Annotated in this window: 57 protein-coding genes (2 of these 57 cut by a window edge); 25 read left to right on the forward strand and 32 right to left on the reverse strand. The window is 73.6% G+C overall.

Going from position 1 to position 55,228, the window contains the following annotated elements; all coding sequences use genetic code 11:
- On the forward strand, positions 1 to 37 hold the final stretch of the coding sequence (locus IMZ35_RS07670) for a hypothetical protein (RefSeq protein WP_199440196.1). The gene continues 545 nt to the left of window position 1, outside the view; the window shows 37 of its 582 coding nt (coding positions 546-582); its start codon lies beyond the left edge, outside the window; it ends in the stop codon at positions 35 to 37.
- On the opposite strand, the gene IMZ35_RS07675 is transcribed toward IMZ35_RS07670, so the two are convergent.
- Positions 27 to 308, reverse strand: coding sequence for an isoamylase early set domain-containing protein (locus IMZ35_RS07675; protein WP_199440197.1), 282 nt, complete (start codon positions 306 to 308; stop codon positions 27 to 29). The genes IMZ35_RS07670 and IMZ35_RS07675 overlap by 11 nt on opposite strands.
- A 325-nt stretch (positions 309 to 633) precedes the next feature.
- Here IMZ35_RS07675 and IMZ35_RS07680 point away from each other — a divergent pair, with 325 nt between their 5' ends.
- Both IMZ35_RS07680 and IMZ35_RS07685 read left to right on the forward strand, forming a co-directional pair.
- Positions 634 to 1,605 (forward strand): sensor histidine kinase, encoded by a 972-nt coding sequence (locus IMZ35_RS07680; RefSeq protein ID WP_199440198.1) that lies wholly within the window; start codon positions 634 to 636, stop codon positions 1,603 to 1,605.
- A 149-nt stretch (positions 1,606 to 1,754) separates the two neighbouring features.
- A complete protein-coding gene (locus IMZ35_RS07685; RefSeq protein ID WP_229370885.1) occupies positions 1,755 to 2,177 on the forward strand; it encodes an STAS domain-containing protein in 423 nt (140 codons plus the stop codon).
- Positions 2,178 to 2,184: 7 nt separating this feature from the next.
- Here the strand turns inward: IMZ35_RS07685 and IMZ35_RS07690 are convergent, their stop codons facing one another.
- Entirely contained in the window at positions 2,185 to 2,856 is a 672-nt protein-coding gene (locus tag IMZ35_RS07690) for a hypothetical protein (protein WP_199440199.1), read from the reverse strand.
- A gap of 54 nt (positions 2,857 to 2,910) precedes the next feature.
- Complete coding sequence (locus IMZ35_RS07695) at positions 2,911 to 3,468, reverse strand: hypothetical protein (RefSeq protein WP_199440200.1); 558 nt, start codon at positions 3,466 to 3,468, stop codon at positions 2,911 to 2,913.
- A 429-nt stretch (positions 3,469 to 3,897) separates the two neighbouring features.
- Between IMZ35_RS07695 and IMZ35_RS07700 the strand changes: the two genes are divergently transcribed.
- Positions 3,898 to 4,173 carry a hypothetical protein gene (locus IMZ35_RS07700; RefSeq protein WP_199440201.1) on the forward strand — a complete coding sequence of 92 codons (276 nt, stop codon included), beginning with the start codon at positions 3,898 to 3,900 and terminating at the stop codon, positions 4,171 to 4,173.
- A gap of 66 nt (positions 4,174 to 4,239) precedes the next feature.
- Here IMZ35_RS07700 and mgrA read toward each other — a convergent pair whose 3' ends face one another.
- Positions 4,240 to 5,229: an L-glyceraldehyde 3-phosphate reductase gene (mgrA, locus tag IMZ35_RS07705; protein WP_199440202.1), complete on the reverse strand. Its 990-nt coding sequence runs from the start codon at positions 5,227 to 5,229 to the stop codon at positions 4,240 to 4,242.
- 174 nt (positions 5,230 to 5,403) lie between these two features.
- On the opposite strand from mgrA, the gene IMZ35_RS07710 reads away from it, so the two are divergent.
- Positions 5,404 to 7,569, forward strand: a complete 2,166-nt coding sequence (locus IMZ35_RS07710) for an alpha-galactosidase (protein WP_199440203.1) — start codon at positions 5,404 to 5,406, stop codon at positions 7,567 to 7,569.
- An 82-nt stretch (positions 7,570 to 7,651) separates the two neighbouring features.
- Positions 7,652 to 8,875 carry an AGE family epimerase/isomerase gene (locus IMZ35_RS07715; RefSeq protein WP_199440204.1) on the forward strand — a complete coding sequence of 408 codons (1,224 nt, stop codon included), beginning with the start codon at positions 7,652 to 7,654 and terminating at the stop codon, positions 8,873 to 8,875.
- A gap of 12 nt (positions 8,876 to 8,887) precedes the next feature.
- Here the strand turns inward: IMZ35_RS07715 and IMZ35_RS07720 are convergent, their stop codons facing one another.
- From IMZ35_RS07720 to IMZ35_RS07740, 5 genes are all read right to left on the reverse strand, one after another.
- On the reverse strand, positions 8,888 to 9,493 hold the full coding sequence (locus tag IMZ35_RS07720) for a chemotaxis protein CheB (RefSeq protein ID WP_307867843.1): 606 nt from the start codon (positions 9,491 to 9,493) through the stop codon (positions 8,888 to 8,890).
- Positions 9,490 to 10,701 carry a PP2C family protein-serine/threonine phosphatase gene (locus IMZ35_RS07725; protein ID WP_307867844.1) on the reverse strand — a complete coding sequence of 404 codons (1,212 nt, stop codon included), beginning with the start codon at positions 10,699 to 10,701 and terminating at the stop codon, positions 9,490 to 9,492. The genes IMZ35_RS07720 and IMZ35_RS07725 overlap by 4 nt, the downstream gene beginning before the upstream one ends.
- A 340-nt stretch (positions 10,702 to 11,041) precedes the next feature.
- Complete coding sequence (locus IMZ35_RS07730; RefSeq protein WP_307867845.1) at positions 11,042 to 12,004, reverse strand: M28 family metallopeptidase; 963 nt, start codon at positions 12,002 to 12,004, stop codon at positions 11,042 to 11,044.
- Between the two features lie 268 nt (positions 12,005 to 12,272).
- The gene (locus tag IMZ35_RS07735; RefSeq protein ID WP_199440205.1) at positions 12,273 to 12,794 is read right to left on the reverse strand and encodes a hypothetical protein; all 522 of its coding nucleotides are present in this window, start codon (positions 12,792 to 12,794) and stop codon (positions 12,273 to 12,275) included.
- A complete protein-coding gene (locus tag IMZ35_RS07740; protein WP_229370886.1) occupies positions 12,791 to 13,471 on the reverse strand; it encodes a hypothetical protein in 681 nt (226 codons plus the stop codon). Before IMZ35_RS07740 ends, IMZ35_RS07735 begins: the two co-directional genes overlap by 4 nt.
- 30 nt (positions 13,472 to 13,501) lie before the next feature.
- Between IMZ35_RS07740 and IMZ35_RS07745 the strand changes: the two genes are divergently transcribed.
- On the forward strand, positions 13,502 to 14,218 hold the full coding sequence (locus IMZ35_RS07745; protein WP_199440206.1) for an acylneuraminate cytidylyltransferase family protein: 717 nt from the start codon (positions 13,502 to 13,504) through the stop codon (positions 14,216 to 14,218).
- 6 nt (positions 14,219 to 14,224) lie between these two features.
- On the opposite strand, the gene neuC is transcribed toward IMZ35_RS07745, so the two are convergent.
- Together neuC and IMZ35_RS07755 are read right to left on the reverse strand one after the other, a co-directional pair.
- Entirely contained in the window at positions 14,225 to 15,382 is a 1,158-nt protein-coding gene (neuC, locus tag IMZ35_RS07750) for a UDP-N-acetylglucosamine 2-epimerase (RefSeq protein WP_199440207.1), read from the reverse strand.
- Positions 15,375 to 16,382, reverse strand: a complete 1,008-nt coding sequence (locus IMZ35_RS07755) for an N-acetylneuraminate synthase family protein (protein WP_307867846.1) — start codon at positions 16,380 to 16,382, stop codon at positions 15,375 to 15,377. Before IMZ35_RS07755 ends, neuC begins: the two co-directional genes overlap by 8 nt.
- Positions 16,383 to 17,410: 1,028 nt before the next feature.
- Between IMZ35_RS07755 and IMZ35_RS07760 the strand changes: the two genes are divergently transcribed.
- A complete protein-coding gene (locus IMZ35_RS07760) occupies positions 17,411 to 18,388 on the forward strand; it encodes a pirin family protein (RefSeq protein ID WP_199440209.1) in 978 nt (325 codons plus the stop codon).
- Between the two features lie 131 nt (positions 18,389 to 18,519).
- Here IMZ35_RS07760 and IMZ35_RS07765 read toward each other — a convergent pair whose 3' ends face one another.
- Together IMZ35_RS07765 and IMZ35_RS07770 are read right to left on the reverse strand one after the other, a co-directional pair.
- Complete coding sequence (locus IMZ35_RS07765; protein ID WP_199440210.1) at positions 18,520 to 19,461, reverse strand: sensor histidine kinase; 942 nt, start codon at positions 19,459 to 19,461, stop codon at positions 18,520 to 18,522.
- The gene (locus IMZ35_RS07770; RefSeq protein ID WP_199440211.1) at positions 19,458 to 20,321 is read right to left on the reverse strand and encodes an MEDS domain-containing protein; all 864 of its coding nucleotides are present in this window, start codon (positions 20,319 to 20,321) and stop codon (positions 19,458 to 19,460) included. The genes IMZ35_RS07765 and IMZ35_RS07770 overlap by 4 nt, the downstream gene beginning before the upstream one ends.
- Before the next feature lie 677 nt (positions 20,322 to 20,998).
- On the opposite strand from IMZ35_RS07770, the gene IMZ35_RS07775 reads away from it, so the two are divergent.
- The 4 genes from IMZ35_RS07775 to IMZ35_RS07790 all read left to right on the forward strand — a co-directional run bounded on the left by IMZ35_RS07775 (position 20,999) and on the right by IMZ35_RS07790 (position 27,184).
- Positions 20,999 to 22,675, forward strand: coding sequence for a beta-1,3-glucanase family protein (locus IMZ35_RS07775; protein ID WP_199440212.1), 1,677 nt, complete (start codon positions 20,999 to 21,001; stop codon positions 22,673 to 22,675).
- Between the two features lie 157 nt (positions 22,676 to 22,832).
- Positions 22,833 to 24,263, forward strand: a complete 1,431-nt coding sequence (locus tag IMZ35_RS07780) for a phosphatase PAP2 family protein (RefSeq protein WP_199440213.1) — start codon at positions 22,833 to 22,835, stop codon at positions 24,261 to 24,263.
- Between the two features lie 71 nt (positions 24,264 to 24,334).
- Positions 24,335 to 24,652 carry a P-loop NTPase family protein gene (locus IMZ35_RS07785; protein WP_199440214.1) on the forward strand — a complete coding sequence of 106 codons (318 nt, stop codon included), beginning with the start codon at positions 24,335 to 24,337 and terminating at the stop codon, positions 24,650 to 24,652.
- A gap of 3 nt (positions 24,653 to 24,655) precedes the next feature.
- Positions 24,656 to 27,184: an FtsX-like permease family protein gene (locus tag IMZ35_RS07790; protein WP_199440215.1), complete on the forward strand. Its 2,529-nt coding sequence runs from the start codon at positions 24,656 to 24,658 to the stop codon at positions 27,182 to 27,184.
- Between the two features lie 174 nt (positions 27,185 to 27,358).
- Here the strand turns inward: IMZ35_RS07790 and IMZ35_RS07795 are convergent, their stop codons facing one another.
- Positions 27,359 to 27,820 (reverse strand): MarR family winged helix-turn-helix transcriptional regulator, encoded by a 462-nt coding sequence (locus IMZ35_RS07795; RefSeq protein WP_199440216.1) that lies wholly within the window; start codon positions 27,818 to 27,820, stop codon positions 27,359 to 27,361.
- A gap of 59 nt (positions 27,821 to 27,879) precedes the next feature.
- Between IMZ35_RS07795 and IMZ35_RS07800 the strand changes: the two genes are divergently transcribed.
- Positions 27,880 to 28,248, forward strand: coding sequence for a VOC family protein (locus tag IMZ35_RS07800; RefSeq protein WP_199440217.1), 369 nt, complete (start codon positions 27,880 to 27,882; stop codon positions 28,246 to 28,248).
- A 67-nt stretch (positions 28,249 to 28,315) separates the two neighbouring features.
- Here the strand turns inward: IMZ35_RS07800 and IMZ35_RS07805 are convergent, their stop codons facing one another.
- The gene (locus IMZ35_RS07805) at positions 28,316 to 28,801 is read right to left on the reverse strand and encodes a hypothetical protein (RefSeq protein ID WP_199440218.1); all 486 of its coding nucleotides are present in this window, start codon (positions 28,799 to 28,801) and stop codon (positions 28,316 to 28,318) included.
- A 309-nt stretch (positions 28,802 to 29,110) separates the two neighbouring features.
- Between IMZ35_RS07805 and IMZ35_RS07810 the strand changes: the two genes are divergently transcribed.
- The 6 genes from IMZ35_RS07810 (at position 29,111) to IMZ35_RS07835 (ending at position 33,904) form a co-directional block, all read left to right on the forward strand.
- Positions 29,111 to 29,578 (forward strand): YybH family protein, encoded by a 468-nt coding sequence (locus tag IMZ35_RS07810; RefSeq protein WP_307867847.1) that lies wholly within the window; start codon positions 29,111 to 29,113, stop codon positions 29,576 to 29,578.
- Between the two features lie 172 nt (positions 29,579 to 29,750).
- A complete protein-coding gene (locus tag IMZ35_RS07815) occupies positions 29,751 to 30,635 on the forward strand; it encodes a helix-turn-helix domain-containing protein (RefSeq protein WP_199440219.1) in 885 nt (294 codons plus the stop codon).
- Positions 30,636 to 30,755: 120 nt separating this feature from the next.
- A complete protein-coding gene (locus tag IMZ35_RS07820; protein WP_199440220.1) occupies positions 30,756 to 31,664 on the forward strand; it encodes an SDR family NAD(P)-dependent oxidoreductase in 909 nt (302 codons plus the stop codon).
- On the forward strand, positions 31,661 to 32,401 hold the full coding sequence (locus IMZ35_RS07825) for an SDR family oxidoreductase (protein ID WP_199440221.1): 741 nt from the start codon (positions 31,661 to 31,663) through the stop codon (positions 32,399 to 32,401). Before IMZ35_RS07820 ends, IMZ35_RS07825 begins: the two co-directional genes overlap by 4 nt.
- Positions 32,402 to 32,627: 226 nt before the next feature.
- Complete coding sequence (locus tag IMZ35_RS07830) at positions 32,628 to 33,362, forward strand: DsbA family protein (RefSeq protein WP_199440222.1); 735 nt, start codon at positions 32,628 to 32,630, stop codon at positions 33,360 to 33,362.
- Positions 33,359 to 33,904 carry a vitamin K epoxide reductase family protein gene (locus IMZ35_RS07835; RefSeq protein WP_199440223.1) on the forward strand — a complete coding sequence of 182 codons (546 nt, stop codon included), beginning with the start codon at positions 33,359 to 33,361 and terminating at the stop codon, positions 33,902 to 33,904. The genes IMZ35_RS07830 and IMZ35_RS07835 overlap by 4 nt, the downstream gene beginning before the upstream one ends.
- 55 nt (positions 33,905 to 33,959) lie before the next feature.
- Here IMZ35_RS07835 and sigC read toward each other — a convergent pair whose 3' ends face one another.
- Entirely contained in the window at positions 33,960 to 34,514 is a 555-nt protein-coding gene (gene sigC / locus IMZ35_RS07840) for an RNA polymerase sigma factor SigC (RefSeq protein ID WP_438816835.1), read from the reverse strand.
- Between the two features lie 63 nt (positions 34,515 to 34,577).
- Here sigC and IMZ35_RS07845 point away from each other — a divergent pair, with 63 nt between their 5' ends.
- From IMZ35_RS07845 to IMZ35_RS07855, 3 genes are all read left to right on the forward strand, one after another.
- Positions 34,578 to 35,306: a zf-HC2 domain-containing protein gene (locus IMZ35_RS07845; protein ID WP_199440225.1), complete on the forward strand. Its 729-nt coding sequence runs from the start codon at positions 34,578 to 34,580 to the stop codon at positions 35,304 to 35,306.
- Positions 35,307 to 35,370: 64 nt separating this feature from the next.
- On the forward strand, positions 35,371 to 36,285 hold the full coding sequence (locus tag IMZ35_RS07850) for an AraC family transcriptional regulator (protein WP_199440226.1): 915 nt from the start codon (positions 35,371 to 35,373) through the stop codon (positions 36,283 to 36,285).
- Between the two features lie 113 nt (positions 36,286 to 36,398).
- On the forward strand, positions 36,399 to 37,433 hold the full coding sequence (locus tag IMZ35_RS07855; RefSeq protein ID WP_199440227.1) for an NADP-dependent oxidoreductase: 1,035 nt from the start codon (positions 36,399 to 36,401) through the stop codon (positions 37,431 to 37,433).
- A 115-nt stretch (positions 37,434 to 37,548) separates the two neighbouring features.
- Here IMZ35_RS07855 and IMZ35_RS07860 read toward each other — a convergent pair whose 3' ends face one another.
- Together IMZ35_RS07860 and IMZ35_RS07865 are read right to left on the reverse strand one after the other, a co-directional pair.
- On the reverse strand, positions 37,549 to 38,769 hold the full coding sequence (locus IMZ35_RS07860) for an NAD(P)/FAD-dependent oxidoreductase (RefSeq protein ID WP_199440228.1): 1,221 nt from the start codon (positions 38,767 to 38,769) through the stop codon (positions 37,549 to 37,551).
- Entirely contained in the window at positions 38,766 to 38,966 is a 201-nt protein-coding gene (locus tag IMZ35_RS07865) for a ferredoxin (protein WP_199440229.1), read from the reverse strand. The genes IMZ35_RS07860 and IMZ35_RS07865 overlap by 4 nt, the downstream gene beginning before the upstream one ends.
- A 377-nt stretch (positions 38,967 to 39,343) precedes the next feature.
- On the opposite strand from IMZ35_RS07865, the gene IMZ35_RS07870 reads away from it, so the two are divergent.
- The gene (locus IMZ35_RS07870; protein ID WP_199440230.1) at positions 39,344 to 39,784 is read left to right on the forward strand and encodes a hypothetical protein; all 441 of its coding nucleotides are present in this window, start codon (positions 39,344 to 39,346) and stop codon (positions 39,782 to 39,784) included.
- Between the two features lie 208 nt (positions 39,785 to 39,992).
- Here IMZ35_RS07870 and IMZ35_RS07875 read toward each other — a convergent pair whose 3' ends face one another.
- The 6 genes from IMZ35_RS07875 to IMZ35_RS07900 form a co-directional block, all read right to left on the reverse strand.
- Positions 39,993 to 41,600 carry an ABC transporter substrate-binding protein gene (locus tag IMZ35_RS07875; RefSeq protein ID WP_199440231.1) on the reverse strand — a complete coding sequence of 536 codons (1,608 nt, stop codon included), beginning with the start codon at positions 41,598 to 41,600 and terminating at the stop codon, positions 39,993 to 39,995.
- Between the two features lie 65 nt (positions 41,601 to 41,665).
- The gene (locus tag IMZ35_RS07880; protein WP_199440232.1) at positions 41,666 to 43,576 is read right to left on the reverse strand and encodes a hypothetical protein; all 1,911 of its coding nucleotides are present in this window, start codon (positions 43,574 to 43,576) and stop codon (positions 41,666 to 41,668) included.
- Positions 43,577 to 44,213: 637 nt separating this feature from the next.
- On the reverse strand, positions 44,214 to 44,606 hold the full coding sequence (locus IMZ35_RS07885; RefSeq protein WP_199440233.1) for a DMT family transporter: 393 nt from the start codon (positions 44,604 to 44,606) through the stop codon (positions 44,214 to 44,216).
- A 65-nt stretch (positions 44,607 to 44,671) separates the two neighbouring features.
- A complete protein-coding gene (locus tag IMZ35_RS07890; protein ID WP_199440234.1) occupies positions 44,672 to 44,992 on the reverse strand; it encodes a DMT family transporter in 321 nt (106 codons plus the stop codon).
- 26 nt (positions 44,993 to 45,018) lie between these two features.
- The gene (locus IMZ35_RS07895) at positions 45,019 to 45,513 is read right to left on the reverse strand and encodes a nucleoside deaminase (RefSeq protein ID WP_199440235.1); all 495 of its coding nucleotides are present in this window, start codon (positions 45,511 to 45,513) and stop codon (positions 45,019 to 45,021) included.
- Positions 45,510 to 46,106 (reverse strand): DsbA family oxidoreductase, encoded by a 597-nt coding sequence (locus IMZ35_RS07900; protein WP_199440236.1) that lies wholly within the window; start codon positions 46,104 to 46,106, stop codon positions 45,510 to 45,512. Before IMZ35_RS07900 ends, IMZ35_RS07895 begins: the two co-directional genes overlap by 4 nt.
- Positions 46,107 to 46,219: 113 nt before the next feature.
- Between IMZ35_RS07900 and IMZ35_RS07905 the strand changes: the two genes are divergently transcribed.
- Entirely contained in the window at positions 46,220 to 46,579 is a 360-nt protein-coding gene (locus IMZ35_RS07905; protein WP_199440237.1) for a MerR family transcriptional regulator, read from the forward strand.
- Between the two features lie 253 nt (positions 46,580 to 46,832).
- Here the strand turns inward: IMZ35_RS07905 and IMZ35_RS07910 are convergent, their stop codons facing one another.
- Positions 46,833 to 47,540 carry a TetR/AcrR family transcriptional regulator gene (locus IMZ35_RS07910; RefSeq protein WP_199440238.1) on the reverse strand — a complete coding sequence of 236 codons (708 nt, stop codon included), beginning with the start codon at positions 47,538 to 47,540 and terminating at the stop codon, positions 46,833 to 46,835.
- Between the two features lie 21 nt (positions 47,541 to 47,561).
- Here IMZ35_RS07910 and IMZ35_RS07915 point away from each other — a divergent pair, with 21 nt between their 5' ends.
- Entirely contained in the window at positions 47,562 to 48,542 is a 981-nt protein-coding gene (locus tag IMZ35_RS07915) for an aldo/keto reductase (protein ID WP_307867848.1), read from the forward strand.
- A 282-nt stretch (positions 48,543 to 48,824) separates the two neighbouring features.
- Here IMZ35_RS07915 and IMZ35_RS07920 read toward each other — a convergent pair whose 3' ends face one another.
- The 7 genes in view from IMZ35_RS07920 to IMZ35_RS07950 are tightly spaced (at most 15 nt apart) and all read right to left on the reverse strand, a layout consistent with a single transcriptional unit that may run on beyond the window.
- Positions 48,825 to 49,334 (reverse strand): quercetin 2,3-dioxygenase, encoded by a 510-nt coding sequence (locus IMZ35_RS07920; protein ID WP_199440240.1) that lies wholly within the window; start codon positions 49,332 to 49,334, stop codon positions 48,825 to 48,827.
- Positions 49,331 to 49,891, reverse strand: coding sequence for a VOC family protein (locus IMZ35_RS07925; protein ID WP_199440241.1), 561 nt, complete (start codon positions 49,889 to 49,891; stop codon positions 49,331 to 49,333). Before IMZ35_RS07925 ends, IMZ35_RS07920 begins: the two co-directional genes overlap by 4 nt.
- Entirely contained in the window at positions 49,888 to 51,468 is a 1,581-nt protein-coding gene (locus IMZ35_RS07930) for an iron-containing alcohol dehydrogenase (RefSeq protein WP_199440242.1), read from the reverse strand. The genes IMZ35_RS07925 and IMZ35_RS07930 overlap by 4 nt, the downstream gene beginning before the upstream one ends.
- Positions 51,465 to 52,700: a DegT/DnrJ/EryC1/StrS family aminotransferase gene (locus tag IMZ35_RS07935; RefSeq protein ID WP_199440243.1), complete on the reverse strand. Its 1,236-nt coding sequence runs from the start codon at positions 52,698 to 52,700 to the stop codon at positions 51,465 to 51,467. Before IMZ35_RS07935 ends, IMZ35_RS07930 begins: the two co-directional genes overlap by 4 nt.
- Entirely contained in the window at positions 52,669 to 54,246 is a 1,578-nt protein-coding gene (locus tag IMZ35_RS07940; RefSeq protein WP_199440244.1) for a GMC oxidoreductase, read from the reverse strand. Before IMZ35_RS07940 ends, IMZ35_RS07935 begins: the two co-directional genes overlap by 32 nt.
- Positions 54,247 to 54,261: 15 nt before the next feature.
- The gene (locus tag IMZ35_RS07945; RefSeq protein ID WP_199440245.1) at positions 54,262 to 54,648 is read right to left on the reverse strand and encodes a cupin domain-containing protein; all 387 of its coding nucleotides are present in this window, start codon (positions 54,646 to 54,648) and stop codon (positions 54,262 to 54,264) included.
- Positions 54,645 to 55,228: the 3' portion of a cupin domain-containing protein gene (locus tag IMZ35_RS07950; RefSeq protein ID WP_199440246.1), read on the reverse strand. The gene runs 136 nt beyond the window's last position; the window shows 584 of its 720 coding nt (coding positions 137-720); its start codon lies off the right edge, out of view; its stop codon occupies positions 54,645 to 54,647. The genes IMZ35_RS07945 and IMZ35_RS07950 overlap by 4 nt, the downstream gene beginning before the upstream one ends.

The raw sequence follows: 55,228 nt of genomic DNA on the forward strand, positions 1-55,228 counted from the left end.
GGACGGAACGGCGCCGGGGGCCCCGCTCACACCGTGAGGCGGCCGTTCCCGCGCTCGTCGCGAACGGCGAGGGCGGGTTCGTCGGTCCAGACGCCGCCCTCGGTGAGGTAGCGGAAGGACACGGACCTGCCCCTGGGCAGGACGACCGACGCCGAGCGGCGGCCGTTGGGGCGTCGGCGCAGCGTGTGCTTGCCCGGTGTCCAGTCGTTGAAGCACCCCACGACGCTGGTGGCGCCGGCCGGGTGGCCGTGGTCCAGGCTGAACGTGACGCGGACCTTGTTGAACGGCAGTGCGGTCGTGCTGATCATCGGCGAGCTGTCCTCTGCGACTCGGGGACGGTGCGGTCGCGCTTGCCGTCGCGACACGTGCAGGCTGCCGTGCGCGCCGCCGTCGCGCCAGCGGGTTCAGCCGGTCGGGAACAGATGGTCACACAGCCGTCGCACCCGGTGGTCCTCCTCCCGCCCCGACCAACACCGCGCCGCCCCGCCGGAGGCAGTACAGTCGCTACCGGGTTGCCGGACGGGGAGATCGCGGTGATCAGCCACGACAGGTCCGTCTTCCACGCGGTCGAGCGGTTCGACGCTCGTCGGTGGGATCGAGCCGACCACGCACCGCGAGCACGGAGACGATGACATGGCAGTCGCGCCCGCGACGTCGCACGAACCGTTCGTGCACCCGGCGCTGTTCTACGCGGGCAGCGCCGAGTACCTCGCGGGTACCGTCCCCTTCGTCACCGACGGCCTCGACGCGGGTGAGCCGGTGGCGGTCGCCGTGCCGGGACCTCAGCTCGACCTGCTGCGCGCGGCCCTGGGCGAGCGTGCCGGGCGGGTCCGCTTCCTGGACATGACCCGTGCCGGGCGCAACCCCGGCCGGATCATCCCGTGGGTGTTGCGCGCCTTCGCCGACCAGCACTCCTCCGGTCACGTGCGGATCATCGGCGAGCCGATCTGGCCGGGGCGCTCGGAGACGGAGTACCCGGCCTGCGTCCAGCACGAGGCCCTGATCAACCACGCCTTCACCGGTCGTCACGTGACGATCCTGTGCCCGTACGACACGGTCGGGCTGGACCCGCTCGTGCTCGCCGACGCCGAGGCCACGCACCCCGTGCTCGTCGACTCGCGCGGGCAGCGGCCCAGCGAGCGCTACGCGCCCGACCACGTCGTCCGGACGTACAACAGGCCCCTGTCCCCACCGCCTCCCGGCGCCACCGCCCTCGCGGTGCGCACCGAGGAGCTGGGACTGCTGAGGCGCGTCGCCGCCGAGCGGGCCCGCACGGCCGGTCTGAGCGGCGAACGCGTGGAGGACGTCCTGCTGACGGTCACCGAACTGGCGGCCAACAGCATCGTGCACGGCGGCGGGAGCGGCACGGTCCACCTGTGGGCGGACGCCGACCACCTCGTCGTGCAGAGCAGCGACTCCGGGCACATCACCGACCCGCTGGCCGGTCGGCTCCCGGCCGCTCAGCAGCAGACCGGCGGCCGGGGCCTGGTGCTGGTGAACCACCTCGCCGACCTGGTCCGCGTGCACAGCACCGCGGTCGGCACGGTCGTCCGGGCGCACTTCGCCGTCGGTCGCGGAGCGGACGGCGCGCCCCCTCCGGTGTGATCCGGTCGTCCCCCGGCTCGGAAGCCGGGCACGCCGCTGCCGGGCGCACGGCGACGTGGTCACCGTTCCCGCGCTGTGACCGGCCGGCCGCGACGCACGACTAGGCTGACCCGCGAACCGCTTCCGCCCCATCGACGAGGAGAACGCCCTTGCCGGACAGAGCCGAGCACGCCCGGGTGATCCAGACGACCCCGGACGTCCAGCTCCTGCGGGTCGACGTCGACCACCCGCGGGGCGTGCCCGTCGTGCGCGTGGTCGGCGAGATCGACATGAGCACCGCGTCCACGCTGGGCGAGCGCCTGTCCGCGGCGTTCGAGGACGCCGCCGCCGACGCGTCGCCCGAGGCGCCTCGCCCGGTCGTGGTCGACCTGAGCGGCGTGGGCTTCCTCGGCTCGGTCGGACTCGCCCTGCTCGTGGAGTACCGCGAACGCGGCATCGACCGCGGCACCCCCATGAACCTGGTCGTGTCCTCCCGCGCGGTGCTGCGATCGCTCCAGGCCACCCAGCTGGACGCGCTGCTGGCCGTCCACCCGACGCTCGACGACGCCCTCTCCGCGGTCAGCGGCTCCTGAGGTCCCGTCAGGACGCGCCGGGTCGCGCGGCGGTGCCGTCCGCTCGGGCGGCACCGGCCCTGCTCTCCCGGTACGCCTCGACCCTGGCCCGGCCGAGCCACCGCGGACTCATCTCCACACCCGGCGGCAGCGACAGCACGGGTTCGAACCTCACGTCCTCGTGAGCCTCGCCGCGCACGACGAGCGTGGCCACCGCGCGCCACTCCCCGTCCCGGCCGCTCTCCTCCACGGTGAAGTGCAGCGGGATGTTCCGCGCCGCGGTCGCCAGCGCGCCGGGGTTCGGCGGGATCCGGCGGGTGCGGCGCTGCGGCACCGCGCGCAGCCACACGAGGTCGCCGTCGCGCCGGAACGGGACGACGCTGCCGTAGCAGCGGCCCTCCCAGTGCGTCGACGGCAGCGGCGTCATCCGGCTGACGCGGTTCCCGCCGGAGGTCGACAGCAGCACGTCCCAGTGCCGGTCCCCGCCCAGCGGCACGCGGACGGCGAGCCCGAGCACGTCGGGCAGCGAACCGGGTGTGCCGGCCCCCTTGGACAGGCGCACCAGCACCTCGTGCTCCCCCCGCGGCAGCGGCAGCACCGCGGGACCGTCGGCGTCGAGCGTGCCGCGCAGCACCAGGCCGTCCGGGTGCAGGGCACGGGTTCGGCGCAACCGCGCCAGGGCGGAGAAGACACTGCTCATGGAACGTGCGTACCCAGAACCGCCGCCGTCATCCGCATCCGGGTGAACCGGGCGTCAGAACAGCAGGCCGTCCGGCCCCGCGCCGTTGCTCTCGCGGATCAGGTGCCTGTCCCAGCCGTCCCACACCTCGCCGGTGAACGCGGCGAGCCGCTCGGCCTTCTCCGCGGCGGCGTGGACCAGCACGACGAGGACCTTGGCGCTGGTCCCGGCGCTGGCGAGGCCGCGCAGCCCCTCGTTCTGCAGGGCGACGTCCGCCGCAGCCTGCCCGGTCAGCAGCGCCGTGGCGGCGAGCACCGCCCGGTGCCACGCCTCCCGCTCCCGCTCGTCGGCGTCGGACGGCGGCGTGAACGCCGGCCGGATCGGGAACGCGGGGTTCAGGCCGCCCTGCGGCAGGCCGTCGAGCAGGAAGTCGCCCAGCACCTCGGAGGCGATCAGCGCGCCCGTGCCGGAGTCACCGGCGTCGATCACCTCGGCCACCAGGGCGTCGCGGGTGTGCGGTCTGTTCGACAGCACGGCGGCGACCGCCGTCGCCGCCAGCTCCCCCACGTGAGCGCGGTGGAGCTCCAGTTCGAGGTCCGGCACGACCCGCACCGGGGCGTCGTCACTGCACATCGTCTCTGATCTCGCTCGGCGTCTCGTACCGGTACGAACCGCACCCTGGGGCGTGCACCGGGCAAGTATCGAGGGCGCTGCGCCCACGGCCGCCCCGCGTCACACCGATGCCGTGATCACCACCCGGATCGGAGGTCGACGCCGGAGCGGTGGCCACGGCACGCGATCGTCCGGGTCGGCCGGTTCGGACCGGCGTCTCGTGCGGAGCACGCGGATCGACCAGCGGGGTGACACGCGCCCCCTCCGGCGTGGCGCTCGGTGAGGACCGAACGCCACCGGCCCGCCTGGGGACGGCCGGTGGCGGAGAACGTCCCCCGTCCGGGGAGGATGCACGACCCGAACGGGCGTGCTGCACGGCGGAGCGGGCGGACGCGCTCGATACTGTGGCCTCGGACACTGGGCCGCGAGCGCTGCGCGGAGGAACGGGTTGTGACGACTCTGACGATCGTGCACTGCGCGGGGTGCGGCGCGGCCGACGTGCTCCCGCCGTCCGACGGGGACCTCTCCCACCGGTCGTGCGCCGCGCAGGCGTGCGCCGCCGGGCCGTGGCGGTGCGCCGACTGCGGCGAGGAGTTCACCGCGTACCCGTGTCCCGCGTGCGGCTCCTACCGGTTCGGCGTCGGCGGAGGGCCTGCCCGGCACGCGCCCGACCAGCCGTGCACCGCCACGTGCTGGCGGTGCGGCGAGCCCGTCGGCAGTCGCTGACCGGCGATCCGGACGGGCGGTCAGCCGGCCGCAGGGGAGCGCGGACGTGCCGCGCTCCCCCTGCTCTCAGCCGAGCTGCTTCTCGATCTCGGCGAGCTCGTCGTCGGTGAAGTCGAGGTTGCGCACCGCGGCGACGTTGTCCTCCAGCTGCCGGACGCTGCTGGCGCCGACCAGGGCCGAGGTGACCCGGCCACCGCGCAGCACCCACGCCAGCGCGAGCTGCGCGAGGGTCTGCCCGCGCTGCTTCGCGATCTGGTCGAGACCCCGCACCGTGCCCAGCAGGTCCTCGGTGATGCGCTCCTCGGACAGGAACGGGCTGGCGCTGGCCGCGCGGGAGTCGGCGGGGATGCCGGAGAGGTAGCGGTCGGTCAGCAGGCCCTGCGCGAGCGGCGAGTAGGCGATGGACCCGGCGCCGACCTCGTCGAGGACGTCGAGCAGGCCGTCCTCCACCCAGCGGTTGACCATGGAGTACGAGGGCTGGTGGATCAGCAGCGGCGTGCCGAGCTCGGCCAGCGCGCGCGCCGCCTCGCGGGTCTGCTCGGCGGAGTAGTTGGAGATGCCCGCGTAGAGCGCCTTGCCCTGCTGCACGGCCGTGTGCAGCGCGCCCATCGTCTCCTCGATCGGCGTCTCCGGGTCGGGACGGTGGGAGTAGAAGACGTCCACGTGGTCCAGGCCGAGGCGGCCCAGGCTCTGGTCCAGGCTGCCGAGGACGCTCTTGCGCGAGCCCCACTCGCCGTGCGGGCCGGGCCACATCAGGTAGCCCGCCTTGGTGGAGACGACGATCTCGTCCCGGTAGGGGCGGAAGTCCTGCTGGAAGATCCGGCCGAAGTTCTCCTCGGCCGATCCGGGCGGCGGGCCGTAGTTGTTGGCCAGGTCGAAGTGCGTGACCCCGAGGTCGAACGCACGGCGCAGCACGGCGCGCTGGGTGTCCAGACCGCGGTCGTGGCCGAAGTTGTGCCACAGGCCCAGTGACACGGCGGGCAGCTTCAGGCCGCTGCGTCCGGTGCGGCGGTGGGGCATGGTGTCGTAGCGGGAGTCTGCGGCGACGTGGGGCACGGTTCTCCTCGGCGTTGCGGGGTTCACCAGCGGCGAGACCCGGTCGGTAGAAGTCTAGTGGGGCGCGCCACCGTCCTGAGGGGACTTCCGCCTTGCGCGGGCCCCTCGACACCTGTCAGCTTGTCGCTGACGTCGCTCAACGGCGCGGCGCCCCCCTCTCGACAGGACGGCCCCATGACGCGCGACATCCCCGTCGGCGACGACCTCGTGCAGCTGCGGGCGGGCGGGGTCGGCCTCGTGCTCGACCTCTCCGGCGGCACCCTGCCGCGCGTGCTGCACTGGGGCACCGACCTCGGCCCGCTCGACGCCGCCGAACTGCGCGCGCTGCGCACCGCGCTGCGCCCGCAGCCGATCGGGAACTCCGTGGACGGCCACGTGGAGGTGTCGGTCCTGCCCGAGCAGTCAGCGGGGTGGCTCGGCACCCCCGGCCTGATCGGCAACCGGGCCGGGGCGGACTTCTCCACGGCGTTCGCGGTGCGCGACGTGACGCTGCGTCCCGACGGCGACGGCGGGCGCCTGGTGGTGCGCGCGGCCGACGACACCGCGGCGCTGGGCCTCGTGCTGACCGTCGAGCTGACCCCGTCCGGGCTGCTGCGCCAGCGCGCCGAGATCACCAACCGGGGCGCCACGCCGTTCGCGGTGGACGCGCTCGACGTGGCTCTGCCGGTCCCGCAGGAGGCCGTGGAGCTGCTGGACTTCACCGGGCGGTGGCTGCGGGAGCGCAGCCCGCAGCGCGCGCCGTGGAACCACGGCCGGCACGTGCGGGAGAACCGCAGGGGACGCACCGGGTTCGACTCGGCGTTCCTGCTGGCGGCGGGCACGGCCGGGTTCGGCAACCGCGGCGGCCGGATCTGGGCCGTGCACACGGCCTGGTCGGGCAACCACCGCACGGCCGCCGAGCGCAGCTACCACGGGGTGCCGCTGCTGACCTCCGGCGAGCTGCTGCTGTCCGGGGAGGTCGTCCTCGCGCCGGGCGAGTCCTACGGCTCGCCGTGGCAGTACGGCTCGTTCGGCACCGGCCTGGACGAGGTGTCCGCGCGGTTCCACCGGTACCTGCGGTCGCGGCCGGGCCACCCCTCGTCGCCGCGCCCTGTCGTGGTGAACACCTGGGAGGCGGTGTACTTCGACCAGGACCTTCCCCGGTTGCGCGCGCTCGCGGACGCGGCGGCGGAGGTCGGGGCGGAGCGGTTCGTCCTGGACGACGGCTGGTTCGGCTCGCGGCGCGACGACCGGCGCGGCCTGGGCGACTGGCACGTCTCGGAGGAGGTGTGGCCGGACGGCCTGACGCCGCTGATCGAGCACGTCACCGGCCTCGGGATGCGGTTCGGCATCTGGGTCGAGCCGGAGATGGTCAACGAGGACTCCGACCTGGCGCGGGCGCACCCGGACTGGATCATGGCTCCCACCGGGCGGCTGCCGAGGCCGTCGCGGTCTCAGCAGGTGCTCGACCTGGCCAACCCCGAGGCGTTCGCCCACGTGCTGGAACGCCTGGACGCGCTGCTGTCGGACAACGACGTCTCCTACCTGAAGTGGGACCACAACCGGGACCTGGTCGAGGCGGGACGTCCGGGGCCTGGCCGGGCGGGGGTGCACGAGCAGACGCTGGCCGCCTACCGGCTGATGGACGAGCTGAAGCGCCGCCACCCCGGCCTGGAGATCGAGTCCTGCTCCTCCGGTGGCGCGCGGGTGGACCTGGAGGTGCTGGAGCACACCGACCGCGTGTGGACCTCCGACTGCATCGACGCCCTGGAGCGTCAGGACATCCAGCGCTGGACCAGCGCGCTGATCCCGCTCGAACTCGTCGCCGCGCACGTCGGCCCCACGACCGCGCACACGACGCACCGCACGATCCCGCTGGACTTCCGCGCGGGCACGGCGCTGTTCGGCCACTTCGGCGTCGAGTGGGACCTGACGGAGGCCACCCCGGCGGAACGCGCCCGGCTGCGCGAGTGGGTGTCGCTGTACCGGGAGGTGCGGGAGCTGCTGCACTCCGGGACCGCCGTGCACGCCGACCACCACGACCCCTCGCACCGGGTGCACGGCGTCGTGGCGCAGGACGGCTCCGACGCGCTGTTCGCGGTCGTCGCCTCCGGCACGTCCCCCGACTGCCCCACCGGCCCGGTGCGGCTGCCGGGCCTGCTGCCGGGCACGAGCTACCGGGTGCGCCCGCAGCCGCCCGGTGACGTCCCGGACGGCCCCGCGCACGCGCAGGGGCTGGCGCTGCCGTGGTGGACCCCGCAGGGCGCGACCCTGCCCGGCCGGGTGCTCGGCGAGGTCGGGGTGCAGGCTCCGGTGCTGTTCCCCGAGCGCCTGGTGCTGATCCGGGCGACCGCGGGGTGACGCACGTTGACACCGCGTCGACGAACCGATTGAGTCCGGTGCGCGGAGATCATCGTCAGCAGCACCTGATTGCGAGGACGTCGTGAACCCCTCCAGCCTCGCGTCCGAGGCGCTCCCGCTCGTCGACTTCGCCAGGGCCTCCCGGCACCCCGGCGGCGGCTTCGGCTGGCTCGACGAGCGCGGCGCCCTGCGTGCGGGCGAACCCGTCGCCACCTGGATCACCGCCCGGATGACGCACGTGTTCGCCCTCGCCGACGGCCTGGACGTCCCCGGCTCCGCCGAACTGGTCGACCACGGCGTCGCCGCGCTGCGCGGCCCGCTGCACGACGACGAGCACGGCGGCTGGTTCGCGAGCACCGCCGACACGGCCAAGACCTGCTACGAGCACGCCTTCGTGGTGCTCGCCGCCAGCAGCGCCGTCGCCGCGGGCCGCCCGCACGCCGCCGACCTGCTCACCGAGGCCCTGGCCGTCGTCGACCGGCGGTTCTGGGACGACGACGCGGGCCTGGCCCTGGAGAGCTGGGACCGCGCGTGGACGACCACCGAGCCCTACCGCGGCGCCAACAGCAACATGCACCTGGTGGAAGCGCTGCTCGCCGCCGGTGACGTGACCGGGGACCCCGGCTGGCACCGGCGGGCGCTGCGCGTCGCCGAGACGCTGGTGCACGGCGTCGCCGCCGCGCACGACTGGCGGCTGCCCGAGCACTTCGCGCCCGACTGGACGCCCCTGCTCGACCACAACCGCGACCGGCCCGACCACCCGTTCCGCCCCTACGGCACCACGGTCGGGCACTGGCTGGAGTGGTCGCGCCTGCTGCTGCACCTGGAGGCGAGCCTGGGACGGCACGCTCCGGACTGGCTGCTGCCCGACGCGCGGCGGCTGTTCGACGCGGCGCTGACGCGGGGCTGGCACGCCGACGGGCACGACGGCTTCGTCTACACGCTCGACTGGCAGGACCGGCCGGTCGTGCGCTCGCGGATGCACTGGGTGATCGCCGAGGCGGTGCTCGCCGCGGCGGCCCTGACCGCGCGCACGGGCGACGAGGACTGCGCGCGGGCGCACACGCGGTTCTGCGAGTACGCGCTCGCCCACCACGTCGACCGCGAGCACGGGAGCTGGCACCACGAGCTGACACCGGAGGGGCTCCCGTCCGCGACGGTGTGGAGCGGCAAGCCCGACGTCTACCACGCGTTCCAGGCCGCCCTGCTGCCCCTGCTGCCGCTGGCACCCGTCGCCGCGGTCTCCGTGCGCACCTCCGGCTCCGCCCGCGCCGCCGTGCGCGGCGCCGAACCGAGCCGGGTCTGACGACCGCGTGCGTCAGGCCCGGTGGTCGTGGACGTGACGCACGATCGTCGCGGGGATGTCCGGCAGGGAGAGCACGGTCTTCACGAGCCCGGTGTCGATCGCGGCGGACGGCATCCCGAAGGCCGTCGAACTGGCCCGGTCCTGCGCGAGCACCGTGCCCCCGCAGCGCGAGACCGCGCGGACGCCGGCCTGCGCGTCGGTGCCCTTGCCGGTGAGCACGACCGCCAGGACGCGGGGTCCGCACGTCACCGCCAGCGTCGCCAGCAGCAGGTCCGCCGAGGGCCTCGCCGGAGGCAGCTCCCCCGCGTCGATCAGGCCGATCCGGGCCTCCGAGGTCACCAGCAGGTGGCGGGCGGGCGGCGCCACCAGCACCGTGCCGGTCTCCAGCTCGTCGCCGTCGCCCGCCGAACGCACCCGCAGCGCGGTGCACCGGTCCAGCAGGCCCGCGAGCAGGCTGGGGTGGTCGGGGTGCAGGTGCTGCACCACCAGCACCGCGGCGGGCAGGTCGGCGGGGAGGGGAGCCAGCACCGTCGACAGGGCGTCGAGGCCCCCGGTCGAGGTCACCAGCGCCACGACCGGGAACCGCAGCGCGCAGGGGTCCCGCACCTGCTCGCTCACACGTCGGGCAGCAGTCGGGCGGGCGAGGTGGGCCACTCCAGCAGCAGCATCGTGGCGTCGTCCTGGAGGCTCCCGTGCTGGTGGTCCAGGACCGCGTGGACGATGCGGCGCAGGGTCTCCGGGGCCGGCAGCCCCTCGCGGTGGTGGTGCTCCACGAGGTCGACCAGCCGGTCCAGCCCGAACTGCGTCCCCGCCTCGTCGCGCGCCTCGACCACGCCGTCGGTGTAGAGCAGCACCCGGTCCCCCGGTTCGAGCTGCTCCCGCTCCAGCTTCGGAACCGCGCCGACCAGGTGCCCCAGTCCCAGGGGCGGGCAGGACACCCCGCCCAGGTTCTTGAGGAACCCGTTGCCGCGCAGCAGAACCGGCGGGGGGTGCCCGGCGTTGAGGTGCTCGAAGACCCCGGTCTCCAGGTTCAGCTCGGCGAGCAGCGCCGTCGCGAAGCGGGTGTCCGCGTTCTGCTCCGCGATCGCGCGGTCGGCGAACGCGGCGGCGTCCACCAGCGGAAGGCCGCCGCGCCGCGCGTTGCGCGTGGCCGCCAGCGCGAGCCCCGACGTCGTGCCCGCCCGCGTGTCGTGCCCCATGGCGTCGAACACGGCGACGTACGCCCGGTCGCCGTCCACGGCGTAGTCGTAGGCGTCACCGCCGACCTCCGCGTACGGCTCCACGACGGCGGTCACCACCACGCGCGGTGTGGCGAAGGTCTGCGGCGGCAGCAACTGCCACAGCAGCTCGGCGGACAGGGTCAGCTGCCTGCTGCGGCGCACGACGTGGAACAGGTCGCTGTAGTGGGCCTTGCTGCTGACCACGTGCGCCAGCAGGCCGGACAGGGTCCAGCACTGCTCGCGGATCCACGAGTCGTCCGGGTCCGTCCCGGCTGGCAGCGCGACGCGCAGCACGCCCAGCCGCTCGGTGCCGTCGAGCAGCGGCAGCCACAGCACGCCCCCGTGCTCGTCCTCGTCCCGGACGATCGCGCACAGCTGGAACGTGCGACCCGGCACGCCCTCGTCCACCGGCAGCGACGGGCCCGCGTCGGCCGCCACCGGGTGCAGCTGCCGCTGCGGCAGGTCCACCAGGTAGAACCGGACCTCGATGCCGAGATCGGCCACCGCGGCGTCCACGAGGGACACCAGACCGTCCGCGCTCACCAGGTGGCCCTCGTTGACGATCGCGCCGAACGCGGCGTACCACGACTCCACGCGCCTGATCACGATCCGAGCCTAATCGGTCCCGCGGCACGGGGGCACCCCAGCACGCCGAGCGAGAGGCGGACCCGTCCCGCGGGTGCGCCGAGAGGGCGTGTTCGACCGGACGGCTCGAATCCGCGGTCGGACGAGGAGAGTCGTCGCCCTCATCTTCGCAGTGCACGGGGTGCCGACCGGAACCGGCTGCACGGTCACGCCGAACCCGCGCAGCTCGACGCGCGCTCCTGGTGCCTGAACGCGAACCGAGCACGGGCGGATCGACTTCGGTCCACACTGAAATTATGAAGAACATTCACACCAGTGAGCCGGGGAAGGCCGGGCGGGCGGCCTTCCCCGGCGCGTCCGGTCAGCCCGCGAGCGTCCAGACCGCCGACGCGATGGCGTCCGCGTTGCGGTCCAGGGCGGTGGCGTTCACGTTCGCCGTCGTGTCGCACGCGCGGTGGTAGCAGCGGTCGAACGCGACGCCCGACGTGCCGCCCCACTTCTGCGCCTGGGCTGCCGTCTTGGTCACCTCGGCGCCGGAGAACGTGCCCCCGACCGGGATGCCCGCCGAGGCGAACGCGGCGTGGTCGGACCTGCCGCCCACGCTGGTCAGCTCGGTGGGCACGCCGATCGACGCGTAGTACGCGCTCAGGGTCTGCTGGAGCGCCAGCGATCCGCTGGGCTGCCCGGAGGAGCTGTAGACGAAGTAGCCGGGGTTGGGCGAGCCGGTCATGTCGAAGTTGAGGTACGCGTCGATGCGCGACCTCTCCGCCGACGTCAGCGAGTTGACGTAGTACGTCGAGCCGACCAGGCCCAGCTCCTCGGCGCCCCACCAGGCGAACCGCAGGTGCTTGGTGGGCGCGAAGCCCGACGAGGCCACGGCGAGCGCGACCTCCAGGATGCTCGACGACCCGGTGCCGTTGTCGTTGATCCCCGGACCGGCCGCGACGCTGTCCAGGTGGCCGCCCACCATCACCACGTTGCTCGTGTCACCGCCCGGCCAGTCGGCGATCAGGTTGTAACCGGTGGCGCCGCTGCGGGTGAAGGTCTGCACGCGGGTGGTGAAACCGGCCGCGTCCAGCCTGCCCTTGATCCAGTCGACCGAGGCGAGGTAGCCCGGACGGCCGTGCGCCCGGTTGCCGCCGTTGGCGGTGGCGATGCTCTGGAGCTGCGCCAGGTCGGCCTGGACGGCGGAGACCGAGATGTTCGGCGCGGCCTGGGCGGCCGGGCCGGTGGCGGGCGTCGCGGTGGCGGTACCGGCGCCGAACAGGGCGAACGTCGTCACGAGGGCGGCGATCGACCGGCCCCGTCGTGTTCTCGTGGTCACAGGTGACTCCCGCAGGGAGGGGAAGGGACGCCCTCCACCGTGCCGGGAGCGCGATCGGCGCCGCTAGGTGCAGAAGACTGCTTCGGGCGTTGACTCGTGACACCTGCGCCCCGACCGTCCACAGGGGACGACACCGGGGCGCGGCGTCCGCACGCGCGCCCGTCGCCCCGGACGATCCGGCGACGTCGGGGACACCACCCGCCGGGTGAAGCCCCGACGAGGGCGGTGGCCGCACCGGCGCTGCGCCGAACGCCGGGAACGGAGTCGTTCAGCCGTCCCGGTCGTCCCGGCCCCGATCGGCCGCCCGCCGGGCCTGCTCCAACCGGCCGATGCGCTCCTCGTAGCTGGCGACGGCCGACAACCGGGCCCTGACCCTGGCGTGCTCGTCGCGGATCTCGTCGATGAACCCGCGGGCCCGCACGAGGTCCGCCGGGTCGTCCGGCGCGGTCACCCGCTCGTGCTCGGCGCTCGCCACGCGCTCCTCCAGCGACGCGAGGTGCGTGCCGATGCGGTCGATCTGGTTGGCGTGCCAGTCCAGGTCGCCGCGCAGCGAGTCGACGCGGTGCGCCAGGTCCGAGCGCTCCGCCTCGTCCCGCGACCGGACGAGGGTCGCCTCGTCGCGCAGTTCGGCGCGCGTCTCCTCCAGCAGGTGGCGCAGCGAGCGCTCCACCCGCTCGGCGTGCTCGGCGGCGATCACCTCGATCCGGAGGCGCAGACGCCGCCAGAGCGGCGCTCCGGCTCGCCGCACCACCGCGCGCGCGACGTCCCTGGCATCTCGGGAACCGGTCATGACAGCAGTCGGATCCTTCCCTGTGCGTCCCACTGCCGCAGCAGCGCGGACTCGGCGTGCAGGCGGTGCTCGGCCGTGACGCGCACCGGATCGCCCCAGGCGTGCTGGAAGATCGTCTGGTCCGGATCGTCCACGATGGACGTTCCGGTCAGGCGCACGGTGGCGTCCGGGAACAGCTCGGTGAACACGAAGGCGGCGAGCGTCCCCGTCGTGGACCACACCGCCTCCTCGCGGTCCAGGCCCAGCAGGTCCAGCAGCGGCACGGTGAACTCGTAGTTCGGTACCGGCACGAAGCCCAGGTCGCGCGGCCACCAGTGCGGGATCGCCTCGGGCTCCCAGTGCAGCCTGCCCGGTTCGACCACCAGGTACATCCGCCGCCGGTAGCCGGCGAAGGTGAACGGGCTGGGGATCACCCCGCGGTGCAGCACGACCACGTCGCAGCGCGAGCCCAGCGTCGGCCGGTCGCCCGGCCGGTCGAGCGCGAAGCTCGTGGCGCGCACCACCAGGTCGCTGCCGTCCACGACCGCGGCGCGCGCGGCGTCGGGGGCCATCGGCGCGTTGCCCACGATCGTGATCGTGCGCGGCGACGCGGCGCGGGAGTAGGAGGCGACGAGATCGCGCAGCACCGTCCGCTGCGAGGATGGTGCCGTCGTCTCGACGGTCGAGGAGTGCGTCATCGGCTGCTCCGGATCGGCGGGGACGGATCGGTGCTGGACCGGACGGAGGGGATCGGGCGGGTGGCGGAGCAGGTCGTGGCGGTGGTGCCGGCGCGAGGCGGATCGGTGGGGTACCCAGGGAAGAACCTCGCGCCGTTCCTGGGACGGCCGCTGGTCGCGCACGCCGTGGCGACGGGGGCGGCGGCGCGGGGCGTCGGGCGGGTCCTGCTCACGACCGACGACGACGCCATCGCGGCGGCCGGCGCGGCCGAGGGCGCCGAGGTCGTGCGCCGTCCGGCGGAGCTGGCCACGTCGGAGAGCCGGACCGTCGACGCGGTGCTGCACGCGCTGGGTGTCGCGGACGTGCCCGACGAGGCGCTCGTGGTGCTGCTCCAGCCGACGTCGCCGCTGCGCACCTCCGCCGACGTCGAGGAGTGCCTGGCGCTGCACGGTTCGCGTCGCACCGGTTCGGTGGTGCAGGTCGCCGAGTCCGGCGAGCACCACCCGTGGAAGGCGTGCCTGCTCGACGACGGCGTGCTCGTGCCGTCCCGGAACTGGGAGGACCTGGAGGCGCCGCGGCAGGCGCTCCCGCCGGTGCTGCGGCCGACCGGCGGGGTGTACGTGCTGCGCGCGGGCGACCTGCGGCGGCACGGCCGGTTCTTCGTCCCGGCCGTGCTCGCGCAGGTGGTCCCGACCGAGCGCGCCGTGGACGTCGACGGCGAAGCGGACCTGCTGCTCGCGCGGCGACGTGCGACCGGGGCGCTCTGAACGGCGTCAGGAGACACCGGCGGTCACCCGTTCCGGCCGGTCGACGAACTCCTTGTAGAGCGGGGGCCGCCACAGCTCCTGCCCCTCCAGCAGCGCGCTGATCCGCTTCCGCGCCCCCGGTTCGCCGAAACCGAGGTAGGCCGTGGGGCGCGGCATCGCGTCGACGCGGCGCAGCGCGGCCAGCACCGCGTCGCGGTCGGCCGGCACGTCCAGCACGCCCGCCGCTCGGCTGCGGTTGCGCTGCCTGCTGCCCACGTTGACGCTGGGCGTGCCCAGCACCGGCGCCTCGCGGACCCCGGCCGAGGAGTTGCCGACCACGGCGGTGGCGTGCCGCATCAGCGCGGCGAAGTGCTCGAAGCGCATCGACGGCAGGCGCACGAAGCGGTCGCCCGTCAGCCGGTCGAGCTGCTGCCGCACGTCGGTGCAGCCCTCGTCGTTGTTGGGGTCGACGACCACCCAGTTGCCGCCGTCGGCGAGCACCGCGTCCACCAGGGCCGCGGTGTTGGGGCCGTTGGCCTCCGGCTCGGTGGTGACCGGGTGGGTCATCAGCACCCGGTACCGGTGGAAGCCGATGCCGTAGTGCGCCCGCACGTCGTCCAGCGACGGCAGGTCGGGCGAGGTGAGGATGTCGATCTCCGGGCTGCCCACCTCGAAGATGCGCTCCGCCTCCTCGCCGAGCTGGAGCAGCCGGTCGCGGGCGACCCCGTTGGCCACCAGGTGCACGTGGGCGTGCTTGGAGACCGAGTGCCGGATCGAGTCGTCGATCGTCCCGGAGACCTCGCCGCCCTCCACGTGCACGACGCGCACGTTGGTCAGCGAGCCGACCAGCGCGCCCGCCAGCGCCTCGACGCGGTCGCCGTGCACGACGATCGCGTCCGGCCGCTCCTCGTGCACGAGCCTGGTCAGCGCCTGCACGGTGTTGGCGAGCACGAGCGCCATCGGCTCGCCCTCGACCTGGTTGGGGATGAGGTGCAGCCGCCGCAGACCGGCGCGCTCGATCTCGTGGACGGTGTAGCCGTAGCGCCGCAGCAGGTGCATGCCGGTCACCACGACCCGCGCCGACAGCCGGACGCTGTCCTGCGCGGCGAGCATGACGTCGCGCATCTTGCTGAAGTCCGCCCGCGTCCCCGTCACGAACAGGACCTCGCGGGGACGCTCAGGCATCGACGAGATCGTCCCAACCGACCTGGAGGTCCGCGGGCAGGTCGCGGGCGGCGGTGCGTCCCAGCACGCGCTCGTAGTCCACGGCCCTGATCTGCCCGGTTCCCGGACGCTTCACCCAGACGTTGGCGGCGCTCAGCCGCTCACCGGCGGCGACCGGCGCGGTCGTGACGACGCAGGCGTAGGCGAAGTCGATCGTCGGCTGCTCGGCGGCCAGGACCTCCTTGCTGCCGCCCAGGCTCGCGTGGATCAGCCTGGAGCCCTCGACCAGCCTGCCGAACTCCTCGGGCGTGGAGGAGACGGGGATGTCCGGTCCCGGCCAGCCGGCGTCGGAGGTGAAGTGCCGCTCCAGCACGCGGGCGCCCAGCGCGACCGAGCCCAGGCAGGGGTAGATCGACGTGGTGTGGTCCGACAGCCCCAGCACCGCGTCGGGGAACGCCTCGCGCAGCTCGTCGAGGGCGCCGAGGCGCACCATCTCCGGCGGCGTCGGGTACAGCGACGTGCAGTGCAGCAGGGCGAACCCGACACCGGCCGCGCGCAGGATCTCCACGGCCGGCCGGATCGAGGCGATGTCGTTCATGCCCGTGGACAGCACCACGGGCTTGCCCAGGGACGCGATGTGCCGCACCAGCGGGTAGTTGTTGCACTCCCCGGAGCCGATCTTGTACGCGGGGACGTCCAGCTCGGCCAGGCGGTCGGCGGCGGCGCGGGAGAACGGCGTGGACAGGAAGATCATCCCGCGCTCCTCGGCGTGGGCCTTCATCTCCCGCTCGTCCTGCGCGGACAGCGCGCAGCGCTCCATCATCGCGTAGATGGGCTCGTCGGCGTTGCCGGGCACGACGTCGTTGGGGATCATCTCGTCGGTCACGACGTGGGTCTGGAACTTCACGCACTCGACCCCGGCGTCCGCGGCGTCGTCGATCATCCGGTGCGCCTTCGCGGGATCGCCCTCGTGGTTGATCCCGATTTCGGCGATCACCAGCGGTGGGAACTCGATTCCCACAGGACGGTCTCCGATGGAGAAGGCCATGTCAGATCCCCTTCGTGAAAGCACCCGAACACCACAGCCGTCGCCGAGGAGAGGTGGTTCGAATTCCGCGGAACCCGTGCACGCACGCTGCGCGACAGATACCGGAAGAAGACGCCCGCGACGTCGTGAGGCGTCCGGACGCGGTTCGGCGGTAACACCGAACCGACTTGCCGGCACGTCCCGACCGCACTCGCGAGCGTCGTCGTCGGGCGAACCTTACCCGTTCGGGTGAGATCATCGTCAACTGCCCAGGTCGTCCGGTTCGTCCGGAGCCACCACGGCGCACCGGACCCCGTCCGCCCACCGCACGGTGTGCGTCACCTCGGAGGACACCGGGAGCTTTCCCGTTCGCGCCACCGGACCGGTGATCAGCGCGTCGGCGGGCCGACCGCCCGGCGGGCGATGGCGGGTCGTGTGCGCGGGCCACGACGCGCGACCGGGCGGCGAGATCGCGAAAGCCACGCACTGTGACGACCTGAGGAATTGCTGAAGATTGCGCGCGAGCGCCCGGAACGTCGACCACGGGCGCGCGACACCGTCGTCCGGAGATGTCTTCGCAGCTCTCTTTCCCGCATCTCCCCGATTCCCGGTCCGTGTTTTCAGAGCTTCGCGAGGACACCCCCGCGGAAGCGGTCGAACTCCGCGCCAGCAGATGCGGTCCGTGATCGCAGAAGTCATTCTTTCGCGGTCGCGGGGCAGTTCCAGAGCGGTGACCTCACCGAGTCCCGAGCCGGCGCCGGTGACCACGGCCCGGTGGCCGGTCCGGTCGGGGGTCCGGTCCGTGCTCCACGCGGCCACGGCCGCTCCTCGGCACGAGGCGTCGTCCCGGGGTGGACCCCACCGCGGGAGTCCGCGTCGGTGTCCTCGGTGTCCTCGGTGTCCTCGGTGTCGTCGGTGTCGTCCACGACGGGGTGCGGGGGCGCGGCGTCCGCCGCTTGACACCGGAATGCTGATGCGACAACGATCGTCGCGACCGGACCGGGAGGGAACGGGGTCGCGCCATGAGCAACACCGAAGCGGCTCCGGCGGAGCTGACCTGCCGTGCCGAGCCCGAGCGCCGGGTGGTCCAGGTGCTCACCGCGCGCGAGGTGCCGCTGGGCGGCCCGCGCGCGATGCGGGTGCGCCGCACCCTGCCGCAGCGGGCGCGCTCCCTCGTCGGCGCGTGGTGCTTCGCCGACCACTACGGCCCCCACGACGTCGCCACCGGCGGCGGCATGGACGTGGCCCCGCACCCGCACACCGGGCTCCAGACGGTGAGCTGGCTGTTCAGCGGTGAGATCGAGCACCGCGACAGCTCCGGCGCGCACGCCGTGGTCCGGCCCGGCGAGCTGAACCTCATGACCGGCGGGAGCGGCATCTGCCACTCCGAGGTGTCGACCCCCGGCACCACCGTGCTGCACGGCGTGCAGCTCTGGGTGGCGCTGCCCGACGAGCACCGGCACACCGGTCGCGACTTCCAGCACCACGTGCCGCCCGTCCTGCGCCTCGGCGACGCCGAGATCCGCGTCTTCCTCGGCACCCTCGCCGGTCGCACGTCCCCGGTGAGCACGTTCACGCCGCTGCTGGGCGCCGAACTCGTCCTCGCTCCGCACGCCCGCCTGGAACTGGAGGTCGACCCGGCCTTCGAGCACGGAGTCCTGCTGGACACCGGGTCGGTGGCGGTGGCCGGCCACGACCTCTCCCCCGCCGAACTGGGGTACGTCGGCGCGGGCGGGCGAACCCTGGAGCTCGTCAACCGCACCGGGACGCCCGCCAGGCTCCTGCTGCTCGGCGGCACGCCGTTCGCCGAGGACGTCGTGATGTGGTGGAACTTCATCGGGCGCGACCACGAGGAGATCGCCGAGTTCCGCCGGGAGTGGCAGGCGGAGTCCGACCGGTTCGGCCGGGTGGAGGGCTACTCGGGCACTCCGCGGCGGCTGCCGGCCCCCGTGCTGCCGAACGCCCGGCTCACGCCCCGCCGCGGTCCCGGCCGCGACTGACCCCCGATCCTCCCGGAGGGAGGCGCGCGGCTCGGGCGGTGAACGACGACGCGCCCCGCACGATCGGGAAGCCGGCTCGGCGGACCGGGCTGACGGCCGAGGCGGCCCGGCTCACCGGCCGGGCCGGTCGATCACACGTCGAAGTGCAGGCTGACCGTGGTGCCCGTGTCGCGGGGCTGGATCTCGACGAGGTCGCAGAGCTGGCGCACGACCCACAGGCCGACGCCGAGGCGCTGCCCCGGAGCAGGCGGCAGGTACCCCGCGAACCAGTCGGCGAGCGGGGCCGGGCCGTCGTCGGCGACGTCGCAGACGATCCTGCCGCCGGTGCGCCGCAGCGCGATCCACCCGCTGCCGCCGCCGTGGTCGAGGACGTTGGTGGCCACCTCGTTGACCGCGACGACCGCGTGCTCCGTCCTCGTGGGCGACAGGCCCAGCGAGTCGGCGGTGTCGGCGACGAAGCGGCGCACCGCCGCCAGGTCGGAGCCGAAGCGCAGGACCGCGCCGCCCTCCCCGGCGACCGCGGGCGCGCGTCGTGCGCCGGTGGTGAGCAGAGCGGGGGCCAGGTACGCCGGGCTGGTCTCGGCCAGGGAACCGACCACCAGGTCGGGGTGGGTGCGGCGCGCGTCGTCCACGATCCGCTCCGGCACCACCCTGGTGTCGTACGGGCAGACGATCCAGGCCGGGGAGTCGGCGAAGGCCAGGTTGATGACGGACTCGTACCGCGTCCACTCGGCGACCGCCAGGTCGTCGCGGCCGTGCCACACCGGCTCGCCGATCACGCGGACCCGCCCGTCGCCGTCGGCGCGCTCGTCCACGTAGCGGTGGTAGGCGGCGAGCGTGCGGCCGGGGGTGTCGTACCAGGTGTCGGCGTCGACGAACCGGACGTGCCCGGCGTCGGCTCCGAGGCCGTCGCGCAGCAGGTCGGCGTTGGTGGCCGTGGTGACGGCCAGAACCGCGTCGCCCCGCTCCAGGCCGTCGCGGCAGAACGGCACGGTCGCCGCGAGGAACTGCTCGTCGGCGCCGTACAGCAGACCCTGGTGGATCAGCCCGCGGGCGTCGGCCGCACCGGTCACGCGACGTCCCCCTCCGGGAGCAGGACCAGTCCGGGGGTCCGGTCCCAGCCCAGCAGCCGCACCACTTCGCACAGCACCGGCGCCGGGTGCGCGAGCCGCATCCGGCGGTGTCCGCCCAGACGCGCGGCGGCGTTCGCGAGGGCCCGCAGTCCGGCGACGTCGATGAAGTCCAGGGCGCTCAGGTCGAGCACGACGTCACCCGGCCGGTGCAGCACCGCGTCCAGCGCGGCGACGAAGTGGTCGTGGGTGCGGTCGTCCACCGTGCCGATCACGCGCAGACGGCGTCGCCCGGCCCGACCGGCCGGGACGAGCCGCAGCGAGTCGTGGCCGCGCAGCGGTGGCGGTTCCACCGACCCCCGGTGACAGCCGTCGAGCACCTCCAGCTGATCCGGGCCGAACAGGCGCGCGTCGTACTGGCAGACCGCCGACACCGGCCGTCCGGCGAACACGGCGTCGACCTCGCGCTCGTACCGCGCCAGCTCCGCGGTGCCCACGCTCTCGCGCACCGCCCAGCTCATCTCGCCGCAGATCCGCAGACCCGAGAACCCCTCCGCGAGGCTCGCGTCGACCTCCCGGCGCACGGTGCCGACCATCGCAGCGGCGTCGAACCGGCCGGAGGCCAGGTAGGAGTCCGCGGCGGGGACCAGCCGCAACCGCCCGCCGAGCAGGGCCGCCCCGGTGTCGACGCCGGTGGACGCCAGCCAGTCGAGCACGATCCCCGGCGTGGTCCGGTCCACGAAGCACAGCACCCGCTCCCCGCGCGACAGTCCGGCCGACAGGTACTCCGTGACGACCGGGCGCTGCTCCGCGTCGTCGGCGAACGTCAGGCAGAGGTGGTCGCCCGGCACGATGTCGCGCACCGGACGCTCCCCGCCGATCGCTGCGGTCACCACCGTCTCGCGCCTCCCACAACCCGAGCCCTCCGACCCGCCTGCGACGTCCCCGCGGTTCACGACCCCGCGCCGTGATCCCACCATAGTGGGCCGCACCAGCCCGGCGTCCCGAACGGTGCCGCGCCCGCGCCGGAGGGTGGTGGCACGACCGGGAACCACCGCGGTGGTTCCCGGCGGGAACGACGTCGAGAAGTGCGTCACAACGCGCCGGGCGCCCGCGCTCCACGATTTCGTTGCACGTGTGAAGACGAGAGGTGCGGACCGCTTTTGTGAATGCAAAGTCGTGTCGTGATGCGGACGAGATCTGACAGAGATCGACCTTCCGGCCCACCCCCGCGTCCCAGCCGGACGGGTGCAACCCGTTGCACGCCAACGGGTTCCACCCCGATAACGACTTCTGCGGGAATTTTCGGCCCGCACCCGCCGGAGCCGCCGGCGATCGCCGCGCGCGTCCGCGCCGAGAAGTCCGATCCGGACGCGGAAATCGTCGCGCGCCTTGACAACGAGCAGTTCGCGCACGACGCTACGGACGCGCTCTCACGGGATGTGGCGCCCTTTTGTCGCCCTTCCCACGCCCCGGCGGTCCCCCTGAAGTCGCCGGTGAGCGGAGACTGATCTGCCCTGCAAAAAGAGGAGTTCGTCCCATGCGCACCAGAACGAAGTGGGTGAGCGCGCTGGTCGCGGCATCCGCGGTGGCCGCGGCCGCGTCCGTGATCACGCCCGTGCTGGCCTCCGGACCCGACCTGCTTCCGATCACCGTGAGCAACGACAGCGGACGCTCGGACTCGGTCCACCTCTACGTCCTGGGAACCGACATCCGCGGCGGAAAGCTCGGGTACGTCGACCAGTCCGGCACCTTCACCGCGTGGTCCCCCGGCGCGAACCCGCCGGTCCCCGCGCCGGACGTGTCCATCGCGGGCCCCGCCGACGGCAGCAGCATCACCGTGAAGGTCCCCCGGCACATCTCGGGCCGGGTCTACATGTCCTTCGGGGAGAAGCTGAAGTTCTTCCTCACGCCCGACGGCCTGGTGCAGCCCGCGCCGTGGTCGCCGGGCGACGCGAACCACGACATCCTGTTCGACTGGAGCGAGTTCACCTACAACGACGCGGGCCTGTGGCTCAACAGCTCGCAGGTGGACCAGTTCGCCGTGCCGCACGCGGTCAGCGTGACCGGTTCCAGCGGCGCGACGAAGACGACCGGTGAACTGGTGCCCGGCGGTCGCGAGAAGGTCATCAGCGGCGTCAAGGCCCAGGCCGGTTGGGACAGGACCGTCGTCACCCGCTCCGACGGCACCGTCCTGCGGGTCCTGGCACCGGGCAAGGCGGCCGACGGCGGTCTGTTCAGCGCGGACTACCTGGACCCCTACATCGCCAGCGCGTGGAACGCCTACACGAGCAAGACGCTGACCGTGGTGCCGTTCACCGACCAGCCGAACGTCAAGTACTTCGGCCGCACCTCGGGCGACACGATGAACTTCACCGACGCCTCCGGCAAGCAGGTGGCGTCGTTCGCCAAGCCCAGCACGTCGAACGTGTGGGGCTGCGACGGGGCGCTGGGTGCGCCGAACGACCAGGTCGTCGGTCCGATCGCGCGCACGCTGTGCGCGGCGCTGCACCGCTCGACGCTGGGCACGATCGACACCCAGCCCGGCGGTGGCGCGGCCGACTTCTACCGGGGCGCGCTGACCAACCACTACTCGCGGCTGGTGCACGAGAACATGGTCGACGGCCGGGCCTACGGCTTCGCCTTCGACGACGTCCAGGCGCAGGAGTCCCTGGTGCACGACGGTGATCCGCGCTCCGCGGGCATCACGCTGACGCCGTTCACCGGTGGTGGCGGCAGCCCGCAGCCGCCGACCACCGCGGCGCCGACCAGCGCGGTGCCGACCAGCAGCGGCCAGCAGCCGGCGCCCACGTCGGCCGCCCCGCAGCAGCCGGCGGGCGGCTCGGTCGTCAGCGACTGGCAGGGCAGGTGCCTGACCGTGCCGGGCGACGACATCACCGACGGCCGGCGACTGGCCGTGGCGGACTGCACCGGTGCCGCCGGTCAGCGCTGGGAGTTCGCCGACGGCGCGCTGCGCGTCGGCGAGAACATGTGCGCGGACGTCGCGTGGGGTTCGACCGACAACGGCGCGCCCGTCCAGGTCGCCACGTGCAGCGGCAACGCCGCGCAGCAGTGGGTGCTGAGCGAGACGGGCGACCTGGTGAACCCGCAGGCGGACAAGTGCGTGGACATCGCCGACTGGAACGCGGCCAGCGGCGCCGTGCTCCAGATCTGGGAGTGCGGTGGCACGGCCAACCAGAAGTGGCACCTCGTGTAGCGGGTGCGGGAAGGAGGGGCGTCGGTCCGCGGGACCGGCGCCCCTCTTTTCGTCCTGTGTGGACGGTCGAGGCCCGGTGCGGGCCACTCCCCCGGTCGCGACAGGATTACCCCGCCGTCCCGGTGGGCACATCACACGGGTGACGACGAGCGGTGAGATGCGGCAGACGGTGGCGACCGCCGAGAGGTTCGCGCTGCGCAGCGCGGTGTCCCTGGTGGCCGCGAGCGCCGCCGGGGTCGCGTTCGCGGTGGTGCTGCTCGTGGTGTGGTCGGACTGGGCGCCCGTGCGCGAGGCCGACCGGGCGATCTCGGTCGCGTCCAACGGTCTGGTGGGAAGTTCACCGGTCCTGGCAGCGGTCCTGAGAGGAGTGACCCGGCTCGGCGACACCGCGACCCTCACCGGCGTGGTGGCGCTGGCGGCGGCGTGGCTGCTCCTGCGGCGGCGACCGTGGCCGGCGGTGCACGTGGTCGTCACCGCGGCCGGTGGCGGGCTGCTCGGCCTGGTGGTGAAGGAGCTGGTCGAGCGGGTGCGCCCGCTGGTCGACGTGCAGGTGGTCACCGCGGCGGGGTGGAGCTTCCCGAGCGGTCACACGCTGGGTTCCACGGTGACCTGGGGCGTGCTGCTGCTGGTGTTCGGCTCGGTGCCGCGGGCGCGGGTCGTGCTGACCCCGCTGGTGATCGCGGTCGTGGTGGCCGTGGGCTGCACCAGGGTGGCGCTCGGCGTGCACCACGCGACGGACGTGCTCGGCGGCTGGCTGCTGGGCCTGCTGTGGCTGGCCCTGACCACCGAGGTGTTCCGCCGCTGGCGCCGGGACCGGGGGATGGCGGAGGTGCCGGTGTTGCACGGTCTGGTCCCCGAGGCCGCGGACGACCTGCGGCCGCTGGCCGGTCGCCGGCTGCACGTCCTGCACGGCACGTGGCGCACGGCGGCTCAGCTGCTGGTGGCCTGGTGCCTGCTGCTGGGCGTGCTGTTCTGCCTGGGTTCGCTGATCACCGCCGCCGGGCCGGACGTCCCGACGAGCTGGGACCGCGCCGTCGTGGAGTGGGCCGCCGGGTGGCGGACGCCCTCGCGGACCGCGGTGATGGAGCGGGTGGAGGACCACAGCGGAACGGGACCGGTGATCGTGGCCGCGGTCGTCGCCTGCGTGCTGGCGCTGGCCGCGACGCGCTCCTGGCGGCCCGTCCTGCTGATCGTGCTCGGCCTGCTCGGGGAGATCACCCTGTTCCTGATCACCACGTCCGTCGTGGACCGCGCCCGGCCGGCCGCGAAGCTCCCCGACGACCTGCCGCCGACCTCCAGCTTCCCCTCCGGGCACGTCGCCGCGTCGCTGGTGCTCGCGGTCTCGGTGACCGTCCTGGTCCTGCGGTACGCGCGCGGGTGGTGGCGCTGGCCGGTGGTGACGGTCGTGCTGGCGGTCCCGCTGCTGGTGGCCGCGCAGCGGTTCTACTCGGGCGTCCACCACCCCACCGACGTCCTCGGCAGCGTGCTGCTCGCCCTGTCCTGGACCGCCGTCGTGGCCGCGACGACGCTGGGCCCCGTTCCGGCTGATCGGGCGGTGGTGCCTGCACCACCACGACCGGGCAGCTGACGTGATCGCTCGCGGCCGGTGTCCCTCCTACTGTCGCAGGAGTCCGGAAGAGACTCCTGGAAGGCACCGACATGGCAGTGACCTCGGCCGACGACGTCAGCGTCGACCGCGTCAGCAGGACGTGCGGCGGTGACGGGTCCGTCCGGCTCCGGCAGGAGCACCCCGCTGCACCGCGCCGCAGCCGGATCGGCTTCGTGCTCCAGGCGGTCGACCCGGTGGGCGCGCCGACCGTGCAGCAGAACACCGTGCGGCCGTCGCCGCCGTCCGGCCAGCGCTCGGACCGGGAGCGGACGACCGAGGTCGTGAACCGGGTCGGTCTGGGCGGCCGGCTGCGGCACCGGCCGTCGGAGCTGTGTCACCGGCAGCCCGTCGCGAGCGGGAAGGGCTGAGCCGTGCTCGAACTGGCCGCTCGAACGCTGCGCTTCCGCGCGGGCACCTTCGTGGCGACCTTCCTCGCCCTCGTCGCCGGTGTCACGATCCTGATGACGTGCGCGCTCCTCGTCGAGTCGGGCCTGCGCTACCAGGGTCTGGCGCAGCGGTACGCCGGAGCCGTCGCCGTCGTGGCCGACCGCGACACGACGGTGAGCGGGCCGGAGGTGTTCGGCGAGAGCGAGACGGTGACGCTGGCGCTGCCCGAGCGCGGCAGCCTGCCCGACTCGCTGATCGGCGAGGTCGCCGCGGTGCCCGGTGTGGCGAGCGCCGTGGGCGACCGCTCCGTCGTGGTCGCGCCCGCCGCGGCCCCCCGGCTGCCGACCACCGGTCACGGCTGGGAGAGCGCCGCGCTCGCCCCGTACCGGACGGTCACCGGCACGCCGCCGCGGTCCGACGACGAGATCGCCGTCGACACGCGGCTCGCCGCGAGCGGGAACCTGAGCCCCGGCGGCACGGCGGTGATCGTCACCGGGGGAACCGCGCGCGAGTACCGGGTGAGCGGGCTCGTCGAGGCGGACGGGGCGAGCGGATCGCGAGCGGCGCTGTTCTTCACCGACGCCGAAGCCACCCGGCTCGACCCGCACCCCGGTCGCGTCGACGCGATCGGCGTCCTCGCCGAGCCGGGCGCCGACGAGGCCGCCGTGATCGCCGCGGTGGAGCGGGTCGCGGCGGGTGCGGGGGCCAGGACGTACGCGGGAGCCGAGCGGGGACTGGCCGAGCAGCCCGACGCCGCCGCCGCGCGGGACTTCAGCGTGCAGGCGGGCGCCGCGTTCGGCGGTTGCGCCGCGGTGATCGTCGTCTTCGTGGTCGCCGGGACGGTCGGCCTGTCGGTGCGGCACCGCCGCCGCGACCTCGCCCTGCTGCGGGCCATCGCCGCGACCCCCGGCCAGGTGCGGCTGATGGTCCTCGGCGAGGTGGGCCTGCTGACCCCGCTCGCCGCGGCGGCGGGCGTCCCGGCCGGACTGGTCGCCACCGCCTGGACGCGGGACCAGCTCGTGACCCGCGGGTTCGTCCCCGACACCTTCGAGGTGAACGGCGGCGTCCTGTCCGGGCTGGCGGTGACCGTCGCGGTGGCCGCCGTCGCGCTGGTCTCCGCCTGGATCGCCGCGCTGCGCACCACCCGCATCCGGCCCACCGAGGCGCTCGGCGAGACCGCCGTCGAACCGGGGCCCGGCAGCACGGCCCGCCTCGTGTCCGGCTTCGTCCTGCTCGCCGGCGGCGTGTCCCTGATCGGTGTCACCAGCGCCACCGACGGCACGACCGCGCTGGGAGCCGCGACGAGCATGCTCTACACGTTCGTGCTGGCCGTCGCGCTGCTCGCGCCGTGGATCAACCAGGCCGCCGCGCGGCTGCTCGCGCCGGTCCTGCGGGCCGTCTGGGGGACCAGCGGGTACCTCGCCGCCGCGAACCTGCGGGTGACCGCGCGCGGCACGGTCGCCGTGCTGACCGCGCTGGTGCTCTCCGTCGGGTTCGGCGGGTCGGTGTGGTTCCTCCAGGACAACCTCCAGCGCCAGACCGTGCTCCAGAGCCGGGACGGCACGCTCGCCCAGCACGCGCTGGTCAGCGGCGTCGGCCTGCCCGCCTCGGCCACCGAGGAGGCCCGCCGGATCCCCGGCGTCGTCGCCGCGACGGGGGTGCGCCGCACGTCGGTCATCACCCCGAACGAGTTCTCGGGTCAGGCGGTGGTCGCGCAGGGCGTCGATCCGCGCGGCGTCGAGGAGACGATGGACCTGCGGGTGCGCGCGGGCAGCCTCGCCGACCTGCGCGGCGACACCGTCGCCGTGTCCTCGTCGCAGGCGGAGGCGGCGGACTGGGAGGTCGGCGACGACGCCTCGCTGTGGCTCGGCGACGGCACGCCGGTCACCCTGCGGGTCGTCGCGGTCTACGAGCGGGGCCGGGGGTTCGGCGACGTCACCCTGCACACCGAGACGCTCACCGGCCACACCGCGACCGGTCTCGACGACCGCGTCCTGATCCGCACCGCGCCCGGAGCCGAGGTCGGCGCGGCGCTGGCGGACCTCGCGAGCGCGTACCCGGCGAGCACCGCGATCGGCACCGGCCAGCTCACCGGTGAACCGGCCGGGGACCTGGCGATCAGCGCCTGGTTGAACAAGCTGCTGATCGCCGTGCTGGTCGGCTACGCGGCGCTCGCCGCCGCCAACACCCTCGTGATGGCCGCCCTGGTGCGCACGCGGGAGCTGGCGCTGCTGCGCCTGGTCGGCGTGACCCGCGGCCAGGTGAAGCGGATGGTCCACGCCGAGCAGGCCGCTCTGCTGGGCGTGGCGCTCTCGATCGGTGTGCTGATCGCGGCGGTGACGCTCTCCTCGATCGTCAACGCCGTCTCCGGGCAGCGCGTCCCGCACGTCCCGGCGCTCGGCTGGGCCGCCGTCGTCGGCGGCACCGTCGTCCTGGCGCTCGTCGCCACGGTGCTGCCGATCAACCGGGTCCTGCGCACCCCTCCGGTGCGGGGCGTCGGCGTCCTCGGGTAGGTCGCCGCCGGGTCGGCCCCGTCGTCGCGGACACTCCGCCGGACGGAACGCCGCCACGCCGAGCGGACCGCGCACCACCGCGTCCCCGCTCGGCGTGGCGGTCCCGAGGCGGCCGACGCCGTCCCCGCGCTCCCGGCGCACTCCGCACCAGCGGGTGCGCCGGGAGCGCGGTGGTCACGGGGTCCCGTCGGCGGCGGGGGCGAGGTTCCGGACGCAGGCCGCGAGGGTGTCCAGCAGTGTCTGCTGCTCGGCGGGCGCCAGGCCCCTGCACATCCTCTTCTCGACCTCGCGCACCGCGGTGCTGGCCGTCCGGAGCTTCTCGCGGCCGTCACCGGTCAGCTCGGCCGGCAGCTCGCGACCGACCGGGGCGGTCGCGGGCCGGATCACGAGACCGCGTTCTTCGAGGCCGCGGAGCACGGTGTTCATGGACTGCCGGGTGACGAAGACCCCGCGGGCCAGCTCGGCGTTCGACAGGCCCGGCCGCTGCCCCAGCAGCTCCAGGCACGCGTACTGCGTGACGGTCAGGTCCAGCGGGCGCAGCGCCACGTCCAGGGCGTGCCGCAGGGACACCGCGGCCTGCTTGAGGACGTAGCCGACCGCGCTCTCCACCGGTCCGACCGTGTCGCGTCGACTCATGTCAGGAGTCTGACATATGGTGTGCATGTCAGGAACCTGACACGACTGAGGAGAACACCGTGACCGTCACCGGACCCGACTTCATCGCCCTCCAGGTGCGCGACCTGGACCGCGCCGCCGCCTTCTACGAGGACCTGCTCGGCCTGGACCGCGCCCCCGCCGGCCCGCCCGGCGCCGTCGTGTTCACCACCACGCCCGTCCCGTTCGCCCTGCGCGACCCGCTGCCCGGCGTCGACCTGGACGCGGTCGAGCGCCCCGGACCGGGCGTGGCGCTGTGGCTGCACGCCACCGACGCGCAGGCCCTGCACGACCGGCTGGACGCCGCCGGCGTGCCGATCGCGACACCGCCCTTCGACGGCCCGTTCGGGCGCACGTTCACCTTCACCGACCTCGACGGGTACGCCGTGACGATCCACGACCGGCGCTGAGCGCCACCGGCTCCCGCCGGGCCTGCTCGTGCCCCCTGGGCGGTCACGAGCGGGCGGTCGCCGCTCGTCATCCAGGGTCGCGCACCCCCGCGGGAGACCGGGGTGTCCTCGGCGCGGGCCAGACGCACAGGACCCACTGCTCGCAGCGCGCTTCGTCGCCGAAGCTGGTGTCGATCAGCTCGGGCAGGCGGCGGGCGCGCAGCCGGTAGTCGCCCGGCGCGGGGAGGTCGACGGGGATGTCTCCGGGTGCCCCGGTCGCCGAGGCCAGCAGGAGGGTGCCGGAGTCGGTGTGGAACTCACCGGTCCAGGAGTGGTCGTCGGTGCCGGGATCGGTGTCGTGCAGTTCCACCACGACGTCGGCTTCGAGATCGAAGTCGGTGGCGTGCAGCAGGACCCCTCCGGGACCGCTCCGGCCGATCCGGTGCGAGTCGGTGGCGGTGTGCAGGTCGGCGAGCGAGGAGCTCCCGGAGAAGTCGAACAGCACGAAGTGCGAGAACTCCACCAGCAACCGCGTACGCCACGTGCGCCGCACCCCGGGGTGCTGTCCGCTCATCGTCCGCTCCTCACGTCGTGGCCGGGCGCGGTCGACGCCGGCGAACGCCCCGCGAGGTTCCTCCGGGCCGCGAGCGGGCGAGGACGACCGTCGTCCGCTCCATCCTCTCGACGACCGGGGGCCACCGCCACCGAGCACGCGACGGGGTCGGCCACGTCGTCTGCGGTGACGGTCCCGGTGGCCGGCCGCACCTCCCGCAGGCCGACCGGGACGCCCTGCTCCGGGTGGGCCGCACCCCGGCGGCCGGACGGCGCGGGGTGGGTGTGCTGGACCCTCCCCGCGCCTCCCCCGCGTCCCTAGCCTCGAAGCGTGGACGACGAACGAGTGATCGCAGACCTGCACGACCGCTGGGTGTTCGGCTGGGAGCGCGCCGAGGGGGACGCGCCGTTCGACTTCCAGCGCTCCCTCGGCGAGTTCTACGACGTCAGCTCCCCGGACGTCCGCCTCTACGACGACTTCGACCCCGAGCAGCGGGTGGCGACGACCGCCGCCGGGTACGGCTCGATCTGGGAGCCCCCGTTCCGCCGGATGCTCTCCGCGCGCCACGCCGTCGACGACGGACCGCACGTCGTCGCCGACCACGACCTGGCCGCGTCCACCCTGACGTTCGTCGCGCGGATCACCACCCCCGACGGCACCTCGGACGTGCGCACCACCAGCTCCCTGGTCTGGCGCCGAACTCCGGTCGGCTGGCGGATCGTCCGGGAGCACAACTCGACCCGGCTCCTGCCCGCCGGGGAGCTCGACGGCGTGCTGCCGACGCGGGAGCACGCCTGACGTCGCGCCGGACCGGCCCGGCGGGCCGATCTCGCGCGGCCGGCCGGGAGCCGCCGCGGAGGTCCGCCGGGGCAGGTGGTCGCGCTGCGACGGGCAGAGCGGGAGGTTGTTCGCCGAACGACGGCCTAGCCTGGTGGCGACCACCCCTCAGCAGCCCGAAGGACGTGCTCCGATGTCCCAGCCGCCCGTCGCCGAGCCCGTCCCGGTGGCCACCGGGCTTCCGTCGCGCGTGGTGGTCGACAGCGCCGGACTCGGCTGGAGCGGCGCGCGCGTGCGCGAGGTGGTCGACCCGCCGATCGCCGAGTTCGTGCTGCCCCCGGTGGACTCGCTCACCGTCGTGCTCATCACGGCGGGCAGCTACGTCGTGGAGAGCGGTCCCGGTCCGCGCCGCCGGCACGCCCTCGTCTCGCCCGGCACCTCGGCGGTCAACGCCGCGCAGCGCGAGGTGCGGGCGCGGTGGCGTTCGGACAGCCGGTCCCCCTTCCGCTCGGTGCACCTGACCATCGCCGCGTCCGTGCTCGCGGAGACCCGCGACGCGCTGCCCCGGCACGCCCGCCGCCCGGACCCCGACTACCTGCGGCGCGCGGACCCGTTCGTGCGCGAGGCGGTGCTCGAACTCGGCCGGGCCACGCGCCTCGGTCTGCCCGCCCTGCACGCCGAGGCACTGGCCCAGTCCGTCGCCAGCTACCTCCTGCTCGACGAGAACCGCGACCGCGGGGCCGTCCGCGGCGGGCTGGGGGCGCGGGCGCTGGGAACGGTCGTGGACCTCATGCACGAGCGGATCGCCGAGCCGATCACCCTCGCCGAACTGGCCGCGGCGGCGCACCTGAGCCACCACCACTTCCTGCGCCAGTTCTCCGCCTCGACCCGCACGACGCCCATGCGCTACCTCACGTCGCTGCGGATGCAGCGCGCCCAGGAACTGCTGCGCGACGACACCCTGACCGTGCAGGCGGTCGCGGCCCGCTGCGGATACCCCAACCCGGCGCACTTCACGAGCGTGTTCCGCCGTGTGCACGGCGTGACCCCGTCCACCTTCAGAGGTGTGAACGTCTGACGAGCGTGCGGGCCGGGAACGGCGACCAGGCCACAGGGCACCGCAACGGGACCACACACCGCCACGCCGGAGAAGCGGAAGCTCGTGCCGTACCTGCCCGCAGATCACACGGGAGAACGGATGAGCAGCACAGTCGTCGTCTCCGGAGCCTCCAGCGGCTTCGGAGCCATGACGGTGCGCGCCCTGGCCGACGCGGGACACCGCGTCTACGCGGGGATGCGCGCCACGCGGGACCGCAACGCCCCCGCCTTCGCCGAGGCGCGCGAGCACGCGAGCAGCAACGGCGTGGACCTGCGGCCGATCGAGCTGGACGTCGCCGACCAGACCTCGGTGGACCGTGCGGTCGCCGAGATCGTGGCCGAGAGCGGCCAGATCGACGTCGTCGTGCACAACGCGGGTCACATGGTGCTCGGCCCGGCCGAGGCGTTCACCGTCGAGCAGCTCGCCGCCGTGTACGACTCGAACGTCCTCACCACGCAGCGGCTCAACCAGGCCGTGCTGCCGCACATGCGCCAGCGGGGCGACGGCCTGCTGGTGTGGGTCGGGTCGTCCAGCGCGCGCGGCGGCACCCCGCCGTACCTCGCGCCCTACTTCGCCGCCAAGGCGGCCGAGGACGCACTCGCCGTGAGCTACGCCGTCGAGGCGGGACGGTTCGGCGTCGACTCGGTGATCGTCGTGCCCGGCTCCTTCACCAGCGGCACCAACCACTTCACCAACGCCGGGTCGCCCGAGCGCGAGGACGTGGCCGCCGAGTACTCGGCGCGCTTCGGCGACACGATCGACACGGTGCTGGAGCGGCTGGCCGGTCTGTCCCCCGCCGACGCCGATCCGCAGGAGGTGGCGCGGGAGATCGTCCGCGTCGTCGGTCTGCCGAAGGGGGAACGGCCGTTCCGGGTGTACGTCGATCCGGCCGACGACGGCGCCGAGCGCGTCTACGAGGTGGGCGAGGCGGTCCGGCAGGAGTTCTACGAGCGCATCGGGATGCCGGAGCTGCTGCGTCCCGCCACCACGACGGGAGCGGACGCGTGAGCGCCCCGGCGACCGGCAGGGTCGCGATCGTCACGGGCGGGTCCGGCGGCATCGGCCGAGCGGTCGTCGAGCGGCTCGCCGCCGACGGCTTCTCCCTGGTGGTGCACTACTCCGGCAACCGGGACCGCGCGGAGGAGGCCGTCCGCGCCGCCGCCGAGCACGGTGCGAAGGCCGTGGCCGTGGGCGGCGACGTGGCCGACGAGACGGCGATGGGCCTGCTGTTCGACGAGGCCGAGAGCGTCTTCGGCGGTGTCGACGTCGTGGTGAACACCGCGGGGATCATGGTGCTCGCGCCGATCGCGGAGTTCGACCTCGACGCGCTCGACCGGATGCACCGGGTCAACGTCAGGGGCGCCTTCGTCGTCTCGCAGCTCGCCGCCCGGCGGCTGCGCGAGGGCGGCGCCCTGGTGAACTTCTCCACGTCGGTGACCCGGCTCCAGATGCCGACCTACGGGCCGTACGCGGCGTCGAAGGCGGCTGTCGAGGGCCTGACGCTGATCCTGGCCCGCGAGCTGCGCGGCCGCGACATCACCGTCAACGCCGTGGCTCCCGGCCCCACCGCGACACCGCTGTTCCTCGACGGCAAGGACGAGGAGGAGGTGCAGCGGCTGTCGAAGGCCGCTCCGCTGGAGCGCCTCGGCCGCCCCGAGGACGTCGCCGAGGTCGTGGCGCTCCTCGCCGGCCCGGCCCGCTGGGTGAACGGGCAGGTCCTGTTCGCCAACGGCGGCATCGGCTGATCACCTCCGGTGGTGCCCGCCGCGACAGGTCGCGGCGGGCACCACCGGTAGATCACGCGCGCGCCGAGCGGGAGCGAGCGGCGACGGCCAGCGGGGTGTGCGCCGACGGCTCCGACCGATCGAGGACGAACCCGCCGACAGCAGGTGACGCGGTCTCCGGAACTACGTCGATCGTCGTCCGACCAACTGGACGACAGACCGTTCCCGATCAGAAGAGACGTGTCCGATGCCACGCACGAGCCGCACGAACAACCGCACCGTCGTGGCCGCCCGGAGCGGCCCCTCCCTCAACACCGTCCTCACCGCCCTCGTCGCCCTCGTCGCCGTCGTGGTGATCGGCGGGGCGCTGCTGGTCGGCCGGTCGGGCGACGAGGGCACAGCCTCCACCGAGGCGCTGTTCCCCGCGGGAGCGCACACCCTGTCCACCGCGGAGGACGGCCGGGTGACGCTGGTGGAGTTCCTGGACTTCCAGTGCCCGGCGTGCGCGTCCTACTACACGGGGGTCACCGAGCGGCTGGAGCAGGACTACCGGGGACGCATCACGTTCGTGACCCGCAACTTCCCGCTGGAGGCGCACCCGCTGGCCGTTCCGGCCGCACGCGCCGCCGAGGCCGCCGCGAAGCAGGGCGCGTACGCCGAGATGTACCACGCGCTCTACGAGGGCTTCGACCAGTGGGCGGTGGACGGCCGGAGCACCAGCTCCGACGTCGGCCGCGCGACCGCGACGTTCGAGGAGTTCGCGGTCGCAGCGGGTCTGGACCTGGAGAGGTTCCGCGCGGACGCGGCCTCCGAGGAGGTGCGGGCCACCATCGAGCGCGACGTCGCCGACGGCACCGCGGCGGGCGTGACCAGCACGCCGACGTTCTTCCTGAACGGCGAGGAGTTCCGGCCGAGCGGTGGCACGATCGCCGACGCCGACCGCGAGCTGCGCGCCGCGATCGACGAGGCGCTGGCCGGATGAACCGCCGACTCGCTCAGCTGCACGTCGTCGGCGGCGGCCTCGGCCTGGCCGCCGCCGTGGCGCTGACCCTGGAGAAGATCGCCGTGCTCCGCGACCCGGCTCACGTCCCCAGCTGCTCGATCGACCCGGTCCTGTCCTGCGGATCGGTCATGGACAGCCCGCAGGCCGCGGCGTTCGGCTTCCCCAACCCGCTCATCGGGATCGCCGCGTTCGCGGTCGTGGTCACCACGGGCGTCGCCGTGCTGGCAGGCTTCGAACCGCCGCGCTGGTACCGGGTCGGGCTCGACGCCGGAACCCTCTTCGGCGTCCTGTTCGTGCACCGGCTGATCGCGGCGAGCCTCTACGACGTCCACGCGCTGTGCCCGTACTGCCTCGTGGTGTGGGTCGTCACGATCCCGATCTTCTGGTACACCACGCTGGACACGTGGCCCGCGCTCGCACCGCTGCGCCGCGTGCACAGCGCCGTCCTCGCGCTGTGGTACGCGGTCATCGCGGTGATGGTCCTGGTGGAGTTCTGGGACCACTGGCGGACCCTGCTGTGACGGTGGTGTCCCGTGTGGACGGTGGAACGGGCGGTTCCCGCCCGTTCCACCGGGGTCAGCCCGCCTCGGTGGCCTCGTCGGAACCGGCCGCCCTGATCAGGTCCTCGCGGGCGCGGGCGACCCGCGACCGGATCGTGCCCACCGGGCACCCGACGACCTCGGCGGCCTCGGCGTAGGGCAGCCCGAGGACCTGGGTGAGCACGAGCGCCTCGCGCCGGTCGGGGTCCAGGCCGTCGAGCAGCAGGTTCAGCTCGACGACGTCCTCGAAGCGGCTGTGCCGGCTCGTGCGGTCGAGCTCCCGCGCCCAGTCCGCGCCGGGCGACAGCCTGGGCCGCGCCTGCGCCATGCGGATCTGGTCGATCACCACCCGGCGGGCGATCACCAGCAGCCAGGTGCGCGCCGAGGAGCGCCCGGCGAAGCGGCGCAGACTGCCCAGCGCGCGGACGTAGGTCTCCTGGGCGAGGTCGTCGGCCGCCCCGACGTCGGCCAGGTGGGCGACGAAGCGCCACACGTCGCGTTGGGTCGCGCGCACGAACCGCTCCAGCGCGTCCCGGTCGCCGGAGCGCGCCTGGAGGGCCCAGCTGGTCACCTCGTCGTGTGATGGGGTCACGATTGCGGATCGTAACCACCCCCCGCCGGGAACCGGTGAGCCGAACGGCCCGACCATTGGACCGTGGACTGCGACACCTGCCGTGAAGCGCTCTCGGCCCGCCTGGACGGCGAGACCGGACCCGTGCCCGCCGCCGAGACGGACGCGCACCTCGCGCAGTGCGCCTCCTGCTCGGCCTGGCAGCTCCGCGCGCAGGCGCTGACCAGGGCGATCCGGGTCCGGCCTGCGGAAGCCGCACCGGACCTCGCCGACGCCGTGCTGGCCGCCGCCCCGCCGCAGCACACCGCGCTCCGGTCGCGCCTGGGCCTGACCGCGGTCGCGCTCGTCCAGCTGTGGCTCGCCCTGTCCCAGCTGTTCACCGGTGCCACGTCCCACGCCGGGCACGTGGGCGGGGGCATCAGCGGCCACCTGTTCAACGAGGGCGCGGCGTGGAACCTCGCGCTGGGCGTCGGCCTGCTGGTCGCGGCCGTCGACGGCCGCCGCGCCGCCGGGTTGCTGCCGACGCTCGGCGGGTTCGTCGCCGTGCTGCTGGCGTTCTCCGTGCACGACCTGCTCGACGGCACCGCCACCACCGCGCGCGTCGCCTCCCACCTGCCGCTGGTCGCGGGGCTGGCGCTCCTGCTCCTGGTCGCCCGCGCCCACCGCGAGCGGCCCGCGCCCGGCACGCCCGCCACGTCCGGCCACGACGACCTCGACGACGCGCCCGACCACGACACCCCCGCCCGCCGGTCGTCCCACCCGCGCGGCAGGGGGCGTCACCTCAGGCCCACCGCGCACCGGAGAGCGGCCTGAGGTGCGGCGCGTGCTGGTCCACGAGGCCGGAGCAGCACGTGCCGCGTCCGCCTAGGCTGTGATCGTGCAGGAGGACGCTGACGAGTGGGACGGGGTCCTGTCGGACCCCTGGTTGCCCTGGGCGCTGCGGATCGCGCCCCGGCAGGACGCGAGCGCGTTCCGCGCGGAGGTCCGGCGGCGCAGGCTGGACGACGTCGTGGTGGTCGACCGGACGTCCGGTCCGTTCGGCGGTGCGCGGGGCGCGCGGCAGATCGCCGCGACGCACGGCGACTTCCTCGTGGTGCGCATCGTGCGCTCCGGTCACGAGGTGTTCGGTCAGGACGGCGCGGAGTGGTCGCTGCGGGCCGGTGACGCCGTGGTGTGGGAGAGCGACCGCCCGGCTCGGTTCACCTCGGTCGGGCAGGTGAGCACGCGCAGCCTCGTCGTGCCGCGCCGGGTCCTGCACGAGGTGGGCTGCCCGCTGACGGCCGGTGACCCGGTGGCCGGGCGGGTGCCCGCCGTGCACCTGCTGACCGGGTACCTCGACGCGCTCGACGCGACGCCGGTCACCTCGACCGGTCCGGTCGCCGTGGCGGCCCGCAACGCGATGCTGGAGCTCGTGTGGGGTGCGCTGAGGCCCGCGACGCCGCTGGACCCGCAGGCCCTGCACCCCGCCCGGTGGGCGGCCGTGGAGCACTACCTCGACACGCGGCTCGGTCGTGGTGATCTGTCGGCGCGGGAGGTGGCGGCGGCGCACGGCATCTCGGTGCGCACCCTGGGCCGGTTGTTCGCCGAGCAGGGCGGGACCTTCACCGGTGTGCTGCGCGCCAAGCGGATCGCCCGCGTGCGCGAGGACCTGCTGACCGGCGACGCCACCGTGGAGGCGCTGGCCAGGCGCTGGGGCTTCTTCGACACCAGCCACCTGCACCGGCGGTTCCGCGCCGCGCACGGGGTGTCCCCGCACGAGTACCGCCTCCGCCACCGCGACACGGCCTCCTGACGTCCGATCGGTACCCCCCGACGGCGCGCGCGTACCCGGCGCCACCACCCCCGGAACGTCGAAACTCGTCGTCAGAGCCCCGATCGACGGGGTGCTGACGAGGGAGAACACCGATGACCGTGCTGTCCAACCGGGCGTTCCGGCTGCGGAAGCGGCCCGCGGGCCTGGCCGAGGAGGCCCCGCTGGACCTGGTGGAGGAGGAGGTCGCGCCGCTGGCGGACGGGCAGGCGCTGGTGCGGACCCTGGTGCTGTCGGTGGACCCGGCGAGCCGGGTGTTCATGAGCGACATCCGCAGCGACCTGCCGCCGGTGGAGATCGGCGAGGTGATGCGCGGCCTCGGCGTCGGCCGGGTCGTCCGGTCGCGGCGCGACGACCTGCCGGTCGGCGCGCACGTGCTGGGCTGGACCGGCTGGCAGGACTACCGGATCGCCGACGACGCGACGCTGGAGTCGCCGTTCACCGTGCTGCCGGACCCGCTGCCCGCCCCGCCGGAGGACCTGCTCGGCGTGCTCGGGCTGACCGGCGTCACCGCGTGGATCGCCGTGGAGATCGCCGACCCGAAGCCCGGTGACACGCTGGTGGTGTCCGCGGCCGCCGGCGCGGTGGGCTCCATCGCCGGTCAGCTCGCGAAGGAGCGCGGCGCGCGGGTGGTCGGTGTGGCGGGTGGTGCGGAGAAGTGCCGCTACGTCGTCGAGGAGCTGGGCTTCGACGCCTGCGTCGACCGCCGCGACCCCGACTGGCGCGAGCGGTTCGACGAGGCCACGCCGGACGGTGTCGACGCGGACGTGGAGAACGCGGGCGGCGAGATCCTCGACCACGTGCTGACCCGGATCAACACCGGTGCGCGGCTGGCGCTGTGCGGGATGATCGCCGACTACAGCGCCGACCCCGGTCAGCGGCACGGTCTGCGCAACCTGGTGGAGATGCTCGAACAGCGCGCCACGGCACGCGGTTTCCTGGTCACCGACCACGCCGACCGCTTCGAGGAGATCACCGCCGAACTGGCGGCTCGGCTCGCCGACGGCCGCGTGCGGCACTCGCGGGTCGTCGTGGACGGCCTGGAGCACGCGCCCGCGGCGCTGGAGCGGATCTTCCGCGGCGACGGCAGGGGCAAGGTCGTGGTCAGGGTCGCGCCCGACGGTGCGTGAGCCGGTCGCCCGAGGCCGGCACCGGAACCGGGCAGCTCCGACCCGCACCACCGCGGTCGGAGCTGCCCGTTCCTCCTCGGCGACGCCCGCACCGGCGCCCGCAGCTGCGGCACCGTCAGAAGTCGGCCTTCTCGACCTCCGTGGCCGTCACGTGCGATCCGGTGAGGTCCCGCAGCTCGACGAGGTGCTTCTGCCGCAGTTGCCTGGCCTGCTTGGGCATGTTCCAGCCCAGCACACCGACCACCTCGCCGTCGCGCTCGTACAGCGCCGCGAACCGGCGCGCGGCGACGTCCCCCTCCACGACCGACACCTCCGCACCGGGGGCGAGCACGCCGTGGACCTGGAGCTTGGCGTCGAACTGGTCGGTCCAGAAGTAGGGCACGGGCACGTAGGACCGCTCCCCTCCCACGACGTCGCCGGCCACCGCCGCGGCCTGTTCGGTGGCGTTGGTCCGGTTCTCCAGGCGCACCAGGGCGCCCAGCCCCTCGTGGTACCAGCGCGCCACGTCTCCCACCGCGTAGATCCCGTCGGCGGCCCGGCAACGGGCGTCGCACACCACGCCGTCGTCCAGCCGCAGGCCGCTGCCGATCAGCCAGTCGGTGTTCGGGATCGCGCCCAGCGCGACCACGACCACGTCGGCGGGCAGCACCTCGCCGGAGTCCAGACGCACTCCGCTGACGCGTCCGTCCCGCGCCGTCAGGCCGCGCACGGCGGTGCCGAGCCGCAGGTTCACCCCGCGCTGGGCGTGCAGCTCGCCGAGCACACCGGACACCAGCGGTCCCAGCTGCGCCGCCAGCGGCGCACGCTGCGGCCCGGCCAGCGTGACGTCCAGTTCCGCGCCGCGGGCGGTGGCGGCGACCTCCGCGCCCAGCACGCCGTCGCCGACCACCACCACCCGGCCACCGCCGAGCAGGTCCGCCCGCAGCGCCGAGGCGTCCCCCAGGGTGCGCAGCACGTGCACGCCGCCCAGACCGGCCTGGCCCGCCACCGTCCTGGGACGGGCACCCGTGGCGAGGACCACGGCGTCGGCCCGCAGGACGGCACCCGACGCGGTGCCGACGCTGCGCGTCGCCGGGTCCAGCGAGGACGCCGGGTCACCGAGGACGAACCGGACGTCCAGCGCGTCGAGCGCCTCCGGCGTGCGCAGCCTGGCCCGGTCGGGTTCCCACGCCCCGGACAGGACCTGCTTGGACAGCGGCGGCCGGTCGTAGGGCAGGTGGGGTTCGTCGCCCAGCAGCGTGATGCCGCCGCTGAAGCCCTTGCGCCGCAGTGCTTCCGCGGTCGACAGCCCCGCGGCGGACGCGCCGACGACGAGGACGTCCGACGGAGTGCTCACCCGGCCTCGCTCAGCGTGATCGCCGCTGACGGGCACACCTCCGCCGCTTCGCGCACCGCGTCGTGCAGGTGCCCGGCCGGTTCGGGGTCCAGCAGCAGCACGACCCCGTCCTCGTCGCGCTGGTCGAACACGTCCGGCGCCGTCAGCACGCACGACCCCCCGGCGCAGCACCTGTCCTCGTCCACCGTGATCTTCATCGTCCCCACTCCTCCGGATGTTCTTCCTCGTCGCGATCCGCTCGCCGTCACAGCCGCGACGGCGTCGAGCTCGGGCGCGGGCAGCTCCCGGCCCGGCGGCGTCGACGACGCGATCTGGTCCCGGTCGGCCGCACCCCGGTGGCACACCCCCGTGCTACCGCGCGACACCTGCGTCCGCCGTGCGCATCGGCGACGGCTCGGCGAGCAGGCCCCCCGCTTCGCCCGATCGGCCAGCAGAATCTCGATCATGCTACCGATCCTGGTCGGCGCGGTCCGGCGTTCGGCGCGATCTCCCGTCCGGCGATCAGCGGGACGAGCCGCGAGCCCGTCCGGCCGCTGGTGCGCGGGAGCGGCGGCCGACAGGCTAGTTTGCTCGGGTGAGTCTCCTCGACGACGTGGCCGAACGCGACGGCTGGCGGTGCTGGGTGTGCGACGAACCGGTCGATCCCGACATGTCGGTGAACGACCCGCGGGGACCCAGCGTCGACAGCAGGACCGCCGACCGGAAGGCCAAGGTCGCCGAGCGGCTCGCGCACCGCGGGTGCAACACCCGCAAGGGCGCGGTGAAGGTCGTCATCCCCTGGCCGGACCGCCTGCACGTGGTCGAACCCGCCCCGCTGATCACCGTTGCCGGGAGGCTGGAGCGGAAGGGGGGCCGCGAGATGGTGGCCCGTTGTCCGACCAGACAGGACGCCGCAGAGGCGGCGGACTGGCTGGTGGACCGGTTCTCCCGACTGGTGCCGGGGCTGCCGGTGACCGCCGGCGTCGAGGCGGGCGGCGGCCAGTTCCTCGTCGTCCTGGCCACCGGCCGCCGCTGAGCGCGCCGCGCTGGCGCTGCGGCACGAGGTCGCCGCGCCGCGCCGGAGCAGTCCCGGACCGCGGTCGCGGTGGGCCGAGCGCGCGGTGCTCGCCGCGTCGACGCGCCAGCTGCGCGAGCACCGGCCGGTGACACCCGGCGCCCGATCACGAGGAGCCTGACCCGCCCGAACAGGCCCGGCACTGCGGCACTGCGGCGAGCACACCCGCTCAGCACCGGGGCAGCGGCTCCCCCTGCCGGACCTCGACGCTGCGCACCCGCCCCGGCTCCGAATCCGAATCCGAATCCGAATCCGGTGCCAGGGGGCACACGTGGACGACGGGCGGGCCGTCACCGGTCCGGTTTCCGCTGTTGTCGAAGGTGATCGGGCCTCCAGCGCCGAGCACCGCCTGGTCGGGCGCGGAGAATCCGCTGATCGCGGTGTTGACCTCGCTGCGGTGCACCGCCTGCCCGGTGGGCAGGGTGCGCAGGGCCGCCGCGACGGTGGTCATCGCGTCGTAGGCGTTGACCGCCCAGCCCGCGTCGATGTGGGAGGGGTCGAAACCCGAGTCGGTGAAGACCTGCTCGAACTCGGTGAAGCCGGGGTTGTGCGGTCCCGCCTTGTCCGCGCCGCCGACCAGGGTCGACAGCAGCCGTACCCGGCCGTCGCGGTAGCTGGCCGAGCCGAGTGCCTTCACCCGCAGGTCCTCCAGCACCGGGTTCAACTCCCTGGCGCGCAGCCGCTGGCCGTCGGACGTGCTCAGCACCGTGACCGAGGACGCCGCGCACTGCCCGCTGGCGTACGCCTCGTCCAGGCTGAACAGGAAGCGGGCCAGGTCGAGACCGCGGGCGATGTAGGCCACCGTGACCTCGCCCGCCACCCCGCACACCCGCCGTGCGGTCTGCGGAACGGTGCTCGACTCGCCGGGGTCGAACTTCACCTCGGTGATGTCGCCGCCGAACTCGCGCTGCATCATCGGCAGTGCGGTGCACGTGTAGGGATCGGAACCGCCGGTCGGCACCATGATGAACGCCGGCCGCTGGGGCGCTGCCGCGCCGAGCCTGCTGATCTGCACGGCGTTGCGGAACGCCACCCGGTAGTAGTGGTCACGACCGATGCCGGCCGAGTAGTCCCGCTCGCACGAGCGGAAGTCCGGCTGGTCCTCGCGCGACCCGCTCTGGTCGAACCCACCGGCGGTGATCAGGTCCGACACCATCGGCAGCTTCGCCCCGGCGAACAGGTCGGCCGTCCGGGCGGACTGCTCGTCGCTCAGCCCGATGCCGGCCACCGCCACCACCTCGGGCCGCTCGGCCAACTTCCGGGCGACCTCGACCGGCGCGTCCGAGGTGCCGTAGGCACCGATGTTGCCGACCAGCAACCGCACCGGGTGCAGGCAGCCGGTGCCGTTGGCACGCCTCTGACCCGCGGCCACGCCCTCCAGTTCGTGCACGGCACGAGCACCGGCGTACTGGTCGGTCATGGTCAGCAGCACGCCGACGGTCACCGCGACGCCCTCGGCGTCGCACTGCTCGGCCGCCGACCGGTTCTGCTGGTCGATCACCCGCATCACCTGCTCGAAGGCGGGCAGCTCGAACGCGTAGGGGCCCTGGGTGAGGCCGACGCACTCGTCACCGGACTGCCACACCTCGGGCCCCGGCCAGCCGTCCTTGCACCGGACGTGGTCGGCGACGGTCCCCGCGTACCGCGCCACCAGCGCGGTCGTGGCCACCAGCAGCACGACCAGACAGAGCCGGATCCAGTCGGTCCAGCGCTTGGGCCAGCGTCCCCTCCTGGGGATGAAGCCCCAGTGGTACCGCTTCGGTTCGCCGGTGGTCACCACGCGATCGCCCCGGCGCCGTGGCAGCGGCGCGCGCGTTCCGGAGCGCCTCGGTTCGCCGGCGGTCACCACGCGATCACCCCGGTGCCGTGGCGGCGGCGCGCGCGTTCCAGCAGAGGGCCCGAGTCGAGCGCCACCTCGGACAGCTGCGCGTAGGCCTGTCTGGCGGTGTCGTGGAAGGTGCTCAGCGCGTCCTCCTCGGTCCAGCAGGGGTCGTAGCAGGCCGCCGGAACGACGCCGAGGAGCCGGTAGGCGTGCCCCACCGGCGTCTTCGGCCGGCCCACGCCCCGCACCACGTCGACGTCGCGCTCCCGCGGGTCGGGGTCCTCGGTGATCACGTCGAACCGGGCCAGCCACTGGTCGGTGGGCAACACGCGCAGCAGTTCGACCAGCTGCGCGGCCACGGCGTCGCGGTCGCCGAGCAGCCGGGCGTGCCGCAGCTCGGCGGTCTTGTCGTGGGCGCTGGCGCGCAGGCGGCCGAACAGCGCGGTCCAGCGGTCCGGGTCGTCGGCCAGTGCTCGCAGTCCCAGGTACCGGGCCAGCGGGTGCAGTCGGTCCGTCGGGCCGGGACCGGTCCACAGCGTCGGGTGGGTGAACAGCGGCGAGTCGAGGGTGATCGGGTCGGGCAGCAGGTCCGCCAGCCCCTGCGCCTCCAGCCGGTCGCGGGCTGCGGACAACGTGACCAGGGCGTCGAGGAGCGAATCGGGCCTGCCCCGGTGACCTCGCACGAACGGGCGCAGCAGGTGCCGGTGCGCCGGCACACCGGGGGTGGGTCCGTCGCTGCGCAGCAGCCGGTCGAAGTCGTGCACGAGCGCGGGTTCGTCGTGCAGGCGGCGCAGCACGTAGCTGGTGGACTCCGGGTGACCACGGGTCAGCCCGTGCACGACCCCGGCCACCGTCGCACCGGCGAGGTCGTTGGGCCAGAAGTGGTTCTTGGTCAGGTTCTCCACATCGGTCAGCCGCAGGTCTTCGGACAGCACGCGCAGCCACGTGCCGGCCGGCTCGGTGGCCGCCGCCTCGGACTCGGCGACCACCGCGGGCGCGGGCAATCCGCCCGCCAGCTCGCGGACCAGCACTCCGCCGCTGGTCGTGACGAGGGTCAGCGGGTCGGGGCCGGTGCCGCCGTGGGTGTCGGCGAGCGCACGCCGGGCGCGCAGCAGTGCGGTGGTGAACGCTGCCGCGGCCGGGGAGTCGCCGTCGTCGAGCAGCACCAGGACGTTCCAGGGCCGGTCGGTCAGGCCGGTCACGCTGTGCCGCAGGTCGGCCAGCAGGGCGCCGGCGAGCAGGTCGTCCACCTCGCGGCGCAGCGCCGGCTCCTCCTTGTGGGCCCGATCGCCGAGCTGGATCAGCACCTGCTCCCCGTTGTGCGGCAGACCCTGGTCCTGGTGGCCGAACCAGTCCAGCGCCTCGCCGCTCCAGGTGAGCCTGGTGCCGCGCCTGGACCTGCGCAGCCGGTCCACGACCACCTCCGCGGCACGCGCGACCAGCGTCGGCAGCACCGCCGCGAGCCCGGCGGGCACCAGGTTCGCCACGAGGCCGACACCGCCTTCGAGAAGGCCGTGGACGAGCTTGGTCAACGCATCCCGATCCCGGTACCGGTTGATCGCCTCGCGCAGCTTGGCGAGGGAGTCGCCGGGGTCGATGCCACCGAGTTCGGCGCCGATGGCGATCTCGGCCAGCAGCACGCGCTCGAAGACGAGCCGGTAACCGGGGGCGTCGGCGACGCTCAGACCGAGCATGGTGGCGGCGAGGACGGGACGCACGGCGCGGTTCTCGTCGCTCTTGAGCCTGCCGGGGCTCACGAGAGCGGTGGCCGTGCGGTGCTGCCACTTCTTCTGGGCGTGGTGCAGCAGCGTGGTGCGACCCGAGCCACCACACCCCTCGACCACGAGAACCGGCCGGTTGCCGGCACCGGATGCCTCGGTCAACCGGTCGACCAGGGTGACCAGGCCGTTGCGTCCGACGAACACTCGCATCCCCCCTCGCCGTGAATCAGAAACTTATATACGGAAATGCGGCCGAGGGAGTTCGACTTCACCGAGAACAGCCGTGAACACACGCCAACGGGCGAACACATCACCCGTTCGCCGTGCTCGTGACAGCCACCGCGGGTGCGGACCACGTCAGAACGACGACGAAACGGGGATCGCCACAATGACACGTCGGCGAGAAACCGCACGAAGGCGGTGTCGACGCGCGTCCGAAGAATCCGCGACAACGGTGTGCGAGCCTCCCGGCCGAGCGCGATCGCGGAACGCCGCTCGGGCGAGCGCGGCGGCCAGGACACCGGGGTGACGAGCCGTTCGTTCACCGAGGGAGTCGCGCGGCCGCGACGAGCACCACCACGCCGCTCGAACTGCACGGAGTGCGGTGCGGACGACCGCTCCACGATCGTTCGCTCTCCGTCTTCTCCCACCAACGCAGAACGGCCCGCCGGTGGTGTTCACCGACGGGTCGTCTGAGCGGTGTGCACAACGGGTGGGCGTCACCGGGATCGAACCAGCACCCCCACCGCGTCAAATGTGGACCAGCGAGCCTGGAGAACCGAGAAACACCGGTCGCTCTGGTCGAAGGGGCGCGTTGAACGCGGACGGGGGGGCCGAGCCGTGGTCGTCAGGGCCGGGCAGGCCGCTCGGTCTGCCTCCGCTCGAGGCTGTCGGAGAGCTTGAGCCAGACGACGCCGGCGATGATCACGGTGAGCCACAGGGCCTTGGCCGGGGTGAGGGTCTCGCCGAAGAAGACGGGGCCCAGCAGCGCGGCGCCGACGGCGCCGATGCCGGCCCAGACGGCGTAGCCGATGCCCACGTCGATGGTGCGCAGGGCGAGGCTGAGGGCGAAGAGCGTCAGGAGGAAGAAGACGACCGCGACGAGCGACCAGGACAGCACGGTGAAGCCCTGGCTGCCTCCGACGGCGAGGGCGTAGCCGACCTCGAAGGCTCCGGCGAGGAGGAGCACGAGCCACGCTCGTGCCCGGTCGCTGTGGGCGGTGGCGGTTTCACTGGACATGCGAGTTCCTCCGTCGGGATCGGTTTCGGCGAGGTGCTGCGGTGCGGGGTCGGCGGGCCGGGTCATCACACCGCTCCGCTGAGTTGGAGACCGACGACCCCGACGATGACGGCGACGATGCCGAGGAGCTTGCGCCAGCCGAGACGTTGTCCGAAGAAGAGGGCACCGAGAACGACGATCCCGACGCCCGCGACGGAGGTCCAGATCGCGTAGCCGACGCCGACGTCGAAGGTCAGCAGCGCCAGGCTGAGGAGGTAGGTGGCGATGCCGCCGCTGACCAGCGTGGCGGCGGTCCAGGCGGGTCGGGTGAAGCCCTGAGCCTTGCCGGCGGCGATGGCGACGGCGATCTCGAAGACGACGGCGATGCCGAGGTAGAACCAGTGCACGGCGGATGTCCTTTCGGTGAGGTGAGTCACGAGCGGGTGGTGTGTTCGGAGCGGTGCAGGTCGCGGTACCGGGTGAAGGGGACGAGGCCCCGCTCCACGGGGAGGTGCTGGGCCGTCGCCGCGAGGGGCGATCGGTCGGTGTCGTCGGCGGCGTAGCCGGCCCTGTAGTCGAAGCCCCACTCGGCGGCGGTGTCGCGGCTCACGGCGAAGCACACGGCGGCGATGCCGTGGTGGGCGGCGACGCGGTAGCACAGAGCACACGGCTCTCCCGTCGCGAGGAGCGTGACTCCCCGCAGGCCGGAGCGACCGCGGGCCTGGACGGCATCGCGCATGGCGGTGATCTCCGCGTGGGCCGTGGGGTCGCCGGTCTCGCGGACGAGGTTCACGCCGGGGTCGGAGACCCAGCCGTCGTCGGCGACGAGCAGGCCGACGAAGGGAATCCCTCCGGACTCCACGTGGCGGACGCCGACCTCCACGGCGTCGGCCATCAGGGTCCTGAGTCGTGCCGTGTCCGCGGTCATGCGGCGGCCGCCTCGTGCAGGGCCCGGCGGATCACGCCTTCGGTGGCGACGCCCTCGATGCGCCGGGCGCCGATGACGATCGTGGGGACGACGGTGATGTTCATCCGGGCCGACTCGGCCAGCGCCTGCCGGTGTCGATCGGCGTACTCCCGGTCGTCCAGGGCCGCGGCGTACGCGGCCGGGTCGAGTCCCGCCTCTTCGGCCAGACGCACCAGGATCACGCGGTCACCGATGTCGAGGTCCTCGCGGAAGAACGCCGTCATGACGCGACGGTGGTAGACATCGGCCCGGTTCTGGTCCGAGGCGTACTGTGCCCCGCGGAAGGCCAGCTCGGTGTACGGCTGGGGCGAGATGGTCGGCAACCGCATCGGCACGTCGTGACGGCGTGCCACCGGGTACACGGCACGCTGCCAGATGTCGGGCAGGTACGGGTCCTCCGGCCGAAGGGTGGGCACCGGACGCGGACGAAGCTCGTGAGCGTGGTGGACGACCTCGACGTCGGGCCGGTCGTCGATCGCGCGCTCGATCAGCTCGTCGGCGATCAGGCAGAACGGACAGACGAAGTCCGACCACACATGGATCTGGGCAGTCATGACGACCTCCGGCTCCACGAGGCACCCCTGGTGGGCGCCGCCCCCAGATCGTGGAACTTCACACCGGTGTCAATTGCAACAATGGGTGCCGGCGGACGGCGTCAGGAGGTCTCATGCGCATCGGTGAGCTCGCGGATGCGAGTGGAGTCAGCACCCGGTCCCTGCGGTACTACGAGGAGCACGGGCTCATCCACTCCGAACGCACCCCCGGCGGGTGGCGCGACTTCGACAGCTCCATGGTCGAGCGGGTCGTCATGATCCAGCACCTGTTCGCCGCCGGCCTGTCCAGCACCACCGTCAACGAACTGCTCCCCTGCCTGGAGTCCTCGCCCGAGGAGCGCACGGGCGTCATGGAGCAGCTGCTCGCCCAGGAGGTCGAGCGTCTGGAGGCCAAGCGGCGCGACATCGATCGCGAGCTCGACACCCTGCAAGCGCTCCGCAGCGACACGACCCTGTCCGACGAAGTCCGGTGATCACCGACACGCGCCCAGCAGCCGCACGACGCGTCCAGGGAGGTCTTCCCGGCCACGCCCGGCACCCCGCTCGCCCGGCGCCGCGGACCCGTTGACGGAGCGCGGGACCGCGAGACGCGGCGTCTGCTGACACGCGCGTCGGGAAGGGCCGGCCTCGTCACGGGGACGAGCCAGCCCGAGCGCGGGGCGCGGAGCGCGCGGCTCGGCCCACGGCGTCGAACGCGGCGTCCGAACGGGGATTTCGAGGGCCTGGTCAGCGGGCGAGCCGGGCGAGCCAGTCGCGCAGGAGCGCGACTTCGGTCGTGCGGAGGGGGAGGGCGTCCACCTCCGCGGTGCCGAGGGTGGCGTCCAGGGCGAGCGCCCACGAGGCCAGGCCCGGCGTGTCCGCGGGGCGGGTCGCGGTGGTGGTGATGAGGGAGTCGACGAGGCTCTCGCGCATTCTCGTGGAGAGCTGCGGGTCGCGGTCGGCGGCAGGAGTGCTGATCAGCGACAGCGTGATGCCGGTGGCCGCGGCCTGGAAGAGGTGAGCCGCGGCGGCGGGCGGGACTCGGAGGCGGCCCGCGGCGGCGACGTGGTCGAGGAACGTCAGCAGCAACCGGTGGGCCTCGTCGAAGGCGGGCGGGCGGCGGGCGGGACTGTCGGTGCCGAACATCAGCAGGTAGAACGCGGGGTGACGGAGACCGAAGTCGACGTGGACGTCCCAGCCGCGACGCAGGTCTTCGACCGGGTCGTCGCTCCGGATCAGGGTGTTCTTCTCCGCGAGGTAGACCTCGAAGGCGTGGACGGCCAAAGCCGTGAGGAGACCGTCCTTGTCGCCGAAGAGCTGGTACAGGGAGGCCGCTCGGACGCCCGCCGCCGCGGCGACGGAGCGGGTGGAGACCGCGTGGACGCCGTCCCGCTCCAGGATGTCCGTCGCCACGTCGATGATCTGCCGCCGCACCCGGCTCTTCTCGTCGTCCATGTTGCAACGATACGTCATTCGGTGTATCACTGGAACAGGCAGTGCTACGCATCTAGCCGTGGCACTGATACGACCAGGGAGCGATCGATGAATCGAATCGGATACGGCGCGATGCAGTTGGCCGGACCGAACGTGTGGGGCCTGCCGGCAGACCCCGAGGCAGCGCGGCGGGTCCTGCGCCTGGCGGTCGAGTTGGGCGTGACGTTCTTCGACACCGCCAACGCCTACGGGCCGCGGACGGTCAACCGGCTGATCGGGGAGGCGCTGCGGCCGTTCCCGGACGACGTGATCATCGGCAACAAGGTCGGGGCGGGTCGTGGCGAGGACGGGTCGTGGATCATCACCGACCACCCGGACGTCGTGCGCCAGCAGGTCTACGACGCACTCGCCGACCTCGGCACCGAGGTCAGCGAACTGACCTACCTGCGCCTGGGGGGTGACATCCCGGCACCGCCGAGCGGTGTGCCGCTGGAGGACTCGCTCGGCGTGCTCGTCGAACTGCGGGAGCGAGGACTCGTCCGCCGCATCGGTCTGTCCGGCGCGTCACCGGAGATGCTGGCCCGCGCGCAGGCCATGACGCCGATCGCGGCCGTGCAGAACCGGTTCAACCTGCTCGACCGCAGCGGCGTGCAGGTCCTGGCCGACTGCGAGGCCCAGGACGTCCTGTTCGTCCCCTACTTCCCCCTGGCCTCCGGACGTCTCACCACCTACGAGGAGCTGACCGCTCCGGCACGGCGACTCGGTGTGACGCCCGCCCAGGTCGCACTCGCGTGGCTGCTGCGCCGTTCCCCCGCCGTGGTCGTCATCCCGGGCACGAGCAACCCCGAGCACCTGCGGGCCAACGTCGCCGCCGCCGAAGTCGCCGAAAGCCTGACGGCCGCCGAGGTGACCCGTCTGACGGACCTGGTCGACGAGTCGGAGGTCGCCCTCGACCAGCCGCACCAGACCACGATCGACGCGCACGTCGCCATGGCCGGGAGTCACGTCTCGGCGACCTCCTGACGGTGACCGGCCTCGGCGGCCGACCACCTCGCGGGAGCGGTGGGCACGGCGTCGCCGAGCCGGTCGTCGTCCCCGGTCCGCTGCCGCGAACCCGCGCGACAGCCCGGCGTTCGAGCCGGTGCCCCCGGCCACCGCGGCTTCCTCACCCCGGCCGCAGCGCCGTCCTGCTTCGACGCGACTCGCCGAACGCACCGCACGGGACGTCGTCCTGCTCCTGACACCGAAGGCGCACCGCCCGGGAGGCCCGTTCCCCACCGGGGGACGGGCCTCCCGCGCCGGAGGTCACCGACCGGCCTCCTGTTCGGTGCCCGGCCCCTCCCACCCGAAGCGTGCCGCCGCCGCCGTCGCTCGTTCGAACTCCGCGGGCCCCCACTTCGGAACCGGCGCACCCGGCACGGCCGGTTCGCCCACCTCCAGGAAGAACTGCTCGAACCCGCCGGGGGTGTAGACGAAGATCGTGTGCGCGACGTGCGTGCCGGCGTTCTCGAAGCGGTGCGGGGTGCCCCTGGGGACGAAGACGAAGTCCCCGGCCCTGCCGGTGAACCGCTCGTCGCCGACCTGGAACTCCAGCTGGCCGGACAGGACGTAGAACGCCTCGTCCTCCCCGGTGTGCACGTGCAGCGGCGGGCCGCTCCCCGGCAGGATCGAGGACTCCAGGACCGACAGGCTGCCGCCGGTGGTCTCGGCGCTGACCTTGACGGTGTAGACGTTGCCGTCGAACCAGGTGGTCGGCCCGTGGCCGGCCGGAACGCACGCGGTGCTCGGGGGAAGGCCGTTCACCTGCTCGCTCATGATGCTCCTCGCTGCTCGGACCACGGCTCCCGCGGCTGGAACAGCCGCGTGTCCGTCTGCTGCTCGTACGGCGCTCCCGCGGGCAGATCGATCAGTTCCATCTGCATCCCCCAGGGCGTCACGAAGTACACCCAGCGGTCTCCCGCGATGGGTCCTTCGGTGATGGTCTCCGGGTCGCCGAGCACCCGCACACCCGGCTGCGCGCGCAGGTACGCCGCGGCGGCGTCGACGTCCTTGACGTGGATCGCCAGGTGGTGACCGCCCCAGTCGCTGTTGCGGGGCACCTGCCTGCGCTGGTCCGGCGCGGTGTACTCGAACAGCTCCAGGTTGGTCACCGGTCCCAGCCGCAGCATGGCGATGCGGGCGGTGGCCGCGGCGTCGACGTCGAGCTTGCGGGCCATCCAGTCCCCCTCGTCGTCCTGCACCGGGCCCAGGGTGTAGGCCACCTCCGCGCCGATGACCTCGGTGAAGAACTCGACCGCCTGGTCCAGATCGGGCACGGTGTAGGCGACGTGGTGCACCGCGGTCGCTCCGGGAATGCCGCGCTGCCGGGTCACGCGACACCTCCGGACGCCGGTGCCTGCGCGGACGGGGCCGAGGCGCCCGGCGGACCGGGCACCTCGATCACCAGCCAGCTCAGGTCCTCCGCGCCCGGATTCGCGAACCGGTGCGCGACCCCGGCCCTGGTGGCGATCAGGTAGCCGGGGCGCATCTCGTGCGGGACCTCGTCGGCGTGCAGCTCGCCCTCTCCGGCGAGGACGAAGAAGAGCTTGTCCGTGCCGGTGCCCGCGTGCTCCTCCCGGACGGCTCCGGGCGGCAGCGACGACCAGGTGATGCCCTCCCAGGCGCTGCTCAGGCCGTCCCGGCGGATCACCCGCTTCCCGGCCTCGTCGGACTCACCGCCGACGTCCGTGACGACCAGGTCCTCGGCCGGTGCCGCGGGTGCGGCGCCCTCGCTCAGGTCGCGCAGGACCTCGGCCGCGCGGACGAGTTCGGCGACGGTGAGGTCGTGGCGGAAGCAGGCTCCGCCGATGCCCACCGGAATCGGCATCCGCTGCAACCCGTCCCGGTGCCGGGTGGTCTCCCGCAGGGCGTGCTCCAGCAGATCCGTTTCCAGCAGCGGGTGCCAGACGGGCAGGCGGAGCCGGCGCATCAGGCCGAAGACGCGGTCGCGGTCCTGTGTGGACACCAGACCGCGTTCCGCTGCCAGCACCGTGGTGAGCGCCATGTCGATGGTGACCGCCTCGCCGTGCAGGAGCGCGGGCAGTGCCCGCATCTCCAGTGTCGGGCTGAACGAGTGGCCGTAGTCGACCAGGCGCTCCAGCTGCTTCTCCCACAGGTTCGGCGCCAGCTCCTCCAGCATGCCGCTCACCGCACGGCTGAACACCTCCCTGGCCACGGTGTCGCCGACCTGCGTCTGACCGGTGAGCCGTTCGGCGAGCAGCAGTTCGGCGTGCTCCTCCATCAGCCGGAACAGCCTCGCGTCCTTGATCAGCGCGATCTTGAGGATCTCCGCGAGGCCGTTGCTGACGTGCCGGTCGTCCAGGGTGGCCAGGAAAGCGCGGTCCAGCAGCGCGACCGCCGGCGCGGAGTAGGTGCCGAGGCGGTTCTTGTGGTCCTCGAAGTTCACCCCGGTCTTGATGCCGACTCCGGCGTCGACCAGTCCGATGAGAGAGGTGGGCACCCGGACGTGGGGGGTGCTGCGCCGGTAGGTGCTGGCGGCCATGCCCACGACGTCCAGGACGATCCCGCCACCGATGGCGATGACGGGCTCGTGCCGGCGCGAGATGCCGAACGCGTCGAGCCCCCGCACCACGGTGAAGACCGACTCCATCGTCTTGGTCTCCTCCGACGCGGACAGCACGCACAGGCGGTACTCGCAGTTGTGGTGCTCCAGGTACTTGCGGAGGTTGTCGCCGTACAGCTCGTGCACGACGGCGTCGATCACGACGAACCTGCGGGGCCGGGCGGTGCGGACCGCGGTTCCCGCCTCCAGCAGTGCCGGGTTGGCGGGGTCGAGGACGCCGTCGGTCATCCGGACCTCGTAGGCGATCGTCTGCGTGGCCTCGACCCTCCACTGCTGAGCAGCGACCGTCGTCTGCGTCAGCGTCGGTTCGACTGCGTCTGTGTTCATGGCCTCGCAACCACTTCGTTGACGGCTGACCGCACGGCGCCGGCCACGGTCGTGATCTCGTCCGGCGACGAGAACGGGGTGATGCCCACTCCGGAGCCGAGGTAGGAGTCGACGACTCCGACCGACAGCGCGATCGACCGGCCGAGGACGTCGTCGGTGCGGGGAAGCATGTTGGGCGTGTACCGCCGGTCGGTGGGATGGGCCGGACAGCCGAAGGGGTGCTCGCCCGCGGTGGGCGTGCGGAGCCCGAGCAGCTGCGGCATGTTCCCGTAGTAGTGGCGGCCCGAGTCGATGAGCGTGGACGTGCCCAGCAGACCGGCCACCGCGCGCGCCGCGTCGGTGGACTCGAACTGCAGGACCAGGAACGAGGAGCACTCCCCGTCGGGGTCGGTGACGGGCCTGCGCGTCACGCCCGGCAGATCACCGATCGCGTCCGCGAACGCCGTCTTCTGCTTGCGCAGCGTCCCCAGGATGTCGTCGATCTTGCGGAGCTGGCCGAGCGCCACGGCGCCGCTGAGCTCGTGCATCCGCAGGTTCATCCCGAACAGCGAGTCGGCGTCGGCCGCACCGTGGCGCAGCGGCTTGAACCCGTGGTCGTGGAAGGCGAAGGCGCGCTCGTACACCTCGTCGTCCGCGAGCGTGAGCAGCCCGCCGTCACCACTCGTGATGATCTTGAACAGGTTGAGCGAGAAGGCCCCCGCGTCTCCGATGGTGCCCAGGGCACGGCCACGGTACCGGCCGCCGCACGCCTGGGCGGCGTCCTCGATCAGCAGCAGGCCGTGCTCGTCGGTGATCCGCCGCAGCTCGTCCATCGCGGCCGGCGCGCCCAGCATGTGCACCGCGAGGACGGCCTTCGTCGCGGGCGTGATCTGGCGTGCCACGTCCAGCGGGTCGAGGGTGAGGGACTCGTCGATCTCGGCGAGCACGGGCACCGCGCCGCGGTGGACGATCGCGGCGATGGACGCGATGAACGTGTACCCGGGGACGATCACCTCGTCGCCGGGGCCGACGCCCAGTGCCGCCAGCGCGGTGACCAGCGCGGACGTGCAGCTGTTGACAGCCAGGCAGTGACGGGCGCCCGTGCGCTGCTCGAACTCGCGTTCGAGGGTGTGCACCATGGACGGTCCGGCCGACTCGTCGAACCGGTACCGGTTCAGCTGCCAGCCGTCCAGCGCCTGATTGACCAGCGCCTTCTCCTCGTCACCGAGGAAGGAGTATCCCGGGCCGCTCATGCGCGCGCCTTTCTGCTGAGAGTTGGTGTCCGGTGCCGAGAATTCCGCGCGCCGCCCGCAACGCCATCGCCACGCTGGTCAGCGTCGGGTTGCTCGCGTTGCCCGTCGGGATGAGACCGTTCCCGCCGAGGTAGAGGTTCTCCACGCCCCAGACCCTGGAGCCGGGGTCCACCACGCTGGTGTCCGGGTCGGACCCCATCCGCACGGTCCCCGCGATGTGCAGGGGCAGCGTGGGGACGACGAACCGCGGCTCGGAGCCGGGCAGGTACGGCCCGAGCGCACCGGCGGCCCGGCGCAGGTCCGCCATCATCCGGTGCTGCCGCGCGCGGTCCTGGTCGCTGAGCGAGAACTCGAAGCTCGCCCGCGGCATCCCGTAGGCGTCGTGCGCGTCGTCGGAGAAGCGCACCCGGTTCTCCGGCCTCGGGTCGACCAGCCCGAACCACCGCAGGTCGACCACCAGCCGGTCGTCCACGTCCGGGTTCGTCACCATGTCGTCGTAGGGCAGGTCGCGGTGGATCTGGCAGTGCCACGGGCGGTCCTGCGACACCGGGATCCACACGTTGGGGTCGAGGTCGTCGGAGGGGATCGGTCCCGGGTCGCCGGGATGACCGGCCCGGTGGGCCGCCACCCGCTCCGCGAAGCGCGGGTCCTCGGCGACGCGCTCGACCAGGTCGTCCCGGAGCTGGACCTGGCAGAAGGCGACCGGCTGCTCGGTGACGTAGCGGCCCAGCGCCGGCGGGCGGATGCCGGAGGCGTGCAGCAGCTGCGGCGTGAGCACGGCCCCGCAGGCGACGACGTAGGTGTTCGCCTCGACCCGCAGCGTCCGCCAGTCGACGTGGTCCACGATCTCGGCGTACTCGATCCGCGACCCGTCCGCCGTCGGCACGAGTCGCGTGCACTGGTGCTGTTCGCGCAGCACGAACCCGTCCCGGTCGCCGTCGGCGAGCGGACCGAGGACGGTGTCCACGCCGGTCCAGCGCACCAGCCTGGGGTTGTCCGTGCGGCGCTGCGCGGCCATCGGGAGGTGCTGGACGCCGTACGGGCCGGGAAGTTCCGCGTACTCGGCGGCGAGCGCGTCCAGCACGACCTGGTGGGAGATCGCGTCCGCGGTCAGGTCGGTGCGCGTGTTCAGCAGCGCCTCGGCCTCGGCGTAGAGCGAGTCCCACTCGGCCGCGGGGAGGGCGTCGGAGCGCTCGACCGTCGGGTGGTGCCGCGGGGTCACCCCCGTCCAGTGGGTGGCCATGCCGCCGACCGCGTAGGTGGCGACGCCCGCGTCCAGACCGATCAGCTGGTCGGGCGGGTCCGCCGCGCGGCCGGCGGACGGCAGCGGGTGCAGGTGCCCGCGGACCAGCGCGCCGAACAGCTGGTGGCTGTGCTGGTAGGCGAAGTGGTTCTTCAGGTGCTCGCCGGGGCGGCTGGAGAGCTGTGGCCCGGCGTCCACCAGCACGACGCTGCGGCCGCCGTCGACCAGAGTGCGCGCGAACGTGGCTCCGACCGGTCCAGAACCCACGACGAGGACGTCGACCTCGATGTTCTCAGAACTCACCCGATCCTCCTCTCATCAGTCGGCGGGCGTGCGCGTCGGGAGTCGCCGGCTCACCGAAGCGGGCATCAGCTCCAGCAGCAGCAGTTCCAGCGGTGAGCCCTGGGCAGCGCGCCACCGGCCACCCGCGCCGTGGGAGCACAGGACCAGCTGGCCCTCGCGCACGGACAGCGGAGGTTCCCCGTCCTGGACGAGTTCGCCGCTGCCGCGCAGCACGAACCACGCCTCCTCGACGTCGCCCCGGCCGCGCCCGTCGAGGACGGACCCCGGCGCGAGCTGGACGTAGTCGAAGGACTCGCACTCGCTGAACAACATCCCCCTGCGTCCGAGGCACCGCCACGCCGCGTCGCCGGTGCTGTCGTCGGAGGTCCTGGTGAGCCCGTCGTGCGTGCTGGAGACGATCACCGCGCACCACCCGTGCTCACCGCGACGGCGAGGCTCACCACGAAGAACTCCAGGCCATCCGGTCCTCCCTCGATCGTGACGGCGCCGAGGTGCGGCACGCCCACCGACACCCCGTGGCGCAGCGGGACGGTCGTGGACCCCGTCTCCGCGATCCCGCTCCCGCTCAGCGCGAAGAGCACGTGCTCCTGCTCGTCGGACACCAGGGACTCGCGCTGGGCCGGGTCGAGGCGCACCAGCCGCGCGCGCCGCAGCGGTCCGGCGAGGTGGTCCAGCGCGTCGACGTCGCGAGCCTCGCGGAGGTCGATCACCCCGGCGCGGACGCCGTCGGCGTCCCGCTCCGGCACGCCTTCCGCCATTCCGGGGCCGGACACCTCGACGACCAGCCAGACCAGGTCCTCCGCGCCGGTGTTGCGGATGCCGTGCCGGGTGCCGAGGCAGGTGGTGATCAGATCACCGGCGGCGACCGGGTGGTCCACGCCGTCGATCGTCATGACTCCCGAGCCGGACACGACGTAGTCGAACTGCTCGGTCCGGCTGTGCAGGTGCACGCCGCTGGCCGCGCCCGGCGGCAGGGACGAGC

Origin of the sequence: Umezawaea beigongshangensis (genome assembly GCF_016464305.1) — a bacterium.
GTDB classification, from domain to species: Bacteria; Actinomycetota; Actinomycetes; order Mycobacteriales; family Pseudonocardiaceae; genus Umezawaea_A; species Umezawaea_A beigongshangensis.

Bases quoted from the DNA above. Each gene is read 5' to 3' on its own strand.
- IMZ35_RS07905 (WP_199440237.1), top strand. From the start codon at position 46,220: ATGCGCATCGGTGAGCTCGCGGATGCGAGTGGAGTCAGCACCCGGTCC.
- IMZ35_RS07910 (WP_199440238.1), bottom strand. From the start codon at position 47,540: ATGGACGACGAGAAGAGCCGGGTGCGGCGGCAGATCATCGACGTGGCG.
- neuC (WP_199440207.1), bottom strand. From the start codon at position 15,382: ATGCCTGAGCGTCCCCGCGAGGTCCTGTTCGTGACGGGGACGCGGGCG.
- IMZ35_RS07785 (WP_199440214.1), top strand. From the start codon at position 24,335: ATGGCAGTGACCTCGGCCGACGACGTCAGCGTCGACCGCGTCAGCAGG.
- IMZ35_RS07780 (WP_199440213.1), top strand. From the start codon at position 22,833: ATGCGGCAGACGGTGGCGACCGCCGAGAGGTTCGCGCTGCGCAGCGCG.
- IMZ35_RS07900 (WP_199440236.1), bottom strand. From the start codon at position 46,106: ATGACTGCCCAGATCCATGTGTGGTCGGACTTCGTCTGTCCGTTCTGC.
- IMZ35_RS07895 (WP_199440235.1), bottom strand. From the start codon at position 45,513: ATGACCGCGGACACGGCACGACTCAGGACCCTGATGGCCGACGCCGTG.
- IMZ35_RS07710 (WP_199440203.1), top strand. From the start codon at position 5,404: ATGACGCGCGACATCCCCGTCGGCGACGACCTCGTGCAGCTGCGGGCG.
- IMZ35_RS07855 (WP_199440227.1), top strand. From the start codon at position 36,399: ATGACCGTGCTGTCCAACCGGGCGTTCCGGCTGCGGAAGCGGCCCGCG.
- IMZ35_RS07695 (WP_199440200.1), bottom strand. From the start codon at position 3,468: ATGTGCAGTGACGACGCCCCGGTGCGGGTCGTGCCGGACCTCGAACTG.
- IMZ35_RS07885 (WP_199440233.1), bottom strand. From the start codon at position 44,606: ATGTCCAGTGAAACCGCCACCGCCCACAGCGACCGGGCACGAGCGTGG.
- IMZ35_RS07735 (WP_199440205.1), bottom strand. From the start codon at position 12,794: ATGACCGGTTCCCGAGATGCCAGGGACGTCGCGCGCGCGGTGGTGCGG.
- IMZ35_RS07930 (WP_199440242.1), bottom strand. From the start codon at position 51,468: ATGAACACAGACGCAGTCGAACCGACGCTGACGCAGACGACGGTCGCT.
- IMZ35_RS07865 (WP_199440229.1), bottom strand. From the start codon at position 38,966: ATGAAGATCACGGTGGACGAGGACAGGTGCTGCGCCGGGGGGTCGTGC.
- IMZ35_RS07820 (WP_199440220.1), top strand. From the start codon at position 30,756: ATGAGCAGCACAGTCGTCGTCTCCGGAGCCTCCAGCGGCTTCGGAGCC.
- IMZ35_RS07795 (WP_199440216.1), bottom strand. From the start codon at position 27,820: ATGAGTCGACGCGACACGGTCGGACCGGTGGAGAGCGCGGTCGGCTAC.
- IMZ35_RS07880 (WP_199440232.1), bottom strand. From the start codon at position 43,576: ATGCGAGTGTTCGTCGGACGCAACGGCCTGGTCACCCTGGTCGACCGG.
- IMZ35_RS07815 (WP_199440219.1), top strand. From the start codon at position 29,751: ATGTCCCAGCCGCCCGTCGCCGAGCCCGTCCCGGTGGCCACCGGGCTT.
- IMZ35_RS07935 (WP_199440243.1), bottom strand. From the start codon at position 52,700: ATGAGCGGCCCGGGATACTCCTTCCTCGGTGACGAGGAGAAGGCGCTG.
- IMZ35_RS07805 (WP_199440218.1), bottom strand. From the start codon at position 28,801: ATGAGCGGACAGCACCCCGGGGTGCGGCGCACGTGGCGTACGCGGTTG.
- IMZ35_RS07775 (WP_199440212.1), top strand. From the start codon at position 20,999: ATGCGCACCAGAACGAAGTGGGTGAGCGCGCTGGTCGCGGCATCCGCG.
- IMZ35_RS07690 (WP_199440199.1), bottom strand. From the start codon at position 2,856: ATGAGCAGTGTCTTCTCCGCCCTGGCGCGGTTGCGCCGAACCCGTGCC.
- IMZ35_RS07830 (WP_199440222.1), top strand. From the start codon at position 32,628: ATGCCACGCACGAGCCGCACGAACAACCGCACCGTCGTGGCCGCCCGG.
- IMZ35_RS07760 (WP_199440209.1), top strand. From the start codon at position 17,411: ATGAGCAACACCGAAGCGGCTCCGGCGGAGCTGACCTGCCGTGCCGAG.
- IMZ35_RS07675 (WP_199440197.1), bottom strand. From the start codon at position 308: ATGATCAGCACGACCGCACTGCCGTTCAACAAGGTCCGCGTCACGTTC.
- IMZ35_RS07740 (WP_229370886.1), bottom strand. From the start codon at position 13,471: ATGACGCACTCCTCGACCGTCGAGACGACGGCACCATCCTCGCAGCGG.
- IMZ35_RS07835 (WP_199440223.1), top strand. From the start codon at position 33,359: ATGAACCGCCGACTCGCTCAGCTGCACGTCGTCGGCGGCGGCCTCGGC.
- IMZ35_RS07680 (WP_199440198.1), top strand. From the start codon at position 634: ATGGCAGTCGCGCCCGCGACGTCGCACGAACCGTTCGTGCACCCGGCG.
- IMZ35_RS07920 (WP_199440240.1), bottom strand. From the start codon at position 49,334: ATGAGCGAGCAGGTGAACGGCCTTCCCCCGAGCACCGCGTGCGTTCCG.